Consider the following 42,367-nt stretch of genomic DNA (forward strand, 5'->3'; position numbering starts at 1 on the left):
GCTTTTAAACTACCTATCTACTTAATTGCATGTGCAAATCTAATTTTCGCATGCTTTTATCGGTTTTTTGCTTTGAAAACATGCGCAAGTGGGCATTTTTTACAAATATAGCAGCTTTACAACGAAAAAATTCCTTTTATTAGATCTTACGCATGCTTTTAAACTACCTAGCTACTTACATGTATGCGCAAACCTCTTAATACCAACTGAGTCAATGCAAACAAACAAAAAATCACCAATTTCCAACACTACCTAACCTCTATTTTTGTATTTCCCCCCGGTTTTCACGACTATTTATCCAAATTAACTAGCCCTTTTTTCGTTTTTTGGTACAATTAGTTTTTAATTGGAAATTTTACTAAATGAGGGGCAAGCTATGTATCAATTTAACCGAACGATTTTCGTAACCTATTTAATTGCCGTGCTTTTGATCATCGGTGGATGTTCACAGCAGGAGGAAAAACCATCAAAGGAACACGAGAACATACCTGAAACCGTTGAAAAAACAGAACCAATACAAGAGGTGGTACCTCCTCCCGTCGAAGAAGAGATTACAACAACCGACACACTATCAGAACTCACCGTTCATTACATCGATGTGGGCCAAGCCGATTCGACGCTCCTCCACTATTCTTATGAAGGTGAGGAATACACCATCCTACTCGATGCTGGTGATTGGAACAGGAATGATGTCATCAATTACTTACAAGCTCAACAAATCTCTGAGATCGATATTGCAATTGGAACACACCCTGATGCAGATCATATCGGACAGCTTGATCAAGTTCTCGATACGTTTACAGTCGGAGAAGTATGGTTGTCAGGAAATACGAGTACCTCACAAACGTTTCAGCGGTTGCTTCAAGCGATCGAGCAGAACAACGTCGATTACTATGAACCTAGACAGGGCGATGAATTTGAGGTTGGTCCGCTTGAAATCAACGTACTCTACCCTATTTCTATTTCTGAAAATGACAATGAAGAGTCGATTTCACTAAAATTCACATACGGAGACGTTTCTTTTATTTTTACAGGTGATGCTAGTACGAAAGATGAACTACGAATGATCAGTGGGAATGTAGACGTAGATGCAGATATCCTCCATCTCGGTCATCACGGTTCGAACACCTCTACTCACCCTAGCTTTCTAAAAGAAGTAAGTCCATCAGTTGCCATCTATAGTGCTGGAAGAGACAACAGCTATGGGCATCCGCATAAGGAAGTCGTCGATTTAATTCAAGGTGCAAACATTCCACTTTACGGAACGGATGTACACGGAACCATTATTATTAAAACAAATGGTAAAACCTACGAAGTACTAACCAAAAAGGATGGTACAGTTACACCCCCTTCTACGGGAAGTGGAGCTGCTCCAAAACCTGAAAAAGAAGAAAAACAAGTCCCAAGTGGTGCATGTATTAATATTAATACCGCGAGTTTAGAGGAACTACAAGAAATCATTCATATAGGGCCTGAACGTGCAGAGGATCTAATCAACTCAAGGCCGTTTTCATCGATAAATGAGTTAACACGAATAAATGGCATTGGTCCGTCAAGAATGGATGATATTAAATCGCAAAATCTAGCTTGTGTAGGAGGATAACATGAAAGGTTATGTAGATCGAATTGAAGACAATCAGCATGCTGTTATATTAGTAGAAGAAATCAACAAGGAATTTATTATCCCTATCAACAAATTGCCAGCAGATATATCACCAGGCGCATACGTGGACCTTACGATTGAAAATGAAACAATCACATCGATTAAAAAAAATGAAGATGAAACCAACTCACAACAACAAAAAGTCGAAGATATGATGTCAAAACTCCGTAAAAAGAGTTCAGGAAGTAAATTTAAGAAAAAAAAGTAATAAACAATACCTCATACAAAAAAGGAATATATTACATGTGATAAATACATTTTACGAAACACGAAAAATACGGTATTGTTAATATGTCATAATTATTGTCACATAGATTTAACGTTTTAGGGGAACTACATGGCTTGCGTAACAGGAATACATAACTTTTGACATGTCTTCCCCTTTTACTTGCAATTATGTGAACATTTATACACACTCTACCAGCATTTCAATCTAGATAATGTTTGTGGAAATTCAACAATGAAGGAGAATTGGAAATGTCAGAAGTATTGACTCAAGAAAAAGAGGCTGTAGGCACAGAGAAAACAGAATTACTTGATCAATTGTTAAAACCTGAAGTTCAGGAATCACTTACAACTTTAGTGGAGCAGTTACCTAAGTTAACAGAGGCTGTTAATCTCTTAACTAAGACGTATGACTTAGCTCAACTAGTAGCGACGGACGAAGTCCTCAAAAACGATACAGTAAGCGCAATCAAAGAGATTTCTGAACCTGTTATTGGCTCAGTTAAATCAATTGCTGCAACGGCTATCGAAGCGAAAGATCGTGCTGATGCTTCAGATGAAGTAATCGGTCTTTTTGGTGTTCTAAAATTATTGAAAGATCCAGAAGCACAAAAAATGCTACGCTTTGTAAGCGCGTTTTTAGAAGTTCAAGCTGAACGTAAATCTTAATTTCTAGTACTCTATTTATTATTTAGTAAGGACGGAGGATAAATCATGTCAAGAAAAATCGTCATCTTAGGTGCAGGTTATGGTGGTCTATTAACTGCTCTAACATTACGTAAATATACAAGTAACGAAGAAGCTCAAATCACAGTGGTAAATAAGTACCCTACTCACCAACTTATTACGGAATTACACCGCCTTGCGGGTGGTACTACAACCGAAAAAGCAATATCTTTCCCATTAACAAAGCTATTTAAAAATAAAGATATCAACGTGGTAATCAGTGAAGTAACCTCTTTCTCAGTGGACGATAGAGAAATTCACCTTGCTGATGGTGCGGTATTGGATTATGACAACTTAGTTGTTGCACTTGGTAGCCAAACGGGTTATTTTGGTATCCCAGGTCTTGAAGAGAACAGTTTCGTTTTAAAATCAGTTGAAGATGCAAACCGCATTTACCAACACATTGAAAGCAAAATCGCTGCTTATGCAGAATCTAAGAATCCAGCAGATGCAACGATTGTAATCGGTGGTGGCGGATTAACGGGTGTTGAACTAGTTGGTGAAATTGTTGACCACTTCCCTAAAATTGCTAGACAATACGGTGTAGACTTCAATGATTTAGACATCAAATTAATTGAAGCAGGTCCTAAAATCTTACCAGTTCTCCCTGATGACCTAATCGGACGTGCTACTGAGAGCTTAGCAAAGCGTGGCGTTGATTTCTTAACAGGCCTACCTGTTACAGGTGTTGAAGGAAATAAAATTTCCCTCAAAGATGGTTCTACCATCGAAGCAAACACATTTGTATGGACCGGTGGAGTTGCAGCACTTCCAATTGTTCAAGAATCTGGTCTTGAATGTGATCGTGGAAAAGCTGTTATTGACGAATACTTACGCTCTAAATCACACCCAGACGTATTTGTGGTTGGTGATGCGTCTGTGGCACTTCCATCTGATGGAGGTCGTCCACTATATGCTCCAACTGCTCAAGTTGCATGGCAAATGGGTGAAACATGTGGGTACAACCTCTTCGCTATCCTAAAAGGTCAAAAGCTTGAAGAATTTAGCCCTATCAACTCTGGTACTTTAGCAAGTCTTGGACGTAAGGACGGCGTAGCATCTGTTGGTAGCAATAATATTCCATTAAAAGGTCTTCCAGCAAGCTTAATGAAAGAAGCAAGTCATGTTCGTTACCTATCACATATCAAAGCCCTTTACGGCTTAGCATATTAAAATTTAAAATTCAGAAAGGCCGATTTCCGTAAATGAAAATCGGCTTTTTTTATCATCTTACCTTTTCGCTATTCCTTCTGATTCATTATGGTCTGTAGCTAAGGGTGGCGTGCTAGACAAGGAAGCTATCTCTTCCCATTGCCCCTTTTCTAGCTTTATATCAATAGACGCAAGTGACGGTTCTAATTGTTCTAGATTTCTCGCACCAATGATTGGCGCTGTGATACTTGGGTGATGTCTTACCCACGCAACTGCAAGAGCTGCTGGATCATAGCCGTTTACGTTCGCATAGTGAGTGAATCTCTCCGCTGTTTCGTAATAATGCTCTTGGCCATATCTCAGTTGATAATTTCGTTGTTCGATTAGCCTGCCTTCATTCGGTCTTTTTGTTCTTCCATATTTACCGGTTAAAAGACCCCCACCTAATGGGCTGTAACTGATTACCCCAAGTTGTTCTGATTTAGCTAGCGGCAGTATCTCAACCTCGGCTTGTCGTTTCACTAGATTATACATCGGTTGGATGAGTTTGAATTTTGCTAAAGCCTTCCGTTCTGAAATCCCTAGTGCTTTTGCAATTTGCCATGCTGCCCAATTGCTAACCGCAGGATAGAGTATCTTCCCTTGCCTCTGTAAATCATCCAAAGCAATGAGTGTTTCCTCGATATCCGTTTTATCATCAAATCGATGAAGGAAGTAAAATTCAATTCGATCGGTTCCCAACCGTTTAAGGCTTTGTTCGATTGATAGAAAAATATGTCGTCTTGACGTTCCCCCTTCATTAGGACCATTCCCAGCAGGAAAACCAACCTTGGACGTTAAAACAATGTCGTCACGGCAGCTTGAAATCAACTTTCCGAGTATCTCTTCTGCCCTTCCTTGATTATAAATATTGGCTGTATCAAAAAAGTTAATGCCAACTTCTCTACTCCGATTAAACATCGCCTCGGAAGTCTTTTCATCTGCAATCCCACCAAAGGACATAGTTCCAAAGCACAGCTCTGACACGTTAATTCCGGTATCAGCTATTGTTTTATATTCCATAAGGACCCCCTGTTTTTCTATTAGTCTATGACTACTTTCCTTCTACTATTGCAACCTTTCGATATTGGCTACCCGGATGCGTATTAGGTAATAAGTTTCTACCAGTACCAAATAACTTTTCTCTAAAGGTTCCCTTTTCATATTCTGTTTTATAAATTCCACGACTCTGCAGCTCAGGAATGACCAACTCTACAAATTCCTTTAGGTTTTCTGGTGTGACAAGATGCGCTAGGTTAAAGCCATCCACACCACTTTCTTCAAATTGAAATTGAATCGCATCCGCCACTTCTTGAGGATTTCCGACTAGCACATGATTCCGATCGATTGTTTCAAATCGATTTAATACCTCTCTAACGGTTAATTTTTTCGGTGCATCTTTTGTAAGGGATGCAGCTCTTGATTGGCCATGCTCAGTATGTTTATATTCAAAAGGCTGATCTAAATCTGTATACTGTGATAAATCGTACCCGCTTGATCCACCATATTGAGCTTTTGCTGCATTAGCACTCCAATAACGAGCTAATTCCTGGTACTTTTCCTCTGCCTGTTCAGTTGTCTCTCCAACAATCACATTCAAAAATGTAAATGCCTTAATATCTTCAGGGTTTCGGCCATATTTTTGGGCTCGTTGACGGATATCATCAATAGACGATTTAATTTTTTCGACTGACCCGCCAACAAAAACACATTCCGCGTGTTTGGCTGCAAACTCTTTGCCGCGTTCTGATGTACCTGCTTGATAGAGAACAGGGGTACGTTGTAGGGATGGCTCACTTAAATGAGGACCCTCTACAGAGAAATACTCACCCTGATGATTGATTTCATGAACCTTATTTGGATCTACCAAGACTTCTTTAGCAACATCCCCGATTACTGCATCGTCCTCCCAGCTCCCTTCCCACAGCTTATACGTGACTTCCAAAAACTCGTCAGCCAATTCATAACGTGCATCATGCTTCAACATTTCGGGTAAACCAAAGTTCCTTGCTGCATTAGGAAGATAGGAGGTCACGATATTCCACGCAATTCTTCCTTTTGTCAGATGGTCGAGGGTCGAAAAGCGTCTTGCATGACCAAACGGATGCTCATAGGTCGTACTGACGGTCACGGCAAACGAAAGATGCTCGGTTACACTTGCCATAGCTGGGACTACAAAAGCTGGATCATTTAGTGGCACCTGAACTCCATCACGAATGGAAGGAGCTTTACTTCCCTGATAGACATCATAAATTCCTAGCACATCTGCAAAAAATACAGCATCAAACTTCCCTTGCTCTAATAGTTTGGCTAGCTCAATCCAATAATCCAAATCCTTATATCGAACATGTCGCTCACTCTTTGGATGCTTCCAAAGCCCGTGTGAATTATGCATCGCACTTGTCATATCAAATACATTTAATCGTATTTGCTTCGTCAAAATATCCATCTCCTTACTGATCTATTTATTGTTTATTTTTAATGCTTTCCTCTAATTGCTTTAGTGTCTTTTGAAGATCTTCAGCTGGGATATCAACGACAATACTTCCTCCGTTTGTTTCTTTTTTAACAGCTTCTATCACATCAGCTTCTTGGTATAGCTTGGCAATCGTTTTGTATGTTTCATTGTCTTTATCCTCTTCTCGAACTGCAAATACACCTACATAGGGTCTTGCTTCCTCACTTTTGGGGTCATCATATAAAAGCGAATCCTTAAAATTCAATCCGGCTTGACCAGCAATCCCGTTATTGATGAGAGATGCGGCAACGTCCTGAAGCGCCTGTGCTGTTTGTTGCGAAACAACTGGAATGAATTCTAGGTTTTTCGGGTTCTTTTCAATATCATCTAACGTACCGTAAATACCAACACCCTCTTTTAACTCAATCAGACCAGCAGTTTCTACTAAACTTAATCCTCGACCAAGGTTTGCAGGGTCATTAGAAATCGCGATTTGCGAACCATCAGGAATCTCAGATAGATCCTCATATTTTTGAGAATAAATCCCTGTCGGAGTAATGGTCGTAGAGGCAATCGGAACAATTGTAAAACCATTCTCTACATTCGCAGGAGCTAGAAAGGCAATATGTTGGAATGAATTCATGTCAATCTCTCCGTTTGCTAATGCCGTGTTAGGCTGAATGTAATCGGAAAACTCAACCAACTCAATCGTGATCCCTTTTGCCTTTGCTTTGTCTTCGATTAGCTTCCAATAAGGCCCATCAGCACCAGTCACACCGATCTTTACTACCTCTTTGGATTTTCCAGAGGTACTATTGTTGCATGCTGTAACGATTGAAACTAAAAACACCATTGATAATAAGATAAGTAAACGTTTTTTCATTTTGTGTCTCTCCCTTTGTTAAAATTATCTTCGTAAAAAGAATCGTGATAAAAAGTTCCCCAAAAACTGTGCGATTTGAACAAGTAGTATTAAAATAACTACTGTGACAATCATGACGGAGGTATCAAATCGCTGGTATCCGTATGTCATGGCAAGGTCTCCTAAACCTCCGCCACCAACTGTTCCGGCCATTGCAGAGAAGTCAACAAGCCCAACCGTAACAAAGGTGAGACCCAGAATAAGTGGACCCAACGCTTCCGGTATAAGTACGCCAAATATAATTCGTAACGGACTTGCACCCATCGCCTGTGCTGCTTCAATAATTCCCGGTTCAATTGATACAAGGTTATTCTCTACAATCCTAGCTACCGCAAAGCATGCCGCTATTGTCATCGGAAAGATAGCAGCAGCCGTTCCAATCGTCGTCCCCATAACGGCACGAGTTAATGGACTAAGTGCAACAAGTAAAATAATAAATGGTATGGGTCGAACGATGTTCACAAGTAAATTGAGTACGAAAAATATGTACTTGTTCTCCAGGATGTTGCCTTTACGTGTAACGAAAAAGAGTACGCCCATCGATATCCCAATAATGCTTGAGAAAATTAAAGTAAAGAGTACCATCAAAATGGTTTCACCAGTTGCTTCAACAATACGAGGCCAAAATGTAGTCCAATCAACTCTCATGGTTAATCACCTCCCTTACTTCAACAATTTGTTGGAGATCATTTATCACTTGCTGCACGAGTTGATCAGAACCCTGAAATTCAACTATCAGACTACCAAATAACTGATCTTGTAATTCATTAATACTTCCATAAATAATGTTAAAATCAATTCCATGCTTCCTTGTGACCCGAGACAGAAGTGGCTCACTAGCAGCCCCGCCTGTGAAAATGACGCGATATAATTGACCTGAATGATTTTTACGAAGCCTTTCTAAAAGTTTGCTAGATAACTTATCGTTGAGTACGGAACTAATAAAGTTCTTCGTCGTTTTCGATTGTGGGTTCGAAAAGATCTCATACACATTTCCTTCTTCGATGACAGCACCCTTCTCCATTACAGCCATTCGGTGACAAATACTACGGATGACATGCATCTCATGTGTAATTAGCAAAATGGTAATATTATACTCTTCATTCACCTTGCGTAGTAAATGAAGGATTTCACCTGTTGTTTCCGGGTCCAACGCCGAGGTTGCTTCATCACAAATCAGAATGTCAGGTGAAGTCGCCAGTGCTCTTGCGATCCCAACCCTCTGCTTTTGTCCACCTGAGAGCTGTTCTGGATATTGTTCGGCCTTATCCTCCAATCCCACAAATTGCAGTAATTCATTAACACGAGTTTCAATTTCCTGCTTTGGCACCTTTGCTAGTTTCAGCGGATAGGCGATATTTCCATAAACCGTACGTGAGTTAAACAGATTAAACGATTGAAAGATCATCCCTATTTTTCTACGTACCTTCCGCAGATTTACTTGTGATAGACTTGATACATCGGTATCGTTCACCAATACCCTTCCTGATGTTGGGCGTTCAAGCAAATTTACAAGTCGTAGCAATGTACTTTTACCAGCCCCGCTAAAACCAACCACCCCAAAGATTTCACCTTTTGAAATGGTTAAAGAAACATTTTGTAACGCTTGAACCTCCTTTCCACCTGAACTAAAAACCTTACTAACTTCGTCAAACGTAATCACTTTGCAATCCCCCTCGAATGTAGTGCTTTTTATTACACTTTTAAAAAATCCATGAAAAAAAGACATCTCTATTCCAATGTCATCAAAGAATCAATTGGATAAAGATGCCTTTAGTTGTCTAATCGGCAATAGATATTATTTTTACAAGGTAACGCTTAATTTACATCCCCCTCTCAAAACCTTCCGTGTCCTGGTTGACCAATAAACACATTATTTTAGCAAAAAATAAAACCCTCTTCAGATAAGAAGAGAGTTTAAAAGGCACATTCATTCATCTCTTCTTATCTATCAAGCTCGTCGCTTGCAGGATTTGGCACAGTACTATATAGTCTGTTGCCGAGGCTTCAAAGGGCCAGTCCCTCCACCTCTCTGGATAAGAATTCATCGCTAATTAAATTGTAATTAGTAATTTACATGGAAAAACCTTACTTGTCAACAAGTATTTTTAAAATTCATTTTATTGGACTTTTTCATGATAATGATTTTGCCATTCTGATTATCTATTGTCTTCTCATTCGAAATTATGACGAAATATTATTTCATTAAATCTTTATACTCCTCGACATCATCAAATTCTGTCCCAATATAGATTGGGGTATCATCGATATTTTTCAGTTGAATGGGTATACCTTGATTTAGTTTTTTTATAACGATTTCAAAGGAGTTATCACGATTTAAGTTAATTTCAATTTCTTGCACTTCACCGTTTATTTTATACAAACCCTTTTTTATTTCTTCATAGGTTCCCTTATCCACTTGTCTGTTATCAATGTATTCTACAAAACTATTATCTCTAGGTTGGAACGTCATTTGAATCATATATCCGTCGACATGTTCGCTTTGATAAGATCCTGCTAGAGATGGTGATCCAATAGAAGAACAACCGATTAACAGTAAACTAAATACACAAGCTAATAATATATTTTTTCTCATATTATGACTCCCTTTACTACAAAAGGCAAACGGATATGCTCCCGTTTGCCCTCTCATTTAGAATAATAATAGACCAATCGCAATTGGAATGAAGCTATAGAAGAGAATCATGACACAGTAGCCCATGATATCGCGAATATGCAAACCGGCAATCGCTAGTGCAGGCAAGGCCCAGAATGGTTGAATCATGTTCGTCCAAGCATCTCCCCAGCCTACTCCCACGGCCGTTTTCGCAATATCTGCATTAATCGCTGCCGCTGCTTCAATCATAATCGGTCCTTGAACAGCCCACTGTCCACCACCTGATGGTACAAATACGTTAATCAGCCCACCACTGACGAATGAAAAGAATGGCAGCGTCTGTGCATTTGCAAATGAGACGAACCAAAGAGCAATCTCCTGTGAAAGCCCTGATAATGTAACCATTCCCATAATCCCAGCATAGAACGGAAATTGAATAATAATACCTCCTGCATTTTTCACTCCGTTCGTAACCGTATCTAGGAACTGTTTTGGTGTCTTATGCAACATAATACCTAAGAATAAGAAAATAAAGTTTACGATATTAATATTTAAATCAAAGCCTTTTGTAACAAAATGATAGACGATAAAAGCTAAACCCATGATACCAATCAACATCGACACGACGACGCTGTTTTCGATTTTCTCTGCTGGTGTAGATGGATTGAACGATTTAGTTGTTGAAGGTGTATCATCTGGTAGCTTCCAACTAGTGCGATCTTGTTCGATTGCATTAGAGCTTTTCATCAAGAATCGATTAAAGATTGGTAATGTGATAACAAGTGCTGCCACAATAAAGAGATTGGCTGGACTAAACAAGGTTTCACTTACTGGAATAACTCCCATTTTATCTTCTAAAAAGTGACCAGGTGTTGCTACCGTCAACGGAATCGATCCTGAAAACCCACCATGCCATACCAGAAATCCACTATATGCTCCAGCTACTAAAATACGAAAATCTGCAGATGGTACTTGCCTAGCCACGTGGATAGCAAACAAAGCTCCCACTACTAAGCCGAATCCATAATTTATTAAACATGCAATCGCGGATACAAACGTGACAAGCATGACGGCATGAACTGGTGTTTTTGCCACTTTACTCAATCTAGCTAGAAAATTCTTGATAACAGGTGCGTTTGCTAGCACATACCCAGTTACTACAACCAAAGCCATTTGCATTGTAAAGGCAAGTAAATCCCAAAATCCAGTTCCCCAATGTGTAACCATCTCGACAGGTCCACTATCCGTAAACAAGATGCCTATTACAAACACTAAAAACGTAAGAATAATAGCAAAGATAAAGGCATCCGGAAGAAAACGCTGAACGAGTCGAACGAAGAAATTTGTTAACGCTTTCATTTATACACTCCCTTTCAATGTATTTACTACATTCTATTCGGAGTAGTTGTTGATTATGAGACGAGTTAGTTTCTAAGCCTTTAGGTAAGAGAAATGATCCAGACTTTATATTTCAAAAATAGTCTAAAATGCCTATCTAAAGAATATAGTCAAGTAGATTCGTAAAGGAGTGAGGATTATGGCAAAGATGATTATTATGTATGAGGAACCAAAGGATAAGGAGAAATTTGATAAACATTATTTCGACGTTCATGTCCCACTAGGAAGAAAAATACCAAATATTATTAAAGATTCTGTTCATCGCGTCGTGCATTCTCAAGGAAGTCATTTAAACCTGTATCTGGTAACCATCTTAGAATTCGAGAACTTAGAAAAATTAATGGAGGCATTTAACAGTCCCGAAGCAAAACGAGCAGAAGAAGACGGTGCAAACTTCTTTCACTACTTACATAAACCACCTATTATAACGATTGTAGAGTAGGAACAAAGGTACAGGTCCTGCCCTTTCGTTATCTATCATTCATAAAATCCCACTATTGATAAATTTTATTAACAGCCAAAAGTAGTCTCATCAAACAATCATTCTGTCGAACTACTTGTAAAAATGCTCACCTCCACAATTCATATGCTATAATTTGTAGAGTAAATTAGAACATAGAGGTGACCATTATTGGCAATACATGTTGTACTTTATCAACCAGATATTCCAGCTAATACAGGAAATATAGCCCTTACTTGTGCCGCAACGGGTTCAGCCTTGCACTTGATCCGACCACTTGGATTTTCAACAGACCCGGAGATGCTACGACGTGCGGGTATTGATTTCTGGGATGATGTGAACATTACGTATTATGATTCGTTGGATGATTTTTTCTTAAAAAACGAAGGTGACTTTTACTTTATTGAAACGTTTGGAGAAACAACACATACCGCTTTTGATTTCAGCGATGCATCAAAGGAACATTATTTCATGTTCGGAAAAGAAACAACGGGTTTACCGAAAGACTTGCTAGAAAAAAATAAAAATCATTTCTTGCGGATCCCGATGAATAATCATGTTCGTTCGCTAAATCTTTCGAGTACAGCTGCGATATTAGTGTATGAGGCATTAAGGCAGCAGGGATATCCTAGTTTAAAATAAAATAAACGGGAGAATAGAAAGATAAATCTCATACAAAAACACCGGACATATTTTAGTAACGGTGTTTTTGTGTTTATCATTATTTAACCAAAACCCTTAACAGTCTATTTTCTTCACTCTCATCTTAGCTATTAAATTTATGAAAAACTCATAACCAAATGCTACAAACAATCCAATCCAAAAGATAACAAATGATGTTAATGGCTCACTTCCAAAAAGTAAAAAGTAAATATAATTAATAAATAAGAGCAGCATATAAGTATAAAAACCAAGGATTGCTCCATTTCTCCAATTATTTTGCTCTGTTTTAGACATTTTTCTAAAGAATTTCATTATTTCCTCCCAAAACATAACTTTATTTGTGCGTTCTATAAAACTGCTTAATTTTCTTGGAACAAACACTACTTTTACTTGAATTAGAAGGTCTTTTAAGTTTGTTAGTAGATGTAATCAAATATTCTTTGATAGCCAAAGGGTAATACCGAAGCTACAATAACACCTATCCCCATTGAAAGAGTTGTATAAACAACGAATTTCCGAAGTGAAATTTCATTTCTCTTATAAGCTGTTATTATTGCTTTCATCATACAAAAGACAGTAATTATTATAACGATAGCTGAAAAAATACTTACTAAAATTACCTCCATTGTGTACCTCCGATTCAAATATTATTCTCCTATTGATTGGCTTAGGTGGAAGTTTCTTACTACCATAGATAGCATCTATTCACATTACTTTAAGTACATTTATTCAGATTATTAAAGGAATCTGCGAACATTATTACAATATTCTTCGTATTTTTCACCGTAGAGTGTTTTCAAGGATGCCTCTTCAAGACGAATTTGTCGATTAAAAAGCCAAAATCCCGCAAGTACGTACAGTAACAATATCCAATTTGGTAAAATCAAAAATACACCTATTAGAATAATTCCAAATGCAGTATAAATGGGATTGCGGCTAATCGCAAAAACTCCTGTTGTTATAAGTTCACCAGGTTTTTCTTCATCAATTCCCACTCTAAAACTTTTCCCAAATGAAACTAAGCTAAACAAGAATAATAATAAACCAAGTGCGCATAAACCTACACCAACCCAACTAATAATCTCATTTCTAAAAAGTTCATCGCCTAGTTTTGGCAAGTCGAAGACACCTGATAAAATTAGATAAAAAAATAGTAATGCAAATGGGATAATAACGAAATCCTTCTTATCTAGCTCACCAAACCTAAAAGCTTTTATTTCATTTTTCTTTAACTGTCTAACACGAATGATCACCATTGCTATTAGTAAAACAAATGTTAGGATTGCAAAGTATCCCTGCATAAACACACCACCTTTTATATAATTCTACTCACATTCATGAGCGACTGTTCTCTTCAAATTATCGCACCCTTAAGTGAAGAAGGCCAATCCCCTTTTCTGTTTTTAACTAACTTTCACTATTAGTAGAATAAGTTCCACAAAAAAAGGGATAATCCTTCTTGGACCATCCCAACCGTTTATTTAAGTACATATGAAACCAACAGCTATCCAAAGTGATTTTGAAACCACCAGACAATAAGAAGCATGCTCACTATTCCCCAAGCTGTGGTACACACTATCCACCAAATTATAGATTGGGCTCTTTTTGAATTTTCCTCGTCTGTCATATTTACTTTTATAAAAGCGAGCTTACTTTCCATCCCTTTTTTCATAGAAATAAGAACAACAAATCCAGTTATTATGAAACCAATCGTTATCCAGAGTAAAAGGTCCACGATTTTTACCTCCCTTTTTGTGTTTTACATTTTCTAAAAGCTGCTCTTCAAATATCGCTCGTTTAAATTTCATGGTTATGAAACATCAAAATCCTAGCGATTTGGTTAATATCACTAGGATGAAGGACTAACTACTTATAAATCTTCAATTTTTTCTATGTCTTCTGCAGATAAGACGAAATCGAAAAGATTTAAATTAGATGCTTGATTTTCACGGTTGTGAGACTTAGGAATAACAATCACACCACGTTGGATTTGGTATTTTAATAAGACTTGTGCACCAGATTTATTATAGGCTTTACCGATTTCATCCAATACTTCTTTTTGTTGGACTTCGGCTTTCATAGGCCCCCACGCAACAGGTGTAATACCCTCGTCTTTTAATACAGCAAGGAGATCTTTATTAGGTTCTTTTAAGTTAACTTGTATTTGATTAACAGCTGGCTTCACATTAGCGAATGTTTTCAGTTCATCTAGATGATTTTTGCCGAAGTTTGAAACGCCGATTGCTTTTAGTTTGCCCGCTTCATAATATTCTTCAAAGACTTCCCAGGTGTTTTTAAGCTGCACTTTGTCTTCGATAGGGAAGTGAATAAGAAGCAGGTCTAGATAGTCTGTTTGAAAGTTTTTTAGACTGTTATCAATAGCCGCTCGAGTTGCTTCCTTTGAAGAGATATATTCTTCGTTGCCTGGAACTTTTGTCGTAATGAATAAATCTTCTCGAGGCACTGTGCTTTCTGCTAAAACTCTCCCGACAAGTTCTTCGTTTCGATAAATGATGGCCGCGTCTATTGAACGGTAACCCAACTCCAGGGCTGAAATGAGTTCAGGCATTTCATTTGTTAACGTCCCGTTATACTCATTATTTTCTTTTCCATACGTATTTGTGCCTGTACCTACAATTGGCATTCTTAACCCATTATTTAGTGTTATGTATTCCATATTTTTAGCACTCCTCTGTATATTCTACTTAATTTTACTTACAAAGTGCATTATACCAAATTATAGAAAAAGCAACATGAGAGAAGTCGTAATTCTATTTTGAGCAAATCACCCACTAGCAAAATGTTAAAAGGGCATATACGTACCATCTTGATAAACCTTGTAATAACCTAAGTTTCCTGTTTTGCCAGATACACGCGTAGAGATTGAAACAAGTTGGATTGTATAGTATGAACCGTGATCATCTGATGCAAGTGTCTCGTCTACACCAAATGAAATATCGTCTTCTTTCCCCTCCGGAAGCTGCTTTTTTAAATGTTCGATTGCTTTTTCCCCACTTGAAATAACAATTTCCTGCTTTCCTTCACTACTATCGGTTTTCGATTTGCTATCGTTAGACGAACCATTTGATTGAGTAGAATCTGATGTGTTGTCTGGTTTTGACTGATTTTTGGTTGATGTAGTGTTATCAGGTTTACTGGTATTCTGTGATGGCTTTCCTTCATCTTCTTTGGCAGATTTACTTCTATTCAGTTCACTATTTTGGGGACTGGCTGTGCTGTCAGCAGTAGTATCATCATTTGTGTTTTCTGTAATCTTATCAGATTTCAATTCTTCTTTAGGAGACACTGTTTCATCTGATGATTTACTACAAGCAGTCATTCCTGCTACTAAAATCAATAAAGTTGCCACGATTAAAAGTTTTCTTTTTTTCATTATTGGGACTCCTATCTTTTTTAAAAAACATTTCTAAAGATTTAGTTAAATGTGGTTAACTCTTCAGAAATAGAATTCAAAAATTCTTTTTCAAATTTAATATAGTATTTCTCATCTATCATTGTATCTGTCATTCCATCTACTAATGATACGGATTGTATCGAGGAAAGTTCCATTTTATTTTCTACCAATTGTTCAACTGGAAAATCCCCTTCAATTTTATTCGTATATTGATTTAATTGGCTTTGTGTTAATCCGGTTATTGTTTGATTTACTACTGCGTTAATGATCTTTAATAGGTTTTCTTCAGCCAATCTTCTACCCTCTGTAGCTGCCATCATTAATGCCACAATCTCTTCTCCATTTAAACGATTCGTCCCTTTTTTGAATTCAAATGACACTTGGGATATAGCTCTTACTTCAATATCTTCTTCCAGTTCGTAATCTACACCGTTCACTGAATCAATCAAACTTGAAAAGGTTTCTAAATCCATAACAGCATAATGATCAATAGGTAAATCAAATAGCTTAGAAACTGTAGTTTTAACACTTTCAGCTCCATCCGAACCGTACACATAGGCAAATGTCAATTTATCATGAGTACTAGAACCATCATTCTTATCGATTGGAACATACGTATCACGAGGGAGCGATAGAACCTTCATCTTCTTTTTATCTTTACTATAGGTAAGTAATAGGTTAATTGGAATTCGATCATTCTCATCCTTCACCATAAACAGAGCGGTGAAATACTCGTCTTCTTGAGCTACGACGCCACTTGCATTATTTTCATTGTTCTCGTTATTCACATTTCCAAGAAATGAAGGAATAAACAAAACGATGCACAAGCCAACAACTAATAAAGAAGCTGTAAAAACGGAAAATTGTTTTGAAATAGAAGAAAAAGATTTCTTTTGTGATTGATTACTATTTTCGTGATTATGAATCTGATCAAACACTTTTTTACGGTCTTCCTTCGTAAATCTTAATTCGTCAAAAGAAATAGGAGTTAATTTACTTTTTAATTGTTTATCATCCATAAAATTCAGCCTCCTTTATGATTGACTTTAATTTTTGTCTTGCTCTTCTTAATCGAGTTTTCACTGTATTAACAGAAATATCTAGTACATTAGCAATTTCCTCTGTCGATAATGATTCATAGTAATATAGATAAATCACTTCCCGATATATTTTCGGAAGAGAAAAGATATTCTCGATCATTTCTTCGTTATCATGTTTCGTAAGAACTGATTTCTCTGTTGATGGTAAAATTGATCTTGTTGTTTCATTAATAAAGCTTCTTACTTGTACCATTTTATAATTCCAACTTCTTAAATAATCTTTACACTCGTTAATTGTGATCCGATAGAGCCACGTTTTTATTTGAGCGTCATATCGGAACGTATCAAGGTTTTTGTAGCATTTAATAAACGTATTTTGAACCATATCCTTTGCTAACTCTGCATCTTTCACATACGAAAAGGCCAATCGAACCAACTCATCACCATATTCAATCATCATTTTTTCTAGTATGTAATCTTTCTCTTCTCTGTCCAATCTACTACCCTCCCATTAAACCAACTTCCAGTTCTGCTATTAGACGATTCACTACTCATAATAGGTTCACTTTTTCAAAAAAATATTTTTAATAATAGATCATTTAAAAAACACCACAAAAAAAAGCATCCGGTAAAGGTGCTTTACTTTGAAAATCTCTGACTTTATTATCTCATAAATATGTTTTAATAACTTAATATTAATAGAAATATACCTACCGCACGCTTCAACGATAGCCCCCCTAAAAACCAATATCGCAACAGTACCGTTGCAGTAATCAGAATCAAGGCTCTATGTTACAATTTGCCAGACGGCAAGGCCTAAAAAGAAAACGAGTATTATCAATGTGAACCAAGAGTAATAGTTTTTCTTGTCACTTATTATTTTGTAAATAAAGAATATCAAAACGCTTATTAACAACGCCATTCCCGCTATTGCCAGCAGCATATAAAGTACAAACATAATAAATCACCTCACAAACTGCATTAACACCACATTAAACAAACTACTTTTACCTCAAGTTTTTCGTTCATTCCCTCTTTTGAAATTACCTGTTATCTTCGCCATTATTAATTGTGCTTCCGTTCTATTATCCGCAGCTCTAATTCTCTTTAGAAATTTCTCTGCGTCTCTACCTTTTATAATTTTGACTTGGCTACCATTATAATCCAAAAAGACTGTATTATCTTTCGTCACCCGATAATTAAAAGGTTCGTCACCTAAACGATTTCTTTTATCGATATTGTCCATTATTTCGATCACCCTTTTCATATTAGTTGAAGATGAAGAGTCTTTCAGAATTAAAGATAGCCCATTAGATTTTGATTGCTACGCTTTTTATAGATTCTTAAGTTAAACTGCTAATCTATTTTTATAAAAAAGATGGCGTATCCCACTTGAATCAAAGCACACCTGAGTTCAACAACTTCTTTAAATCAATTCTTGTATACGTTTTGTTATAAGTCGCACCATCCTCATGATAAAAAATGGCCTTTTTCAGATATGGTTCTGAAATTGGTTTGAACCCGTGTTTGCCAATTAATTTTATCATTTTGGGATTTTCTATCGGGTCAACACTCACAAATAACTCTGAATAACCCAGATCTATTGAAAGTTTTTCTCTATACCTATCGCTTGCCCAACAATCCTTTCATTATTAACATGCTGCACCGTTATAACAATAGGAAAAAGCATTTCCAGTCGTTCAGGAAACGCATCGTTTAATTGAATAAGGACAGAACTATTGCAGCAACTTCTTTAGGTTTAACATCAATTGACGATAATCTATCTATATCTACCCACATTGGCAAATAGGATCCTTTGTTCTTTTTGTCTTGGTACTCTTCACCTTTCCCAGTACCAAATGTTCCATTAATGATGTCGGATAAGAAAAAATATTTAATTCCGTTGAATTCAACTTTTGCTATGCATTCATTGATTTTCACTTTTACTCCCAATTCTTCAAGCGCTTCTCTTTTCGCTGCTTCTTCTGGTGTTTCTCCATTCTCTATGCCACCACCAGGAAAAACATAATAAACGGTGCCATCTCTAATTCTTTGTATTAGCCCAACCTTATTATTTTTGATTAGCACCACTGAACCCCTATCTCGCATACCCGCTCCCCTTAAACTACTAGACTTTATTACTTAATAAATATTTAATTTAAGAAGCGTCTCAGCTTCCTTTATACCATCAACTAACCAAGAGGGAGCTTTAGGATGGTTCACGATTTCATCAGTAGTCATCCAAAATACCGCGTCTACTTCATCAGGACTTTTTGCAAAAGGCTCACCAGCTTCAAACTCACAAAGAAAAACAATATCAACAACTTCACTTCCATCATCTAAAGTGAAGGAGGTATTCCTTACATAAGAAACCTTTTCTTTTACCTTTATTCCAACTTCTTCAAACAGTTCTCTTCGCAATGTTCTTTCTAGAATATTTATTGAATTACCCTCATTTTCAACAGTTCCTCCTACAAGCGAAAGTTGTCCACCTGCGTGTGCTTCTTTTACACTTCGACTAATAATTAACCATTTATCTTCTCTATAAACGGCTCCTTCAACATTGATATAAAACACAATAAACCTCCTAACTAGTTGACTTTCAATTACTGTATAGCCTTTTAAAAAATCTGCGAAGTTAGTTCATTTATTCTTTACAACAAAAATCGAATTCACTTATGTTCTGGCTCGTCCATTGAGGATACTCTCTTAAGTTGAAATTGCTAATACTCGTTTACTTCTTTTTTATCGGGAAATGCAATAAGAAGTCGGACAAGCGTCGTTCTAACGGAGAATGAACTGTCGAATACATTTCGAACCCGTAGGAACCAGCTTGTTCATACTCTGATTTAGTTATCCATTCATACAACTCCCCATAAGCACTACCAGCATTATCGATATCTCCTTTGTATTCTAAGACGGCATAGGTCGCTTTAGGAAGCTCATACGAGATCATACCTACTGGAGGTTCCACATTTGTATTAACTTCTACGCCAGCAATCCATGTAAAAAGGTCAGTATCTGGATTGTAATTGGGAGGGTCAATGAAAATCCCATAAGTTATTGGAAGACCAATTACACCCTGAATCTCATTCAGTCTCGCATTAAACGATTGTTGGAGTTTTGGGATTATCATTTGTTCTCTAGTATCTTGTAATAAAGTTTCTAGCTGCATTCCTATTATTCGAGTTTGTTTTCTTTCAATAACGTTAATCCTCATCTGTCCATCTCCTTTTATTTAAAATTAACAAAACACTAGTTAAGGAACCAAAAAACAGATTGTTTTTCATTTTGTTAAGATTCCTTCTGAGTTTGATCAAACCATTGGAGAGCTTTTTGTTCCAATTCCTGAACGAATGTTTTTTTTGCTGGACTATATTCACTCGTGTTTTCAAAACATTGAGCAAGATCCTCTTTAAATCTACTGTATCTTCCTACTTCTTCTGGATGTAAACGAAGATAGTCTCGCAATAGTAAATGCCGTTCAATCTGAGGGTTATCAAATTGATAGAAATGTATATGATGAGTTCTGTTTTCTCCACCTTTTCGAAATAACCTTCTACCAGGTATGCCCCATTCTCCTGCAACATCATATCCAAGGGTTTTCATCTTTTCGTCATACGTGTCAATTTTCTTAATATCTTTTACGATACACATCATATCAATTACAGGCTTTGCCTTCATACCGTAAACGGATGTACTACCGAAATGTTCGCACCTTATTAGTTCCTCCCCAAAAATGGTTTCTAGAAATTGTGCTTCATTTTTAAACATGTGAACCCAATTTGCACTATATTCAGTAAGCCGGACTTTCATTTATACACCCCCATATTGACCTACGTTTTTACTCTTGCACCCATTAGCTCAATAAGAAAATCCTTAATCAAAGAACTCCATATGTGTTTTTTCTTGCTTATAGTAATCTACTCTATCTTTTAAAGTACCTGTATGGAACTCAAATTTATGACCGTCTGGATCAGTAAAATAAATAGATTTTTTATCCCTTTTATCTCTCGGGCGACTAGATACGATATTTACATTCAATTCCTTTAATCTATCGTATATTTTGTCAAACTCAGCTTCCTCTATTGAAAAGGCAATATGCGTGTACGAATGATGGATTTCATTACGAGGGATGTCTTTTTCTACATTAAGAGCAAGCCACATCCCATTTAAATCGAAGTAAGCAGTTTCTCTACCCTTTACCAATAATTTCGCCTCAAAGACTTTTCGGTAAAAATTAATAGAGTTTTCTAAATCCGTAACTGAAAATAAAAAATGATTGAGTCCTTTTATCAACATCATTCATCACCTCCTAAGTAATTTTATTATTTGAAGTAACCTGCCCATTACATTTTGTTTAATAACTTCAACAAAAAAGTGCCTTAATCCTTCTTCGATCAACGCACTGTTTTCTTTTTATTTAATTAAACCTTTTCAAATTCTCCACGAACAACCCGACTCATATCAATAACATTAATCATTTCGTTATATAATTCTTCAATCCGCTGATCTGAGTCGACTTTTTCCATGACGATATCGTGATGTTGCTTATTAGTAAATGTTGAAATTGAGCACATCAATGTTTCGTTTTCATGTAGCTCAACTGCCCCATTCATTCCCTTACATCCGTATATAGCATCGATGAAAGTGCTTTGGTAAGTTTCATCCTCAATAGCACCATATTCCTTGTATATAATAGAGGCTTTTTTGTTAATTTCTACAAACCGCTCCTTTTCCTGTACTAAAACTGGATATAAATATATGACATTGTACATAGTATTCTCCTTTCTTCTTTGCTAATAGTTAGTCCAATCTTCAACACTAGCACGCGTTCTCTTATAAAAATTCAAGTAAAACATTTCTAAAAAAGGATAATCAATACGTCATCTAGAATTAGAATAAAATAGGAGGGATAATATGGAAAATCAAGTTTGTGTTATTAGCATTTACGTGCCAAATTTAAAAGAAGCAATTGAATTTTATACGACTACTTTAGGTTTTGAATTAAACAAACAGTATGGTCCCAAGATTGCATCACTTGTACACGGAGATTTACCACTTGTTTTAGAGGAGAACGAAATTGCAACCTCTAATCACGTTAGTTCAGGTGTTGTTTTAGGATTGCATACAAAAGATATCTATGAAAAAGCTACTTTCTTAAAACAGAAAGGAGTTAATTTGATCGTAGCTGAACCAACTAATTGTCCTCCAGGAAAATATATTAGTTTTAGAGACCCGTTCGGAAATATAGTAGAGTATATTCAATTTCAAAATATTTAACAAACGTAGTATAGTTCAACATAACTGTTGGACTTTTTTTGTCTTCTTTATTAACTAGACTGCTTCGTTATTCTTAGATCAACGCACTCTCTCGTTCAACAAGACTCAATATTTTGTTTGTTTAATGAATCTATAATTACAGGTAACTCCGACAAATCATTAAGGATGGCATCTGCTTCCACATGGTCCCATTGAAAATCACGTTTCCAGATTCCTTTCATTCCAATGTTTTGAGCAGCTTTTACATCATTCATAGGATGATCTCCTATAAATATGCCTTCATGAGGTAAGATTTTAAGATTCTCTAACGCTCTGATAAATAGTTGAGGGTCTGGCTTTTTAATTCCTTCCCATTCAGATACTAAGATTGCATCAAAATATGCTTCAATACCCAAGGCCTTAATATTATCCATCTGAAACTGTCCGTAACCATTTGTAATCATACCTAAAACAAAATCGTTCCTTTTCAATACTTCCAACATTTCAATAAGATTTGGAAAAGGAACACAGTGATTCTTAAATTCTCTTATATAATCTTGCAGTAACTCTTCCCAAGTTATATCGGTAATAGCAAATTCATCAACTAACTGTCGATAAACTTTATCTTTCCAAACATACCCATGGTTATCTAACTCAATAAATCGTGACACATACTTCCCTTTGGGAATAAGACCTACTATTTTATATAACCTGTCATACTGCCTTTCAATCCTCATCGTTAGTTCAATAATTTCACTAAAATAGGCGATAATCCTTCTTGGTTAAGCCAACTACTACTTATTTATCTCGTAATACAGCAGCTAAAAAAAGATATACATATAGAGAAAATCCTACAGTTACGAAAAAAATAGTCCTTACAATTAATGGAGAAACACCGAGAGACTCAGCAATTCCTGCACATACTCCAAATAGGTACCGATCAGTAGTAGATTTAGTGAACTTTTGTAGCATTTCAATCCCCCTTTTAAAGTCTTGCTTTATAGACATACGAAAAAGAGAATAAAAAGTTTCGAAATATTCAATCTCATAAAACTAATTTGGTACATTCGTTTAACTATATGTATCAATCAAAATATACAGGTTCATCTGGATTATGCAGATGTTTAAATGCTAGGTGAATTTGTGATTCTGTATTTCTTGCTATCGATAGTTTTGGTAGTTCATTTTCTGCGAAAAATTCAACTGCATCTGTCTCAATGCTTTCTTTTGGTTGCCCACCAGTGATTTCACATAGTATGAATATTTTATAAACGTGATATGGAGAAGGTGGATGGGGATGGCATTTCTTGTCAAGTACGGCTATTAATTTTATCGGTTTAACATCAAAACCTGATTCTTCCTTTACTTCCTTGACTGCAACTTCACTTGGAGTTAATCCAATATCACCCCATCCTCCAGGTAACGACCAGTCACCATCGTTGGTTTCCCTCACCATTAGTATCTTACCTTCCCTAAATACAACAGCCCTAATATCAACTTTTGGCGTTGCATACCCTGTTTCATTTGCAAATAGTTCTTTTATACTTGTTTGGTCTATATTTGTATGCTTTGCCAAAATTTCAACACTAATATTGCGAATTAATTCAAATCTTTCTATATCATAAACATCTTTAGAATAGGTAAGTCCTGCCTGTGCAATGGATTGAAGCTGTTTTGCCCATTCTAGCCATTTAGGTTCCAATTACTATTCACCACCAATTGCCATTTACCTAATTTTACCTTATTTCTATTGAAAACTAAACCTTTCCTTATTCTATTAATAAGATACACAACGCACCCGTTCAATCAATAAGAATGAACAGATCTTAACTCTCGGCCAACAAAACTAGAGGATACAGGTTGTCGGTCCAATTCTCGCGACCATACTGAAAGTTGACCGATATGATGGATTTCGTGTGCAATGATATGGTGCAGTATATCATCCACCGTGTATTTCGCTTCATCCCATGGGACACTGACAACCTTTTCCCTTAAGTCATCAATATTTGTTTTTAAAAATTCAGCTATTTCATTCCGTAAATTAGTTGAAAGAGATTTAACCTTTTCAAGTGTATTATATTCATCAAACTGAAATACAACATCCTCTTTCCCCTGAATGCCACGAATCCAACTATATTCCACATCAATAATATGAAAAAGTGTAAATAAAATAGTTCCTACTCCACCTCTACGCTCTTCTAACAACTCATCAATTGTTAGTTGGTTACACCAGTCAAACCATTCGTCTCTTACCTGCCAGTTATATTCAAAAAATTTAATCACTGAAAACACTCCAATTACAGATCATTTTTAAGCAATGAATAAACATTCGTATCATGTGCCATTCCATTTTGATACATATACTTCCTCAAAACTCCCTCTTTTTGAAAGCCAATTTTAAGAAGAAGATTATTCGACGCTTCATTTTCAAGAAACACAACTGCACCGATACGAGTTAAATCCATAACATCAAAACCATATGAAAGAACTGTATTTACAGCTTCAGAGGTATAGCCCCTTCTCCAGTGTTCTGGATGAATCTCGTAACCTATTTCTGCTCTTCGATGTTTTGGCATCCAAGCATTGTAACCAACTGTTCCAATTAAACCTTTAGTGCCTTTGCGTTCAATTCCCCATCGTATTCCTTTGTTTTCGTTATAGTTTTTTGAAAATAACTCTATTAAATTCTCTGCTTGTTCTATGCTTTGAAAGGATTCTTGTCCATAAAAACGTGTTACATCGTTGTTTGAAAAACAAGCAAAAATATCAACTGAATCCTCCTTTGTTATTTTCCTTAATAGTAATCGTTCAGTCTCTAATACTGGAAACATCTAATCTCTTCTCTCCCTTATCGTTTCATAGTTATCTATTCTTTTTTTACATATCAAATACCTTTAAATTTCAAACTCTTATTAATCAAAACTGCTTCGTTGCTTCAATAAAATTCAACAGAAAGAAGCGTTAATCCTTCTTGGATCAACGCTACACTTTAACTGAATAACATTTTTCTCTGATTATTTATTCAAGCACATACTTATAGAATTTTTTATCTACCTGTAGCACTGGGAAATTTTCAGGCAAATCATCAAGACCTATACGTATAAACCCATTTTTTTCATAAAATCTATGCGCCGCTACAAATTGGGGAGTTGTCCCAAGAAATACTGCTTCGATAGTACGTTCTTTTGCCCATTTCATTGCAGCACCTAATAAAAGACTTGCAGTTTTATATGTTGCTCCTCGATATTCTTTATTTACAAACATCTTCCTCAATGCTAACTGATTATTCCCTATGTCTAAAAGACTAATTGTGCCAACTACATCTTTATCATAGATAGCCACCCAGAAGTTACCATTCCCCGTTTGATAATACTCTTCTATGGTGAACAAATCGGGTTGATCATCCTTTGTTATACTTATATTGTATTCCTGTTGCTGAATTTGAAGAATTAAATCTACTACTTGCGCTTGATTCTTATAAGAGTATTCTTTCACAATAGGACTGTTGTTCATCAATCACACCGCCACAATCAAATTTTTATAGAAACCATTCCCCTTGGGCAATTTTTTCTACTTTTCCTCCTACATATACTTTGATTTCGCCATTTTCTTCGCTTGCTTTTAAAAACAATAATGATGGTCTTTTTATTTCATATCCTTGTTCTACACGAATATTAATTTCACTTTTATCAAAATACCGATATTTAACTAAGTAAGAAGCTAAACAGCCATTAGAACTTCCTGTAGCTGCATCTTCTGGAATACCAAAGTAATCCGCAAAATCACGAACGTTTACATCATTATCAGAATGATAGGTTTCAGGAGAAAAAACCATTATTGCTTTTGCATCGGTAGTCTCAATTAACTCATAGTATTTATCTTTATTTATTTTAACCTTCTTTACTGCCTCTAGTGATTTTAAAGGGACAATAATTACTGGGAGTCCTGTTGAAACCTCTTGGATTGGAAATCTATCATCTATGTATTCTTTATCAATATTTAATACTTCAGAAACCTTTATTGTATCTAAAATACGTCCAAATGTCGGGTTGTTTTGTTCCATCCACAGTAATTGTTCCTGATTATCGACCGATACAGGAATCTGTCCAGCTTTAACGTTTAAAATCAATTTTTCAATGGGTTCCCCAATTATTTCATTTTGAATGATATATGCCGTCCCCAAAGTCGGGTGTCCAGCAAATGGAACCTCTTCATTAGGTGTAAAAATTCGAACATCATAACCATTATCAGTTTTTGAATCTGATAATATAAACGTAGTTTCCGAATAATTTATTTCCTTGGCTATTTGTTGCATGTGGCTACTCGAAATGTTTTGAGCATTCTTAAACACAGCAAGCTGATTCCCTGTATATTTACCTTGTGAAAAAACATCTACTATTGAAAAATTAATTTTGCCCATAATACCTATTCCCCCCTACATATCTTCCAACTTATAGGATTAACGCAGCAACCCGTTTCAGTGCAATAAGAGATTTTATATATCACTAATAATGTGACCTTCATTCTCTAATACGACTTTTGCCTTTTCGATAGAATGGCTTTTAATCAGTAAGTAATCGGTATTATATGTTGAAATTGCAAAGATACTGATATTATTTTCGGCTAATGGATTTGCTAATGAAGATAATATTCCAGTCAAGCTAAAGTCCAATACTCCCTCAACTTTTATACACTTCCAATCGTCTTCAACATCTATAAATGATTCATTCATAGGGATACATTCAGAGGAACACACAATAGACAATTCTTCATCTGTTCGGGTAATAGAAAATACATGGGAGTTTAATGCCCACAATGGTAATGTTTCAGTTGGGGGAAGTTTTACAACGGAAAAAGTTAAATCTAAAATCTTTAATTGCATATTTTATTACACTCCTTTTAGAAATTATACCATTTATTCTATTAAATTCTTGTTTCACTACCTCCCTCGTTCGTAAAGTAAGACAAATCAAAAATAATGACATCAAACCTACCTTAGGACACCTCAAGTCAGTTAAAGTGAAACAATTTTTTGTCGACAAAAAAGGATTGGAATTTTCTCCAATCCTTTTTCTAGTTTCTTGTTGTAGCCTGCTCAAGTAACTTTTATATTTTAATCCATATAGTCAAATATGAAGTATAGTCCCCAATCTTGATCGTTGGACCATGGGTCGTAGAAATCACCTTTTATTCCATTCACTGTATGAGGGGTAAGCTTTGCACATGAAGCACTACCATCTATTGAAAATAGATTTAACACACCACGAAGAGAAGACTCTGCTTTTTTATAGTATTCACGATCATTTGTTATTTTTGCTAGATTTAGAAATACACGTCCCGAATAAGCACTCCAATAATGCGGAAAAGTATCGCCATATAATCTATTCTTCCCGAACCAGTATCCATCCCAATGTCTTATTGCCGTTTCATAAAGGTGATAATCGGGTTGAAGTCCATTAAAAAGTTCTAAGATCTCCACATGTTTTTTTGCTTCAGTAAGAAACTTTTGATCGTTCGTTACTTTATACAATTCTAGTAAAAGATTTGCTGCAGGTGCTACAATGGTCTGTTCAAAGTTCACTTCTGATTTAGGATAATTGATTCCATAAAGAATGATTGTATTCACATGTTCTTCAAAGTGGTGAAAAATCTCATCTCTTTCAACGTTTAATTTCGCATCTTCTAGTAAGTTAAGCATTTCAAACATTGGCAATTCAATCGGATAAAAATCTGCTCCACCTTGCTTGTAGTATGCCAATAAAACTTTGGACATGTCCTCTAAAAACCTAACGTCCTTCCATGTAAGATATAACTCCTTGAAAAGGACAGCCAACCAAGAATAGTTATATAACCGGTGAATATCGTTATTCCTTTTTACATCGTTAAATACGATGCCTGTCTTTTCATCATAAAGCTCTCTTCTGATGTACTTAATATACTTTTTTAAGCTTTCTTCCATTTGCACATTCTCATTGTTTCTTAGAAAACGAGCAAGTAATACGCCCATTCCAACCCTTTCCCTGCCCCCATTATGATCATGATAGTGAGAATAATAGATTTGTTGATCTTCATTATCGTATATAAGGTAGGCACCCTCTAAATGGCTATTCCTTTTATGATACTGTTGCTTATTTACAATAAAGTCACATCTATTTAGAGTAAGTTTTTTAAGATCAGGCAGTACAAGAATCTTTGCTTCAGTTGTAACACCATTAATACTTACAGAATAGCAATACTCACCAGGTAGCAAATCTACTTCTCTAATAGTCAACATATCGTTTTCTTTCTGATATTCAATTGGTTTTCCATCTCGCGAAATGTAAACTTCTTGGTTAATTAGACTTTCATGATAAGAAATTTGCACATGGATTTCTTCATGTTCAAATACGGTGTAATTTTCAGCATGTATATGTATGTAGGTAGGATATGTTAATAGTTTATTATAAAAATCTTTTTTACCTTCGTGCCAAAATAGTTCCCATTCTATACTATACGATTCGCCAGGTGCTAATTCGAAAGGAGCTACGTGTAATATAATGTCTCCCCGATCATTACTAATTAAAGATAAATCGCGCTCAATACTATATGATTTGATACTTCCCTTTGTTAGGATTAAACCTAAATGAGGAGCTTCCCCTCCCATTCTTAATCCCATAATATAACTTACTTCACCACCACACCATATGTGAGCGTGACATTTTTTTACAGTAGAAACATCTGCTGACTCATAATTATCATTAAACGTTGTGTAGATGGATGTATCCCCTGCTTTTGAAAAAATATCAAACTCCGTATTATTCGTAAACGTGTATACCTCTCTAAGGGTGTTATGTTTTGTTAAGCACCGATCAACTGTTGTATCTATCCCTTTAGGTGCTTTAATCGTTCCCCAGAATTGTGTTCCTTCCACCCAATTCATCTTATAGGGATCATCCTTATGGGTTATTGAACTTATATACATGTCTTCCTTGTATTCAATGTTAAAAGTACTTTCTATTATCTCATTCATGGAACGTCCCTCCACTTATATTTATTCATCATTACCATTGCTTAATAGCTTGATTTGATTATATTAAAACCACATTCTCAATTGCATATAAAATTCAGTCTTTTTCAATTGAATTTCAGTCTAAATCAACCCATATATACAACCAAAGACCTAATATTAAATATGACTTAGATCTATTACAGAAATTCATTCATACTGTATGATATATATATAGAGAGGAAAGTAATGGAAATTATTAAAAAATAGCGGAGGCCTGATTATTTTTATTAATGCTGTTTTCGCAAACGTTGTTGATACTGACAAATTGATTTCCGCTCCAGCTGGACTCTTTCCATGGGTATGATTATCATATAGCAACAATCTTTTTGGAAATGAGTCTTTATTAATGACGAAGAAAGGATGAGTATATGGAAATGCTATCGTTCTTGATGGATTAATTAAGATATTGAGACAGCCCTCTTTGAAAAAGCTACTGCCCTGTAACTCAAAGACGACGGAAAATATTAATATAGATTTTTTTGAGGAGATGATTTTATGAAAAAGAACATATTACTAGGTTTAATTCTTTTTGCTGGTATTGCGTTATCCGGTTGTTCCGGTATAGTAGAAAATTCTTTAGACTCAAATGACAAAGCCGGTCTTGAAATTGCTACTAAACAAGATACCGGAAACGGAAGTATGGAATTAGTAAACTCAACAATTACTACAAAAGATAATGAGTTGGAGATTATGACTGAGGGAATTGATGAAGATAAAATAACTTTCATCTTCGTCGCCAATGAAAAAGTATTGGAACAAAGGATAAAAAATAATGAATCATACAAACTTAACATTAAAGATATCAAAGATGCTCATCGGACCGACTACAAGCCAAAAGTTCAACTTATTCAAACGAAAGATGATACTGTAGATGGAGACGTAGTAACCTTTAAACAGGTTAGGTATACAGTTAAAGACTAGTTTATCGTGGTCGAAGTACAAAAGACCCTAAGCGGTGCAGGGTTCCAACTATTATAAGTAACCATATGAAAAACCCTCATTTTAATTGAATGAGGGTTTGTTGTATTTTATGATTAGTAAAGGGTTCTTGTAATGGCTTTGGATAAGACATTAATACAAGTAAAGCCGGGTTTTGACCATGCGCCAACTTACTTTTCGCATGCTTTTATGCAATTTTTGCCTCAAAGCGATGCGTATGTGGATAATTTTTACAATTCATTCGACTTCCACACCTGTTTTTACCTTTTCCTGGATTTTGCGCATACTTTTAGATTATTAAACTAGCTGAATGCATGCGCAAATTTACTTTTCGCATGCTTTTATACAATTTTTGCCTCAAAACGATGCGTATGTGGATATTTTTCACAATTCACTCGACTTTTACACCTGTTTTTACCTTTTTCTGGATGTTGCGCATACTTTTAGATTACTAATCTATTTAATTGCATGCGCAAAACGCGTATGCTGAAGTAGCTGCTTAGCTTTTTTTCTTAACCTTATCTGTTAAATTTGTTATTTCCCTAAATACTAGAGTCAGTGATTACTTTAAAGCATCAAACGGTAAAAAGGCATGAACTCCCTTTGAGGAATTAACAATTTGTGTTACGCGTAAATCCACAACCATTGTAGCGTAGGCATAGGCTTCTGTTCTAGAAATATTATAAACTTGTGCCATTAAATCTAACATATCACTTAATGCCAGCCACATTGCTTCATCTAGATCCTCATGAAACGCCATCGTGATCCAGCCGTTTTTCGTCTTTGCTCGTGGTCTATTGATTTTCATATCATTTCTAACTTGAAAAGTGAGACTCACCCGCTCCATCGGACATTCTAATGCAGGGCCAGCCACTTCACCGTCACCCTGAACAGCATGGCCATCTCCGGTAGAAAAAAGGCCACCATGAACAAACACTGGTAAATATAAAGTACTTCCAGCTCGAAGCTCTTTACAATCAATATTTCCTCCGGTATTTCGGGGAACGATGGTCGAGTGTTGTCCTTCTTCCTTTGGCGGCATCCCCATAATGCCCATGAATGGCTGTAATGCTACGCTGTACTTAAAATTCCCAAATTGACTTGTTCCTACCATTTTTTCAACATCCAAATCAAAATCTAGATATACTTCCTTCTCCTTATCCAATCCAAGTTTTTTGTTCCAATAACTCGGAAATCCACCAGCTGAAGTCCACCCCCAAGTACCTGGCACAATTTCATTAATGTTAATTTCTAACGTATCTCCCGCTTTAGCATCTTGAATATAAACGGGACCAACTAACGAATGACCGAATTGTTTAGTTTGTCGTTCCTGTCGCAGTTTAGTAAAACGCTTTCTTGGCGTTCCTAAGGTAGAACGTTTTTCTAATCCCCAAGCTGAATCTAAGGTTCGAAAAATAACTGTGTCTCCTGAACAAATGGTCAATGCAGGTTCTAAATCTTTGCTGAAAAATCCATGCAAAGTGTCGGGAGTCGGCTCCAACTTATAAATTTTAGCCATAGCTCTAACCTCCAAAGTTTAAAGTGTTGTTGAATGAACGAATAGTTGAAACTATTTCCTGGTCTAGACACATGTAATTGGCCTACTTAATAATCTACGCTTTCTGATTTAATTACAGAGTAACACATTTTACTCCAAAGAGTAAATTAGATTATTTAAAAATATAAATTAACAATAAAATTAACCGTAATAAAATTTATCGAGGTTTTAGTTTATAGGATTAATCTATAATATAAGGGCTTATTTATTTTATAAAATAATCATCTATTTTTAAAAACGAAGCCTACATCTTCTATTTTACTTCTTACCTGCTCCGTTACTTCAATGGTGTTAAACATAAAGAAGCGTTGATCCATTTTGGACCGACGCTATCGATGGTTTAAGTGATACTAGAAATTTACAAAACAAAATCTTATGTATAGATATCATTAAACACCCAATTTTTAAAAGATTGATATTCCTGTTCTTGTAATGGCTTCGGATAAGACATTAAGACAAGCGAAACCGGATTTTGCCCTTTTGCAAGTGCTGGTTGGACATACCCCCACTGACTAAGGTGAAAGCCATTTCGTTCATAAAAACGAGCACGTCTTTTTTCAATTTCCCCCTCTGGTGGTTCAATTTCAATCACGATAGGCTTTGCATGTAGCTTAAGAAATTCTTGGAGTAGCTTCGATCCTAAACCACCATTACGAAAGCTTTCTTTAACGGCAAAATGCTCAAGGAAGATAAAATGTGGTCCTTCCCATGTCGCAAAAAAGGCAGCGATTTCATGATTCTTTTCATAAACATAAATTTGATAATGAGGATTGGAAAGTAAGGCACGTTGTGTTTGGTAGGGCCTATATTCATCACTTGGGAAAGAATCCTCAAACATTTGATACAGCTCTTCAAATCGATCCTCTTGTAAAATTGATAACATATGGTTCTCCTTCGTGATACTTGTGAAGACAAGATTATAAGGTGGTATTTCCCTATTGTAGTTGTTAATAGATAGTAACAATCCTGGGGATTTTCCTTCTTTCGTTTAGTTTTTCATGAATTATTACTCCTGCAGGATAATAAAGTATCCGTAAAAACATCATTCACTTAATATAACTATTGTACTTCTCTAATTAAGTAAATTCTTGAAGTTCATTTAATAATTCATTTTACAACAATAACTCTACCCATCAATACATAAATGAATAATTTAAAGGAGATTTTAAAAAACTAAAAAAATAAAGGAGTGATCATCATGCTTGCCAATTTTTTCAGGATTTTTAACGCAGTAATCCTATGGTTAATCGTATTATTTTTTCTACCTAAACAGTCATTTAAGAGGTTTTTACCTGTCACTTTATTTTGCTCATTTTTATTACTAACTGTAGAAATGGTAAGCCCAATCTTTAAATGGTGGGTTGTAAAAGGTGGGTACAAATATAGGCTATTTGATGCATTAGCTTTTATTTTGGGTCCCTTTTTTACATTTAACTTATGGGTATTTCATTTTACATTCGGTAAATTCTCTTTATATGCCCTTATAAATCTAGTGATGGACTCTATTTTTGCGTATCTATTAGTACCTATATTCGAGAAAATTGGACATTTCAAACTCAAAAATTTCACTCCAACGAAAATGTTTTTGCTTTACTACTCATTTTCTTTATTAAATTATGGATTTCAAAAGTATTTCGAGAAACCCCTTTCCAAAGAAAATAAACCAATCATCTCAAAATAATTGCTTTGATACACCTAGAGTGTGGGCCATTATTGACACTCCTGCGAACCTGAAGAATTGTTTTTGATTACGTTATGGAGTTCTTCGGTACTTTTCTTTTGCTCTGTAGAGCCATGCCTTGATTTCCGTTTTGTAATTTCCTTGTATGAAATCTGATTGGTATTCCCCCATTTCTTCCAGGGAACCTTATCGTATTTATGGTGCTGGTAATACTTCCATGGATGAATACTCCCCGGCGCAAAATTATACGTGCCCATGTTTACCGAATCCGTTACCTTCTGACCCGACTCAGCATGATAGACAACTTCAAACCGACCATTTGCCGATATAAATTTTACATTATAAGCAGCATCATAATCACTTACTTCATACCGGTGATATCGAGCACTAAACAGCTGCCATTTGCCGCATGCCACTTTTTCAATCATTTCATTTAATTGTTCAGGCGCTTCTCCATATTGATTCAGTTCATTGCGAAAGTAATGAATCTCTTCCGTGATAGATGGGAGTTGTTTAACATGTTGATCAAACGTCTCAAAATACAGATCAAATCGCTTGTGGCCGTTCAATAGCTGTGGGTTCTCCGTTAAATCAGCCATCATATGGGTAAGGATTGCATGCGATGATATGGCTTTCGCTTTTTCATATGTATAACCGTTTCGATGCTTAGAGCGAATTAGCTCATACTGCTCTGAGAGCTCAGTAAAGTATTCCGCTGATAAAAATTCAGCCTCGATTGCTATTGGCACAATCGGATAGACAAAATCTTTCTCGAATCGATGGTACCCATATAATGACAATAAAAACAGGAATAAAAGAATGATGGGAACCATTTTTAGCGAGCGACTTTTGGGTACAATCCTAATTTTTTCTTCCTCCTCTTCTCTATAATTCAATCATTTTCTCTAGGTTCATCATAACGTTTGAATTTTTTAAAACAACTAATCCCACTTTCTAAATGACACTTCAATCATAAATTCATTTTCATGGACATTAGCCACTGCTTCTCCTCCTTGTTTGGTAACAAGTTGTTGTACAATATGAAGCCCTAATCCAAGATGAGTACCAGCTCGGCTAGAATCCAACCTGAATGTTCGATTAAAAATTTGTTGTAGTTTTGTTGCATTTATCTGCTCCACATCGTTAACTACCACTAACCATATATACCCTTCTTTTTCTACAAAACGAATGTTCAAATAACTTTTGGCATAGGTTAACGCATTTTGAATCAAGTTGATTACAATACGAACGGTTGCTTTGTTGTCCGCAAGAACAGCAGGAACTGAACTTTCTTCCATCTGTACCTTTATTTGTTCTTTCTCAAAATCTTCGTAGAACATTAGCATGGTTTCTACCACTATTTGATCTAGGAACTGCTTTTCCATTGTCAATTTCTTGTCCGAAGAATCATGTTGGGAGAGTTCATAAAATAAATCAACAATCATGGTTAGATTGTCGATTTTCTTTTGAATAATAGCTAAAAACTCTTTCCTATCTGTCTCAGATATAGACGGATCTGTTAACAACTCTGAAAAGCCTTTAATCGATGTTAAAGGCGTTCGTAAATCATGGGAAATATTTGTTATTTCTTGTTTTAATTCCATTTCTCTTCTTTCAACAGACTGTTGGTTATGTTTGAATAACTGAATCAGCTGGTTGATTTTCGAAGCAAATAGGGCCAAGCTTTTATTATGAGTATTTGTACGAACTAATTCATTTGTCCCGAAATTTTCACTGATTCTATCTAATTGTTTTGTCATCCTTTTGACATCCCAATGGAACAGCAAAAGCATGATGACAGCAACAATCAGTAGGAAAATTAGGATCATGATTATCAACCAGCTGCTCACTTTCATTCATCCCTTCACAATCAATCGATGTTTTTATTTGCGAACCTTTTTGCTCCAATTAACAAAGAAATCACAGAAATTATGATACCTACAGCCCAATATTTGAAATCGAATTGAACTGTATTATCCAGAAAACTCATTAAGTTATCATTTAACAATGTACTCGGTGCATATTCTCGTAACTCTCTTAAGCCTGAAAATGAACGAAAGACCCGCAACAAGCTATCCGAAAATCCAAAAATAAATGCAAGCACGAGAATAATGTAAACTTCTCCAACCTTTAGCATCTTCAACGAATGGGTTAAGAAAAATCCACTCAGTACAATTGGTGCCATATTAAGACACGCGATTAGAAAATTGCTCACCGACTGATTTTCACCTGTAAACAAACTCTCACCTAACACAATCATTACGATTATTCCAACAGCACAGAGTAGTAGAAAATAACTTAAAGTTAGGATTAACTTAGACCAGAAGATGGTGTTTCGAGAAATACCGAAAGATACGGATTGCTTTAGTAGAGATAAATCTTTACCAGTAAGAGAAATATTAAAGATGAGCCCTACGATTATAATAAGCAAACCTCCACTTATCACATTTGAATAGAAAAATTTACTAGTGGCGTATGGGAAATTAGGATCGAATTGATCAAAAAAATAAAGAGTCGCAGCAGCAGCGCTTATCAGTAGTAAACAAAGTAAACCTGTTACATGCGTCCCGTTTTTACGCAGTAGTCGATAACTTTCGCTTTTCATATAATTAATCATTTTTATTTCCCTCCTCCACTAATCCTAAGAAATATTCCTCTAGATTCAATGCCTCGATGCGAAACTCCTTCACCGTCACACCATTATCGACCAAGAGGCGATTAATATCTCCACTGTCCTCTACATGATTTTGGATAGAGATGACTTGATTAGGAAGGACCTTAAACTGGATATCTGCATATGCTCGTTCTACTAATTGTGCCACTTTCACTGCATCATTCACCGTTATGAGAATTTGTTTCCTACTCTTTTCTTCCAGAGCCTCTTTACTTAAATCTTCAACAATTACACCATCTTTGATAAATACAAAACGTGTTGCTACCAATTTTAATTCGGTTAAGATATGACTAGAGATTAAGATCGTTATATGGTTTTCCTGATTAAGCTTCATCAATAATCTGCGGATTTCCATAATCCCTTCAACATCCAAACCATTGATTGGCTCATCAAGCACTAAACAATCGGGGTTGCTTAATAGACAGAGGGCTATGCCTAATCGCTGCTTCATCCCCATGGAATAATCCCTAAAACGTTTTTTCTTTTGATTCGCTAGTCCTACAATTTCCAGTACTTCATAGATCCGCTTTTTGTCAACGACTCCCCGCTGAATCCGGAAATATTCTAGATTTTGAACGGCAGTAAAATTCGGGAAAAATGTTGGAGTTTCAATCATAAACCCCATTCTCTTTTTCTCATGCTCTATCTCTTTACCAGATTTCCCAAAGAGATGAATCTCCCCAGTTGTTGGCATGAGTTGGCCTGAAAGAATTTTGAACAAAGTTGATTTCCCCGCACCATTTTTCCCAATTAGTGCACAGATTTCCCCTTTTTTCAATGTAAAATCAAGAGGTTTAAGGACTTCATCCTCCTTAAACTTTTTTGACAATTGATACGTCTGAATAATGGTTTCCATCTTTTCGACTCCTTCACTGCATTTTGAGTTATTTCCAGTTTAGCTTAGAAGACTTTAAAATCCTTTAAGCAAAACATAAAGAAATCATAAAGAAGTCAGATAAGCATAAAACCTACTCCCCAAATGGTCTTAATATATTCTTCAGTTGTAATCTCAGAAATCTTCTTGCGGAGGTTAGAAACGTGGACACTGATTGTATTATCATCACCATAATAGGTCCCTTTCCAGATACTTTCATAAATCTCCTTTTTTGATACAGCACGCTCAGGATTGTTAATGAAAAATGTTAAAATATCAAACTCTGCATTCGTCAGTTGTAGTTCGTTCCCTTTTAACGTAATAGTCCGTTTTTCGGTATTCATTTTCAAATCGCGCCATCCGATTTCCGCTGACTGTTCCGGGTGTGAGCTTGCTTTTCGTAATTGCACTTCCACACGGACCATCACTTCTTCCTGATGAAATGGTTTGGTTATATAATCATCTGCACCCATTTTCAAGACTTGCACTTTATTTTCAATATCGACTTTGGCTGAAATGACAATGATCGGAATAGAACTCTTTTTTCTGATTTCCTTTAGCAGTTCTTCTCCACTTTTGCCCGGTATCATCAAATCCAATAAAATCAAATCGAACGTATTAGTTTGCAGTTGCAATAATCCTTCTGTCCCCGAATAAGCTGCCACCGGAACCATCTGCGCTTTTTCCAAAATAAAACTCAGCAATCTACTAATCTCTTGATCGTCTTCAACGATTAAGACACGTTTACCTTCAAACATAAGTATCACCCATTTTTTATATGTATCTTTTTGTACTAGTTCTAATGATTATAATTCATTATAACGTATTTCGTTTAGGAGAATATGGAAAATGTGGAGTGGAATATGAGTAGAAGGTAGAAAAGTACTACTCTTATAAAAAATAAAAAGGTAAATTACTTTAGTAGTTTCTAAGAATGACCAAAGTAGAGGGTAAGTTGCTCTTAGAAATGAGTTTGGGTGCCACGCAAAAAACCTCCGAATTCGTACTTAATTGTACATATCGAAGGTTTTTTATTGATTAATATTTCACTAGATTACTCATGGCAAATCTACTTTTCGCATGTTTTTAGCGAAATTTCGTCTCAAAAGGATGTGAATGTGGAGATTTTTTACAATTGTTATAGCTTCCATTCATGTTTTTACCTTTTTCTGGATGCTGCGCATGCTTTTAGGCTACTAATCTACATAAATGCATGCGCAAATCTACTTATCGCATGGTTTTAGCGTATTTTCGTCTCAAAAGGATGCACATGTGGAGATTTTTTACAATTATTATAGCTTTTACACCTGTTTTTACCTTTTTCTGGATGCTGCGCATACTTTTAGGCTACTAATCTACATAAATGCATGCGCAAATCTACTTATCGCATGGTTTTAGCGAATTTTCGTCTCAAAAGGATGCGCATGTGGAAATCACTTACAATTATTACAACTTCCACACCTATTTTTACCTTTTCCTGGATATTACGTATGCTTTTTGACTACTAATCTACTCGAATGCATGTGCAAACCCTCAGCTGAAATAGCCACTTTATAACAAGTACCTTAACCTATCTTTTTATCTTCCCATCATTTTCATTACCAGTTTTTTAGGCAGTTCATAATGGGCTATTACAATAAGGATATACAATTCAAATAACCAAATATTTAAGCCTAAGTCGTAATCCTCATTATTTATTTTCTTTTCGAATTCATTCATTAATCCGATTATTAAAGCACAGACAAGAAAATATAAATATTGGGTTAATACATAAACCCACTCTTCTTTAGGTTCCCCTATTGCACCAATCGCTGAAAATAATGTCACGACGAAGAACCATACGCTCAAGACTATAGAAATAATCAAAATAACAAATCGAACAAACCCAAAAATATATAACACGAGCGTTTTGATTTTTATCACCACCATATGTATGTAAATATCCTTTGCAACGGCCCATAATTCAAATTATTTGTTTGTTGCTTATTTTAGAACTCCTCTATTTTACACCACATTAAAAGAGGGTACTATAAGTCGTAATGTCTAAATTGGTATGAAAATGAAATTACCTTTCAATCCATATTGCTTTTGTATATGCTATTTGCAATCCCGCTCTTTCCATATTATTTTGACTGGTAGAGCCGAACCTTGCTTGGCCAACAACTAAATTACATTCTTGTAAATATGCTTGATACATACGCCTTTTTATTAGTGCATGGTGGATACCTTTATTTCGTAGATGGGGTAAGGTTGCTGCTGCAGCTAAAGTAGCGATACGATTTTTAATAAATAAAACTCCAATTCCAGCAGGTTCATTATTATAACTAGCTAGATAAAATGTCCAATGTTTGTTTTTATGTAGGATTTGATTATTTTGGGCTACTCCATTTTTTAAGAAGTGTGGCATTTGGAAACCATTTATATAAATCTCAGCAAAAATATCAAATTCATGTTCTTCTAGCTCACGGATGGTAATTTTTTTATTTAGGTCGCTACATTTTTCATTTGAAGTACAAGGAGTATAAAGAGTTGAATGGAAGTCATGATGATAAAAGCCAGCGTCTCTTAGGGAAGTAAGTAAATCTGGTGAGGTATGTGCTGGAGTTAACTCAAAGCGAGTAGGAATGTCTCTCTGCTTGTAAAAGTTTATGATGTGTTGTATTTGTTTTTCATCACCATCTTTCAACCCTTTAACCGTATTAAAAGATGGACCAGGTATGTTCTTTGCAGAAAAAGCAGTTGCATTCCCAAACTTTTGGATTTCAACCTCCATTGGGTTTCCATCTCTTTTTTGAATTTCTGTTAACCTAGAACGTAAAGTATCTATCTCTGAAATCTCCAATTTCTCAGCTAGGTCCTTAGTCATAACTACAGTCATTATATACCCCCGAATTATTCTACTTTGATATTCATATCGTTTATTACTGCATGTGCACTGTTCTGTTGTAGAACATTTTAATGATCTTTGGCATTCATTCGAAAGAGCATTCCAGATGCTCTTATTACAAGAAAGCCTATCAATGTACCTAGAGTATTTAATATAATATCGTCAACATCCATATCCCTGATTGGCAACAGTAGTTGGATGAACTCAATACATACAGAGATTAGTAAACCCACTAATCCAACTTTTAGTACACTATTTAATGTAGCGAATTTTAATGTAAGCATAGCCCCTAGCGGCACAAATAATATTATATTTCCAGCAATATTTCTTAAGGGAACCATAAAATAAGAATGGTTCATTAAGTCTTTTATACTTGAAAATGGTACAAAATTATTAGATGGTCCATATGTATGAGGAATACCAATCTCAATTGGGAAAATGGTCATTCCAATGATCCATAGTACACTTATCAAAAAAAGTAAATTTATTATTTCTTGCTTTAAATCAAATTCTATTTTCCTATACATAACGTTGATACCTTTGATAATAAACCATAAAACGATTATTACGATTGCTGGTAAAAGAAAGTATATCCTCAATTTCACATATCTCCGAATCTATTATTTTATGTATAAATGCGTCAATCATTTATTTAAGTTTGTATCAAGTTGCCCCGCTAGTGAAAATATCACTTATAACCTATCCATAAACGATAGTACATGTTCTTTCACTTTTTCCTTTTCTTCCTTTGTCATATTTTCTAATATAAAATGCTCTATATTTTCGTCTGGAATTAAGATTGTTGAAGGTTTCTGAACTTCTTCCTTACGTTCTCTACCATCTTCGGCTTCGGTAAGGTGAGATTTATTATAGATTGAATGTTTGATTTCTGTTCGTAAATAATTGCCTTCCTTATCATAAAAGTCCTCAATGGCTTTGATATCCGTTTCCACATGATTTTTACTTGCTTCTGTACTGGTAATTGCATTTACTTTCTTGAAACCAGTTGTTTCGAAAAAACCTTCATCGTTTTTTTCTGATGTTTCTGTAACAAATACCTCAATATGTTGAACTTTTTCCACATTGCCGCACGCACTTAAAAGGGATATACTTACAAAAAATAAACATATTGTTAGAAAATTCCCCTTCAAATCTACTCCCCCTTGTTAAGTAATTTCAAATCGGATAAGCGAATAGAGGAATTTTAACCTATTAATTTAAGATCCATTCGTCCAACGCCTCTTCAATAATGTTATCGGTAGTGGTAAATGGGAGCGTGTGATATTCCCAATCAAGGAAACCGTTTTTAAATGCTTTAGTAAAAAAAATCATCTCAAGTCTGTCTTCTACATAAACTTGTGTTAGATAAATATGGTTTCCTGCATATTTCGTATCAGTGGTAATGTCCGTTTTTTCTAACAGACTTTGACCGTTTCTTTCTCTTTCAGCATTGACTTCAAAGATATAGTAATCTGAATGATTCCTATTATTTTCTTGTAACTTCAAGTAAACTGAATCTGAGTTCACCAATATGATAACAACTGAGATTATAAGGACACAAGGTATAATAATTTTCTTCATAGACTACCCTCTTCATTCATTTTTGAATTCTTGTACTCTAGTGCTTCGTTACCATGATAATAGTAGAACGTTTACATAAAACTGAAATCAATATCATGACAAGTTTAACTTTTGATTTCATACATCGATCACCCTTTAGATTAATAGCAACTACAAAACCCAAGTTAGAAGAACTGAAATTATAAAACTTTGAATGAAAACATTGTATATCCTTTTTTCTTATCTGCTTTTCCTTTTGATAAGTATCTATTTACTATAAAGCTGATTATAGAGACTACAAGGAATGTGAATATAAAGGTTAGTACAAATTCGTAACCCATTTACCATTCTCCATTTATTTCATTTAACAGTATTCATTTACATTTACCTTAAATGAGTTATCGAACTAACCTGAACCGAAGTTTAATAGATTCGAACGTTAAAATTTCTAGAATCAGGTTTTTCATTTATTCCTTCTATGGTCAAATAGTTCCAGCAAAGCAGTACATTAGTGCAAAGATAAAAATAAATGTTAAGACTGCTCCTAATATATTTTGGTTATGAGTGCTTTTTCCATTCTTTAAGTTCTTCAAAAAAGTAGTAAGATTTAAAAACCATAAAACTCCTAATATCGGTACGACAAGTAAAAGTATTATTAACATATATTAGTCCTCTCCTTCCTCCCTATAAAAGATTGCCTATTTTACTCAATTTCTTCATAAAATGTAATTCTGTTTGAAAAAGGATCAACAACTGTTAATTCAATAGTATCCCAAGGTGTTTTTTCTATAGCTGGATTAGAGTAGGGATACTCTTTTTTTGATAAAGAAGAATGAAAATTTACCAAATCCTTTATTTTAATTCGAATAGCACTACCTGGAGAAGAGTCGCCATGATGTTCGGATAGATGTAAAACAGCATCATTTAAAGAAACCTGAAAATACAAAGGCATATTTTTTTCAAATTGATGTTTCCAATCAATTTTAAAGCCTAAGTATTTAATGTAAAACGAAAGTGTTTTCTCCATATCAAAAATTCGAAAGATGGGTGTAATCATTTAAACAGCACTCCTGTACACATTTGGATTAGAGGATCCCATTATTAAC

At 35.4% G+C, this 42,367-nt stretch carries 53 protein-coding genes and 1 riboswitch; of the genes, 8 read left to right on the forward strand and 45 right to left on the reverse strand.

Annotation, left to right across the window (positions count from 1 at the left end):
• Window positions 1-376: 376 nt before the first annotated feature.
• The 4 genes from CZ490_RS06845 to CZ490_RS06860 all read left to right on the forward strand — a co-directional run bounded on the left by CZ490_RS06845 (window position 377) and on the right by CZ490_RS06860 (window position 3,787).
• On the forward strand, window positions 377-1,603 hold the full coding sequence (locus tag CZ490_RS06845; protein ID WP_077618199.1) for an MBL fold metallo-hydrolase: 1,227 nt from the start codon (window positions 377-379) through the stop codon (window positions 1,601-1,603).
• A gap of 1 nt (window position 1,604) precedes the next feature.
• Window positions 1,605-1,871, forward strand: a complete 267-nt coding sequence (locus CZ490_RS06850; protein ID WP_077618200.1) for a DUF3006 domain-containing protein — start codon at window positions 1,605-1,607, stop codon at window positions 1,869-1,871.
• Window positions 1,872-2,140: 269 nt separating this feature from the next.
• Window positions 2,141-2,557 carry a helical membrane plugin domain-containing protein gene (locus CZ490_RS06855; protein WP_077618201.1) on the forward strand — a complete coding sequence of 139 codons (417 nt, stop codon included), beginning with the start codon at window positions 2,141-2,143 and terminating at the stop codon, window positions 2,555-2,557.
• A gap of 45 nt (window positions 2,558-2,602) precedes the next feature.
• Window positions 2,603-3,787, forward strand: coding sequence for an NAD(P)/FAD-dependent oxidoreductase (locus CZ490_RS06860; RefSeq protein WP_077618202.1), 1,185 nt, complete (start codon window positions 2,603-2,605; stop codon window positions 3,785-3,787).
• A gap of 57 nt (window positions 3,788-3,844) precedes the next feature.
• Here the strand turns inward: CZ490_RS06860 and CZ490_RS06865 are convergent, their stop codons facing one another.
• From CZ490_RS06865 to CZ490_RS06895, 7 genes are all read right to left on the reverse strand, one after another.
• Window positions 3,845-4,828, reverse strand: coding sequence for an aldo/keto reductase (locus CZ490_RS06865; protein ID WP_077618203.1), 984 nt, complete (start codon window positions 4,826-4,828; stop codon window positions 3,845-3,847).
• A 31-nt stretch (window positions 4,829-4,859) separates the two neighbouring features.
• Window positions 4,860-6,245: an LLM class flavin-dependent oxidoreductase gene (locus tag CZ490_RS06870; RefSeq protein ID WP_077618204.1), complete on the reverse strand. Its 1,386-nt coding sequence runs from the start codon at window positions 6,243-6,245 to the stop codon at window positions 4,860-4,862.
• A gap of 25 nt (window positions 6,246-6,270) precedes the next feature.
• Window positions 6,271-7,146, reverse strand: a complete 876-nt coding sequence (locus tag CZ490_RS06875; protein WP_077618205.1) for a MetQ/NlpA family ABC transporter substrate-binding protein — start codon at window positions 7,144-7,146, stop codon at window positions 6,271-6,273.
• A gap of 24 nt (window positions 7,147-7,170) precedes the next feature.
• A complete protein-coding gene (locus CZ490_RS06880) occupies window positions 7,171-7,833 on the reverse strand; it encodes a methionine ABC transporter permease (protein ID WP_077618206.1) in 663 nt (220 codons plus the stop codon).
• On the reverse strand, window positions 7,823-8,848 hold the full coding sequence (locus tag CZ490_RS06885; RefSeq protein ID WP_077618207.1) for a methionine ABC transporter ATP-binding protein: 1,026 nt from the start codon (window positions 8,846-8,848) through the stop codon (window positions 7,823-7,825). The genes CZ490_RS06880 and CZ490_RS06885 overlap by 11 nt, the downstream gene beginning before the upstream one ends.
• 278 nt (window positions 8,849-9,126) lie before the next feature.
• A riboswitch (SAM riboswitch) is annotated at window positions 9,127-9,228 on the reverse strand.
• A 154-nt stretch (window positions 9,229-9,382) separates the two neighbouring features.
• Window positions 9,383-9,781, reverse strand: a complete 399-nt coding sequence (locus tag CZ490_RS06890) for a hypothetical protein (protein WP_077618208.1) — start codon at window positions 9,779-9,781, stop codon at window positions 9,383-9,385.
• 57 nt (window positions 9,782-9,838) lie between these two features.
• A complete protein-coding gene (locus CZ490_RS06895; protein WP_077618209.1) occupies window positions 9,839-11,161 on the reverse strand; it encodes a short-chain fatty acid transporter in 1,323 nt (440 codons plus the stop codon).
• A 178-nt stretch (window positions 11,162-11,339) separates the two neighbouring features.
• Between CZ490_RS06895 and CZ490_RS06900 the strand changes: the two genes are divergently transcribed.
• Complete coding sequence (locus tag CZ490_RS06900) at window positions 11,340-11,642, forward strand: EthD family reductase (protein ID WP_077618210.1); 303 nt, start codon at window positions 11,340-11,342, stop codon at window positions 11,640-11,642.
• 189 nt (window positions 11,643-11,831) lie between these two features.
• Complete coding sequence (gene trmL / locus CZ490_RS06905) at window positions 11,832-12,302, forward strand: tRNA (uridine(34)/cytosine(34)/5-carboxymethylaminomethyluridine(34)-2'-O)-methyltransferase TrmL (protein ID WP_077618211.1); 471 nt, start codon at window positions 11,832-11,834, stop codon at window positions 12,300-12,302.
• Between the two features lie 96 nt (window positions 12,303-12,398).
• Here the strand turns inward: trmL and CZ490_RS06910 are convergent, their stop codons facing one another.
• From CZ490_RS06910 to CZ490_RS06985, 16 genes are all read right to left on the reverse strand, one after another.
• Window positions 12,399-12,635 carry a hypothetical protein gene (locus CZ490_RS06910; RefSeq protein WP_077618212.1) on the reverse strand — a complete coding sequence of 79 codons (237 nt, stop codon included), beginning with the start codon at window positions 12,633-12,635 and terminating at the stop codon, window positions 12,399-12,401.
• Between the two features lie 104 nt (window positions 12,636-12,739).
• Window positions 12,740-12,967 carry a hypothetical protein gene (locus tag CZ490_RS06915; protein ID WP_327078403.1) on the reverse strand — a complete coding sequence of 76 codons (228 nt, stop codon included), beginning with the start codon at window positions 12,965-12,967 and terminating at the stop codon, window positions 12,740-12,742.
• A 93-nt stretch (window positions 12,968-13,060) separates the two neighbouring features.
• The gene (locus CZ490_RS06920) at window positions 13,061-13,624 is read right to left on the reverse strand and encodes a methyltransferase family protein (protein WP_077618214.1); all 564 of its coding nucleotides are present in this window, start codon (window positions 13,622-13,624) and stop codon (window positions 13,061-13,063) included.
• Window positions 13,625-13,827: 203 nt separating this feature from the next.
• Window positions 13,828-14,058 carry a hypothetical protein gene (locus CZ490_RS06925; RefSeq protein WP_077618215.1) on the reverse strand — a complete coding sequence of 77 codons (231 nt, stop codon included), beginning with the start codon at window positions 14,056-14,058 and terminating at the stop codon, window positions 13,828-13,830.
• A gap of 135 nt (window positions 14,059-14,193) precedes the next feature.
• On the reverse strand, window positions 14,194-15,000 hold the full coding sequence (locus CZ490_RS06930) for an aldo/keto reductase (protein ID WP_077618216.1): 807 nt from the start codon (window positions 14,998-15,000) through the stop codon (window positions 14,194-14,196).
• Between the two features lie 126 nt (window positions 15,001-15,126).
• Window positions 15,127-15,717: a hypothetical protein gene (locus CZ490_RS06935; protein ID WP_077618217.1), complete on the reverse strand. Its 591-nt coding sequence runs from the start codon at window positions 15,715-15,717 to the stop codon at window positions 15,127-15,129.
• 41 nt (window positions 15,718-15,758) lie between these two features.
• Entirely contained in the window at window positions 15,759-16,757 is a 999-nt protein-coding gene (locus CZ490_RS06940) for an LCP family protein (protein ID WP_077618218.1), read from the reverse strand.
• Window positions 16,750-17,274, reverse strand: coding sequence for a sigma-70 family RNA polymerase sigma factor (locus tag CZ490_RS06945; protein ID WP_077618219.1), 525 nt, complete (start codon window positions 17,272-17,274; stop codon window positions 16,750-16,752). The genes CZ490_RS06940 and CZ490_RS06945 overlap by 8 nt, the downstream gene beginning before the upstream one ends.
• 516 nt (window positions 17,275-17,790) lie before the next feature.
• Entirely contained in the window at window positions 17,791-18,024 is a 234-nt protein-coding gene (locus tag CZ490_RS06950; RefSeq protein ID WP_077618220.1) for a hypothetical protein, read from the reverse strand.
• Window positions 18,025-18,175: 151 nt separating this feature from the next.
• Window positions 18,176-18,325, reverse strand: coding sequence for a hypothetical protein (locus CZ490_RS22610; RefSeq protein WP_234987180.1), 150 nt, complete (start codon window positions 18,323-18,325; stop codon window positions 18,176-18,178).
• A 169-nt stretch (window positions 18,326-18,494) separates the two neighbouring features.
• Window positions 18,495-18,887 carry an NUDIX hydrolase gene (locus tag CZ490_RS06960; RefSeq protein WP_077618222.1) on the reverse strand — a complete coding sequence of 131 codons (393 nt, stop codon included), beginning with the start codon at window positions 18,885-18,887 and terminating at the stop codon, window positions 18,495-18,497.
• Between the two features lie 33 nt (window positions 18,888-18,920).
• Window positions 18,921-19,355, reverse strand: a complete 435-nt coding sequence (locus CZ490_RS06965; RefSeq protein WP_077618223.1) for an NUDIX hydrolase — start codon at window positions 19,353-19,355, stop codon at window positions 18,921-18,923.
• Between the two features lie 157 nt (window positions 19,356-19,512).
• Complete coding sequence (locus CZ490_RS06970) at window positions 19,513-19,998, reverse strand: GyrI-like domain-containing protein (protein ID WP_077618224.1); 486 nt, start codon at window positions 19,996-19,998, stop codon at window positions 19,513-19,515.
• A gap of 74 nt (window positions 19,999-20,072) precedes the next feature.
• Complete coding sequence (locus CZ490_RS06975; protein WP_077618225.1) at window positions 20,073-20,594, reverse strand: GrpB family protein; 522 nt, start codon at window positions 20,592-20,594, stop codon at window positions 20,073-20,075.
• Window positions 20,595-20,657: 63 nt separating this feature from the next.
• Window positions 20,658-21,077, reverse strand: coding sequence for a FosM family fosfomycin resistance protein (gene fosM, locus CZ490_RS06980; protein WP_407639806.1), 420 nt, complete (start codon window positions 21,075-21,077; stop codon window positions 20,658-20,660).
• A gap of 128 nt (window positions 21,078-21,205) precedes the next feature.
• Complete coding sequence (locus CZ490_RS06985) at window positions 21,206-21,556, reverse strand: DUF1428 family protein (RefSeq protein WP_077618226.1); 351 nt, start codon at window positions 21,554-21,556, stop codon at window positions 21,206-21,208.
• A 142-nt stretch (window positions 21,557-21,698) separates the two neighbouring features.
• Between CZ490_RS06985 and CZ490_RS06990 the strand changes: the two genes are divergently transcribed.
• A complete protein-coding gene (locus tag CZ490_RS06990; RefSeq protein ID WP_077618227.1) occupies window positions 21,699-22,061 on the forward strand; it encodes a VOC family protein in 363 nt (120 codons plus the stop codon).
• A gap of 95 nt (window positions 22,062-22,156) precedes the next feature.
• Here the strand turns inward: CZ490_RS06990 and CZ490_RS06995 are convergent, their stop codons facing one another.
• From CZ490_RS06995 to CZ490_RS07035, 9 genes are all read right to left on the reverse strand, one after another.
• Window positions 22,157-22,777, reverse strand: a complete 621-nt coding sequence (locus CZ490_RS06995; RefSeq protein WP_077618228.1) for an HAD family hydrolase — start codon at window positions 22,775-22,777, stop codon at window positions 22,157-22,159.
• 61 nt (window positions 22,778-22,838) lie between these two features.
• Window positions 22,839-23,012 carry a PspC domain-containing protein gene (locus tag CZ490_RS07000; RefSeq protein WP_077618229.1) on the reverse strand — a complete coding sequence of 58 codons (174 nt, stop codon included), beginning with the start codon at window positions 23,010-23,012 and terminating at the stop codon, window positions 22,839-22,841.
• Window positions 23,013-23,124: 112 nt separating this feature from the next.
• Window positions 23,125-23,742 (reverse strand): NUDIX hydrolase, encoded by a 618-nt coding sequence (locus tag CZ490_RS07005; RefSeq protein WP_077618230.1) that lies wholly within the window; start codon window positions 23,740-23,742, stop codon window positions 23,125-23,127.
• Between the two features lie 104 nt (window positions 23,743-23,846).
• Window positions 23,847-24,323, reverse strand: a complete 477-nt coding sequence (locus CZ490_RS07010) for a DinB family protein (protein ID WP_142255345.1) — start codon at window positions 24,321-24,323, stop codon at window positions 23,847-23,849.
• A gap of 14 nt (window positions 24,324-24,337) precedes the next feature.
• Entirely contained in the window at window positions 24,338-24,871 is a 534-nt protein-coding gene (locus CZ490_RS07015; RefSeq protein ID WP_077618231.1) for a GNAT family N-acetyltransferase, read from the reverse strand.
• Between the two features lie 187 nt (window positions 24,872-25,058).
• Window positions 25,059-25,553 carry a GNAT family N-acetyltransferase gene (locus tag CZ490_RS07020; protein ID WP_077618232.1) on the reverse strand — a complete coding sequence of 165 codons (495 nt, stop codon included), beginning with the start codon at window positions 25,551-25,553 and terminating at the stop codon, window positions 25,059-25,061.
• Between the two features lie 25 nt (window positions 25,554-25,578).
• Complete coding sequence (locus tag CZ490_RS07025; protein WP_077618233.1) at window positions 25,579-26,460, reverse strand: PhzF family phenazine biosynthesis protein; 882 nt, start codon at window positions 26,458-26,460, stop codon at window positions 25,579-25,581.
• Between the two features lie 75 nt (window positions 26,461-26,535).
• Complete coding sequence (locus CZ490_RS07030; RefSeq protein ID WP_077618234.1) at window positions 26,536-26,922, reverse strand: ACT domain-containing protein; 387 nt, start codon at window positions 26,920-26,922, stop codon at window positions 26,536-26,538.
• A 231-nt stretch (window positions 26,923-27,153) separates the two neighbouring features.
• Window positions 27,154-29,049: a hypothetical protein gene (locus CZ490_RS07035; protein WP_077618235.1), complete on the reverse strand. Its 1,896-nt coding sequence runs from the start codon at window positions 29,047-29,049 to the stop codon at window positions 27,154-27,156.
• Window positions 29,050-29,583: 534 nt separating this feature from the next.
• On the opposite strand from CZ490_RS07035, the gene CZ490_RS07040 reads away from it, so the two are divergent.
• Window positions 29,584-30,009, forward strand: a complete 426-nt coding sequence (locus CZ490_RS07040; protein ID WP_077618236.1) for a hypothetical protein — start codon at window positions 29,584-29,586, stop codon at window positions 30,007-30,009.
• A 580-nt stretch (window positions 30,010-30,589) separates the two neighbouring features.
• Here the strand turns inward: CZ490_RS07040 and CZ490_RS07045 are convergent.
• The 13 genes from CZ490_RS07045 to CZ490_RS07115 all read right to left on the reverse strand — a co-directional run bounded on the left by CZ490_RS07045 (window position 30,590) and on the right by CZ490_RS07115 (window position 42,318).
• The gene (locus tag CZ490_RS07045; protein ID WP_077618237.1) at window positions 30,590-31,546 is read right to left on the reverse strand and encodes an acetamidase/formamidase family protein; all 957 of its coding nucleotides are present in this window, start codon (window positions 31,544-31,546) and stop codon (window positions 30,590-30,592) included.
• A gap of 412 nt (window positions 31,547-31,958) precedes the next feature.
• A complete protein-coding gene (locus CZ490_RS07050) occupies window positions 31,959-32,468 on the reverse strand; it encodes a GNAT family N-acetyltransferase (RefSeq protein ID WP_077618238.1) in 510 nt (169 codons plus the stop codon).
• A gap of 827 nt (window positions 32,469-33,295) precedes the next feature.
• Complete coding sequence (locus CZ490_RS07060) at window positions 33,296-34,162, reverse strand: hypothetical protein (protein ID WP_234987181.1); 867 nt, start codon at window positions 34,160-34,162, stop codon at window positions 33,296-33,298.
• Window positions 34,163-34,207: 45 nt separating this feature from the next.
• Entirely contained in the window at window positions 34,208-35,095 is an 888-nt protein-coding gene (locus tag CZ490_RS07065) for a sensor histidine kinase (RefSeq protein ID WP_234987182.1), read from the reverse strand.
• A gap of 41 nt (window positions 35,096-35,136) precedes the next feature.
• Complete coding sequence (locus CZ490_RS07070) at window positions 35,137-35,883, reverse strand: ABC transporter permease (RefSeq protein ID WP_077618240.1); 747 nt, start codon at window positions 35,881-35,883, stop codon at window positions 35,137-35,139.
• The gene (locus CZ490_RS07075) at window positions 35,876-36,796 is read right to left on the reverse strand and encodes an ATP-binding cassette domain-containing protein (RefSeq protein WP_077618241.1); all 921 of its coding nucleotides are present in this window, start codon (window positions 36,794-36,796) and stop codon (window positions 35,876-35,878) included. The genes CZ490_RS07070 and CZ490_RS07075 overlap by 8 nt, the downstream gene beginning before the upstream one ends.
• Window positions 36,797-36,891: 95 nt before the next feature.
• Window positions 36,892-37,572 (reverse strand): response regulator transcription factor, encoded by a 681-nt coding sequence (locus CZ490_RS07080; RefSeq protein WP_077618242.1) that lies wholly within the window; start codon window positions 37,570-37,572, stop codon window positions 36,892-36,894.
• Window positions 37,573-38,392: 820 nt separating this feature from the next.
• Window positions 38,393-38,743 carry a hypothetical protein gene (locus tag CZ490_RS07085; protein WP_077618243.1) on the reverse strand — a complete coding sequence of 117 codons (351 nt, stop codon included), beginning with the start codon at window positions 38,741-38,743 and terminating at the stop codon, window positions 38,393-38,395.
• A gap of 136 nt (window positions 38,744-38,879) precedes the next feature.
• Entirely contained in the window at window positions 38,880-39,692 is an 813-nt protein-coding gene (locus CZ490_RS07090) for a GNAT family N-acetyltransferase (RefSeq protein WP_077618244.1), read from the reverse strand.
• A 77-nt stretch (window positions 39,693-39,769) separates the two neighbouring features.
• Entirely contained in the window at window positions 39,770-40,300 is a 531-nt protein-coding gene (locus tag CZ490_RS07095) for a VanZ family protein (RefSeq protein WP_077618245.1), read from the reverse strand.
• Window positions 40,301-40,393: 93 nt separating this feature from the next.
• On the reverse strand, window positions 40,394-40,852 hold the full coding sequence (locus tag CZ490_RS07100) for a hypothetical protein (RefSeq protein ID WP_077618246.1): 459 nt from the start codon (window positions 40,850-40,852) through the stop codon (window positions 40,394-40,396).
• A gap of 61 nt (window positions 40,853-40,913) precedes the next feature.
• Window positions 40,914-41,282 (reverse strand): hypothetical protein, encoded by a 369-nt coding sequence (locus CZ490_RS07105; RefSeq protein ID WP_077618247.1) that lies wholly within the window; start codon window positions 41,280-41,282, stop codon window positions 40,914-40,916.
• A 682-nt stretch (window positions 41,283-41,964) separates the two neighbouring features.
• Window positions 41,965-42,318 (reverse strand): glyoxalase superfamily protein, encoded by a 354-nt coding sequence (locus tag CZ490_RS07115; RefSeq protein ID WP_077618249.1) that lies wholly within the window; start codon window positions 42,316-42,318, stop codon window positions 41,965-41,967.
• Between the last annotated feature and the right edge of the window lie 49 nt (window positions 42,319-42,367).

The organism is Litchfieldia sinesaloumensis, from assembly GCF_900156865.1.
GTDB classification, from domain to species: Bacteria; Bacillota; Bacilli; order Bacillales; family Bacillaceae_L; genus Ferdinandcohnia; species Ferdinandcohnia sinesaloumensis.

Coding starts and splice junctions, on each gene's coding strand:
- CZ490_RS06910 (WP_077618212.1), bottom strand. CDS start 12,635: ATGAAATTCTTTAGAAAAATGTCTAAAACAGAGCAAAATAATTGGAGA.
- CZ490_RS06990 (WP_077618227.1), top strand. CDS start 21,699: ATGGAAAATCAAGTTTGTGTTATTAGCATTTACGTGCCAAATTTAAAA.
- CZ490_RS06970 (WP_077618224.1), bottom strand. CDS start 19,998: ATGAGGATTAACGTTATTGAAAGAAAACAAACTCGAATAATAGGAATG.
- CZ490_RS06920 (WP_077618214.1), bottom strand. CDS start 13,624: ATGCAGGGATACTTTGCAATCCTAACATTTGTTTTACTAATAGCAATG.
- CZ490_RS07075 (WP_077618241.1), bottom strand. CDS start 36,796: ATGGAAACCATTATTCAGACGTATCAATTGTCAAAAAAGTTTAAGGAG.
- CZ490_RS06960 (WP_077618222.1), bottom strand. CDS start 18,887: ATGCGAGATAGGGGTTCAGTGGTGCTAATCAAAAATAATAAGGTTGGG.
- CZ490_RS06845 (WP_077618199.1), top strand. CDS start 377: ATGTATCAATTTAACCGAACGATTTTCGTAACCTATTTAATTGCCGTG.
- CZ490_RS07035 (WP_077618235.1), bottom strand. CDS start 29,049: ATGAATGAGATAATAGAAAGTACTTTTAACATTGAATACAAGGAAGAC.
- CZ490_RS07015 (WP_077618231.1), bottom strand. CDS start 24,871: ATGTTTCCAGTATTAGAGACTGAACGATTACTATTAAGGAAAATAACA.
- CZ490_RS07045 (WP_077618237.1), bottom strand. CDS start 31,546: ATGGCTAAAATTTATAAGTTGGAGCCGACTCCCGACACTTTGCATGGA.
- CZ490_RS07070 (WP_077618240.1), bottom strand. CDS start 35,883: ATGATTAATTATATGAAAAGCGAAAGTTATCGACTACTGCGTAAAAAC.
- CZ490_RS07085 (WP_077618243.1), bottom strand. CDS start 38,743: ATGGTGGTGATAAAAATCAAAACGCTCGTGTTATATATTTTTGGGTTT.
- CZ490_RS06950 (WP_077618220.1), bottom strand. CDS start 18,024: ATGGACAATATCGATAAAAGAAATCGTTTAGGTGACGAACCTTTTAAT.
- CZ490_RS07000 (WP_077618229.1), bottom strand. CDS start 23,012: ATGCTACAAAAGTTCACTAAATCTACTACTGATCGGTACCTATTTGGA.
- CZ490_RS07020 (WP_077618232.1), bottom strand. CDS start 25,553: ATGAACAACAGTCCTATTGTGAAAGAATACTCTTATAAGAATCAAGCG.
- CZ490_RS07050 (WP_077618238.1), bottom strand. CDS start 32,468: ATGTTATCAATTTTACAAGAGGATCGATTTGAAGAGCTGTATCAAATG.
- CZ490_RS06975 (WP_077618225.1), bottom strand. CDS start 20,594: ATGAAAGTCCGGCTTACTGAATATAGTGCAAATTGGGTTCACATGTTT.
- CZ490_RS06930 (WP_077618216.1), bottom strand. CDS start 15,000: ATGGAATACATAACACTAAATAATGGGTTAAGAATGCCAATTGTAGGT.
- CZ490_RS07090 (WP_077618244.1), bottom strand. CDS start 39,692: ATGACTGTAGTTATGACTAAGGACCTAGCTGAGAAATTGGAGATTTCA.
- CZ490_RS07105 (WP_077618247.1), bottom strand. CDS start 41,282: ATGAAGAAAATTATTATACCTTGTGTCCTTATAATCTCAGTTGTTATC.
- CZ490_RS06865 (WP_077618203.1), bottom strand. CDS start 4,828: ATGGAATATAAAACAATAGCTGATACCGGAATTAACGTGTCAGAGCTG.
- CZ490_RS22610 (WP_234987180.1), bottom strand. CDS start 18,325: ATGATAAAATTAATTGGCAAACACGGGTTCAAACCAATTTCAGAACCA.
- CZ490_RS07040 (WP_077618236.1), top strand. CDS start 29,584: ATGAAAAAGAACATATTACTAGGTTTAATTCTTTTTGCTGGTATTGCG.
- CZ490_RS06855 (WP_077618201.1), top strand. CDS start 2,141: ATGTCAGAAGTATTGACTCAAGAAAAAGAGGCTGTAGGCACAGAGAAA.
- CZ490_RS06935 (WP_077618217.1), bottom strand. CDS start 15,717: ATGAAAAAAAGAAAACTTTTAATCGTGGCAACTTTATTGATTTTAGTA.
- CZ490_RS06895 (WP_077618209.1), bottom strand. CDS start 11,161: ATGAAAGCGTTAACAAATTTCTTCGTTCGACTCGTTCAGCGTTTTCTT.
- CZ490_RS06995 (WP_077618228.1), bottom strand. CDS start 22,777: ATGAGGATTGAAAGGCAGTATGACAGGTTATATAAAATAGTAGGTCTT.
- CZ490_RS07115 (WP_077618249.1), bottom strand. CDS start 42,318: ATGATTACACCCATCTTTCGAATTTTTGATATGGAGAAAACACTTTCG.
- CZ490_RS07065 (WP_234987182.1), bottom strand. CDS start 35,095: ATGATCCTAATTTTCCTACTGATTGTTGCTGTCATCATGCTTTTGCTG.
- CZ490_RS06900 (WP_077618210.1), top strand. CDS start 11,340: ATGGCAAAGATGATTATTATGTATGAGGAACCAAAGGATAAGGAGAAA.
- CZ490_RS06875 (WP_077618205.1), bottom strand. CDS start 7,146: ATGAAAAAACGTTTACTTATCTTATTATCAATGGTGTTTTTAGTTTCA.
- CZ490_RS07025 (WP_077618233.1), bottom strand. CDS start 26,460: ATGGGCAAAATTAATTTTTCAATAGTAGATGTTTTTTCACAAGGTAAA.
- CZ490_RS07030 (WP_077618234.1), bottom strand. CDS start 26,922: ATGCAATTAAAGATTTTAGATTTAACTTTTTCCGTTGTAAAACTTCCC.
- CZ490_RS07080 (WP_077618242.1), bottom strand. CDS start 37,572: ATGTTTGAAGGTAAACGTGTCTTAATCGTTGAAGACGATCAAGAGATT.
- CZ490_RS06880 (WP_077618206.1), bottom strand. CDS start 7,833: ATGAGAGTTGATTGGACTACATTTTGGCCTCGTATTGTTGAAGCAACT.
- CZ490_RS06890 (WP_077618208.1), bottom strand. CDS start 9,781: ATGAGAAAAAATATATTATTAGCTTGTGTATTTAGTTTACTGTTAATC.
- CZ490_RS06985 (WP_077618226.1), bottom strand. CDS start 21,556: ATGTACAATGTCATATATTTATATCCAGTTTTAGTACAGGAAAAGGAG.
- CZ490_RS06860 (WP_077618202.1), top strand. CDS start 2,603: ATGTCAAGAAAAATCGTCATCTTAGGTGCAGGTTATGGTGGTCTATTA.
- CZ490_RS06940 (WP_077618218.1), bottom strand. CDS start 16,757: ATGGATGATAAACAATTAAAAAGTAAATTAACTCCTATTTCTTTTGAC.
- CZ490_RS06850 (WP_077618200.1), top strand. CDS start 1,605: ATGAAAGGTTATGTAGATCGAATTGAAGACAATCAGCATGCTGTTATA.